Origin of the sequence: Paraburkholderia sp. J41 (assembly GCF_905220235.1) — a bacterium.
Lineage (GTDB): Bacteria > Pseudomonadota > Gammaproteobacteria > Burkholderiales > Burkholderiaceae > Paraburkholderia.
The window spans coordinates 343,565-399,603 of the sequence record NZ_CAJMZE010000002.1 but is presented as its reverse complement, the minus strand read 5'-3'; the positions used below and the strand labels follow the sequence as shown (position 1 = coordinate 399,603).

49 protein-coding genes, 1 tRNA gene, 3 pseudogenes and 1 riboswitch (1 of these 54 cut by a window edge) are annotated in these 56,039 nt (G+C 66.7%); of the genes and pseudogenes, 33 read left to right on the top strand and 20 right to left on the bottom strand.

Annotated features, from left to right (window positions below; translation table 11 throughout):
• Nucleotides 1-221: 221 nt before the first annotated feature.
• Nucleotides 222-312 (bottom strand) — tRNA-Ser (locus U5805_RS03745).
• 220 nt (nucleotides 313-532) lie between these two features.
• Here U5805_RS03745 and U5805_RS03740 point away from each other — a divergent pair.
• Both U5805_RS03740 and U5805_RS03735 read left to right on the top strand, forming a co-directional pair.
• A complete protein-coding gene (locus U5805_RS03740) occupies nucleotides 533-1,747 on the top strand; it encodes a porin (protein WP_322102082.1) in 1,215 nt (404 codons plus the stop codon).
• 85 nt (nucleotides 1,748-1,832) lie between these two features.
• Nucleotides 1,833-2,504 (top strand): nitroreductase, encoded by a 672-nt coding sequence (locus U5805_RS03735; protein ID WP_322102081.1) that lies wholly within the window; start codon nucleotides 1,833-1,835, stop codon nucleotides 2,502-2,504.
• Between the two features lie 53 nt (nucleotides 2,505-2,557).
• Here the strand turns inward: U5805_RS03735 and U5805_RS03730 are convergent, their stop codons facing one another.
• A complete protein-coding gene (locus U5805_RS03730) occupies nucleotides 2,558-2,974 on the bottom strand; it encodes an HIT family protein (protein ID WP_322102080.1) in 417 nt (138 codons plus the stop codon).
• Between the two features lie 202 nt (nucleotides 2,975-3,176).
• Here U5805_RS03730 and cfa point away from each other — a divergent pair, with 202 nt between their 5' ends.
• Nucleotides 3,177-4,343, top strand: coding sequence for a cyclopropane fatty acyl phospholipid synthase (gene cfa, locus U5805_RS03725; protein ID WP_322102079.1), 1,167 nt, complete (start codon nucleotides 3,177-3,179; stop codon nucleotides 4,341-4,343).
• A gap of 78 nt (nucleotides 4,344-4,421) precedes the next feature.
• Here cfa and crcB read toward each other — a convergent pair whose 3' ends face one another.
• Together crcB and U5805_RS03715 are read right to left on the bottom strand one after the other, a co-directional pair.
• Nucleotides 4,422-4,802 carry a fluoride efflux transporter CrcB gene (crcB, locus tag U5805_RS03720; protein ID WP_322102078.1) on the bottom strand — a complete coding sequence of 127 codons (381 nt, stop codon included), beginning with the start codon at nucleotides 4,800-4,802 and terminating at the stop codon, nucleotides 4,422-4,424.
• A gap of 316 nt (nucleotides 4,803-5,118) precedes the next feature.
• On the bottom strand, nucleotides 5,119-5,568 hold the full coding sequence (locus U5805_RS03715; RefSeq protein ID WP_322102077.1) for an aldehyde dehydrogenase family protein: 450 nt from the start codon (nucleotides 5,566-5,568) through the stop codon (nucleotides 5,119-5,121).
• Between the two features lie 60 nt (nucleotides 5,569-5,628).
• Here U5805_RS03715 and U5805_RS03710 point away from each other — a divergent pair.
• From U5805_RS03710 to U5805_RS03680, 7 genes and pseudogenes are all read left to right on the top strand, one after another.
• Nucleotides 5,629-5,886: pseudogene (locus U5805_RS03710) on the top strand (porin); the annotation flags it as partial.
• 135 nt (nucleotides 5,887-6,021) lie between these two features.
• A complete protein-coding gene (locus tag U5805_RS03705; RefSeq protein WP_322102076.1) occupies nucleotides 6,022-6,765 on the top strand; it encodes a (Fe-S)-binding protein in 744 nt (247 codons plus the stop codon).
• Entirely contained in the window at nucleotides 6,762-8,150 is a 1,389-nt protein-coding gene (locus tag U5805_RS03700) for a lactate utilization protein B (RefSeq protein WP_322102075.1), read from the top strand. Before U5805_RS03705 ends, U5805_RS03700 begins: the two co-directional genes overlap by 4 nt.
• Nucleotides 8,143-8,778 carry a LutC/YkgG family protein gene (locus U5805_RS03695; protein WP_322102074.1) on the top strand — a complete coding sequence of 212 codons (636 nt, stop codon included), beginning with the start codon at nucleotides 8,143-8,145 and terminating at the stop codon, nucleotides 8,776-8,778. The genes U5805_RS03700 and U5805_RS03695 overlap by 8 nt, the downstream gene beginning before the upstream one ends.
• Before the next feature lie 18 nt (nucleotides 8,779-8,796).
• Entirely contained in the window at nucleotides 8,797-11,013 is a 2,217-nt protein-coding gene (locus tag U5805_RS03690; protein WP_322102073.1) for a cation:proton antiporter, read from the top strand.
• Nucleotides 11,010-11,807 (top strand): hypothetical protein, encoded by a 798-nt coding sequence (locus U5805_RS03685; RefSeq protein WP_322102072.1) that lies wholly within the window; start codon nucleotides 11,010-11,012, stop codon nucleotides 11,805-11,807. The genes U5805_RS03690 and U5805_RS03685 overlap by 4 nt, the downstream gene beginning before the upstream one ends.
• A gap of 72 nt (nucleotides 11,808-11,879) precedes the next feature.
• A pseudogene (locus U5805_RS03680) lies at nucleotides 11,880-12,134 on the top strand (hypothetical protein); the annotation flags it as partial.
• A 209-nt stretch (nucleotides 12,135-12,343) separates the two neighbouring features.
• Here U5805_RS03680 and U5805_RS03675 read toward each other — a convergent pair.
• Nucleotides 12,344-13,765, bottom strand: a complete 1,422-nt coding sequence (locus U5805_RS03675) for an NYN domain-containing protein (RefSeq protein ID WP_322102071.1) — start codon at nucleotides 13,763-13,765, stop codon at nucleotides 12,344-12,346.
• 284 nt (nucleotides 13,766-14,049) lie between these two features.
• On the bottom strand, nucleotides 14,050-14,922 hold the full coding sequence (locus U5805_RS03670) for an IclR family transcriptional regulator (protein ID WP_322102070.1): 873 nt from the start codon (nucleotides 14,920-14,922) through the stop codon (nucleotides 14,050-14,052).
• A gap of 164 nt (nucleotides 14,923-15,086) precedes the next feature.
• Between U5805_RS03670 and U5805_RS03665 the strand changes: the two genes are divergently transcribed.
• The 3 genes from U5805_RS03665 (at nucleotide 15,087) to U5805_RS03655 (ending at nucleotide 20,067) form a co-directional block, all read left to right on the top strand.
• A complete protein-coding gene (locus U5805_RS03665; protein ID WP_322102069.1) occupies nucleotides 15,087-17,438 on the top strand; it encodes a cytochrome P450/oxidoreductase in 2,352 nt (783 codons plus the stop codon).
• 66 nt (nucleotides 17,439-17,504) lie between these two features.
• The gene (locus tag U5805_RS03660) at nucleotides 17,505-18,914 is read left to right on the top strand and encodes an MFS transporter (RefSeq protein ID WP_322102068.1); all 1,410 of its coding nucleotides are present in this window, start codon (nucleotides 17,505-17,507) and stop codon (nucleotides 18,912-18,914) included.
• Nucleotides 18,915-19,191: 277 nt separating this feature from the next.
• Nucleotides 19,192-20,067: an FAS1-like dehydratase domain-containing protein gene (locus U5805_RS03655; protein ID WP_322102067.1), complete on the top strand. Its 876-nt coding sequence runs from the start codon at nucleotides 19,192-19,194 to the stop codon at nucleotides 20,065-20,067.
• 27 nt (nucleotides 20,068-20,094) lie between these two features.
• Here the strand turns inward: U5805_RS03655 and U5805_RS03650 are convergent, their stop codons facing one another.
• Nucleotides 20,095-20,712: a LysE/ArgO family amino acid transporter gene (locus tag U5805_RS03650; protein ID WP_322102066.1), complete on the bottom strand. Its 618-nt coding sequence runs from the start codon at nucleotides 20,710-20,712 to the stop codon at nucleotides 20,095-20,097.
• 135 nt (nucleotides 20,713-20,847) lie between these two features.
• Here U5805_RS03650 and U5805_RS03645 point away from each other — a divergent pair, with 135 nt between their 5' ends.
• Both U5805_RS03645 and U5805_RS03640 read left to right on the top strand, forming a co-directional pair.
• Complete coding sequence (locus U5805_RS03645) at nucleotides 20,848-21,756, top strand: LysR family transcriptional regulator ArgP (protein ID WP_322102065.1); 909 nt, start codon at nucleotides 20,848-20,850, stop codon at nucleotides 21,754-21,756.
• Between the two features lie 876 nt (nucleotides 21,757-22,632).
• On the top strand, nucleotides 22,633-23,109 hold the full coding sequence (locus tag U5805_RS03640) for a DUF3331 domain-containing protein (protein WP_322102064.1): 477 nt from the start codon (nucleotides 22,633-22,635) through the stop codon (nucleotides 23,107-23,109).
• Nucleotides 23,110-23,475: 366 nt separating this feature from the next.
• Here U5805_RS03640 and U5805_RS03635 read toward each other — a convergent pair whose 3' ends face one another.
• A complete protein-coding gene (locus U5805_RS03635) occupies nucleotides 23,476-24,744 on the bottom strand; it encodes an MFS transporter (RefSeq protein ID WP_322102063.1) in 1,269 nt (422 codons plus the stop codon).
• Nucleotides 24,745-24,755: 11 nt separating this feature from the next.
• Nucleotides 24,756-25,718, bottom strand: a complete 963-nt coding sequence (locus tag U5805_RS03630) for a PRC-barrel domain-containing protein (RefSeq protein ID WP_322102062.1) — start codon at nucleotides 25,716-25,718, stop codon at nucleotides 24,756-24,758.
• 714 nt (nucleotides 25,719-26,432) lie between these two features.
• Between U5805_RS03630 and U5805_RS03625 the strand changes: the two genes are divergently transcribed.
• The gene (locus U5805_RS03625; protein ID WP_322102061.1) at nucleotides 26,433-27,836 is read left to right on the top strand and encodes an NCS2 family permease; all 1,404 of its coding nucleotides are present in this window, start codon (nucleotides 26,433-26,435) and stop codon (nucleotides 27,834-27,836) included.
• A gap of 203 nt (nucleotides 27,837-28,039) precedes the next feature.
• Here U5805_RS03625 and U5805_RS03620 read toward each other — a convergent pair whose 3' ends face one another.
• Nucleotides 28,040-28,432 (bottom strand): hypothetical protein, encoded by a 393-nt coding sequence (locus U5805_RS03620; RefSeq protein WP_322102060.1) that lies wholly within the window; start codon nucleotides 28,430-28,432, stop codon nucleotides 28,040-28,042.
• Between the two features lie 111 nt (nucleotides 28,433-28,543).
• Here U5805_RS03620 and U5805_RS03615 point away from each other — a divergent pair, with 111 nt between their 5' ends.
• The 3 genes and pseudogenes from U5805_RS03615 (at nucleotide 28,544) to U5805_RS03605 (ending at nucleotide 30,130) form a co-directional block, all read left to right on the top strand.
• Nucleotides 28,544-29,014, top strand: a complete 471-nt coding sequence (locus tag U5805_RS03615) for a metalloregulator ArsR/SmtB family transcription factor (RefSeq protein WP_322102059.1) — start codon at nucleotides 28,544-28,546, stop codon at nucleotides 29,012-29,014.
• Nucleotides 28,999-29,352, top strand: a pseudogene (locus tag U5805_RS03610) (SRPBCC family protein); the annotation flags it as partial. The gene U5805_RS03615 and the pseudogene U5805_RS03610, both read left to right, overlap by 16 nt.
• 22 nt (nucleotides 29,353-29,374) lie before the next feature.
• Entirely contained in the window at nucleotides 29,375-30,130 is a 756-nt protein-coding gene (locus U5805_RS03605) for a thioredoxin family protein (RefSeq protein ID WP_322102057.1), read from the top strand.
• Nucleotides 30,131-30,168: 38 nt separating this feature from the next.
• On the opposite strand, the gene U5805_RS03600 is transcribed toward U5805_RS03605, so the two are convergent.
• Together U5805_RS03600 and U5805_RS03595 are read right to left on the bottom strand one after the other, a co-directional pair.
• On the bottom strand, nucleotides 30,169-30,351 hold the full coding sequence (locus U5805_RS03600; protein ID WP_322102056.1) for a hypothetical protein: 183 nt from the start codon (nucleotides 30,349-30,351) through the stop codon (nucleotides 30,169-30,171).
• Between the two features lie 332 nt (nucleotides 30,352-30,683).
• Entirely contained in the window at nucleotides 30,684-31,586 is a 903-nt protein-coding gene (locus tag U5805_RS03595; protein ID WP_322102055.1) for an NAD-dependent epimerase/dehydratase family protein, read from the bottom strand.
• Nucleotides 31,587-31,691: 105 nt separating this feature from the next.
• On the opposite strand from U5805_RS03595, the gene U5805_RS03590 reads away from it, so the two are divergent.
• The 4 genes from U5805_RS03590 to U5805_RS03575 all read left to right on the top strand — a co-directional run bounded on the left by U5805_RS03590 (nucleotide 31,692) and on the right by U5805_RS03575 (nucleotide 35,967).
• Nucleotides 31,692-32,651: a LysR substrate-binding domain-containing protein gene (locus U5805_RS03590; protein WP_322102054.1), complete on the top strand. Its 960-nt coding sequence runs from the start codon at nucleotides 31,692-31,694 to the stop codon at nucleotides 32,649-32,651.
• 130 nt (nucleotides 32,652-32,781) lie between these two features.
• Nucleotides 32,782-34,389: a histidine ammonia-lyase gene (hutH, locus tag U5805_RS03585; protein WP_322102053.1), complete on the top strand. Its 1,608-nt coding sequence runs from the start codon at nucleotides 32,782-32,784 to the stop codon at nucleotides 34,387-34,389.
• 16 nt (nucleotides 34,390-34,405) lie between these two features.
• Nucleotides 34,406-35,101: a histidine utilization repressor gene (gene hutC, locus U5805_RS03580; protein ID WP_322102052.1), complete on the top strand. Its 696-nt coding sequence runs from the start codon at nucleotides 34,406-34,408 to the stop codon at nucleotides 35,099-35,101.
• A 179-nt stretch (nucleotides 35,102-35,280) separates the two neighbouring features.
• Nucleotides 35,281-35,967: a hypothetical protein gene (locus tag U5805_RS03575; RefSeq protein ID WP_322102051.1), complete on the top strand. Its 687-nt coding sequence runs from the start codon at nucleotides 35,281-35,283 to the stop codon at nucleotides 35,965-35,967.
• Between the two features lie 45 nt (nucleotides 35,968-36,012).
• Here the strand turns inward: U5805_RS03575 and U5805_RS03570 are convergent, their stop codons facing one another.
• Nucleotides 36,013-36,891: a LysR substrate-binding domain-containing protein gene (locus U5805_RS03570; RefSeq protein ID WP_322102050.1), complete on the bottom strand. Its 879-nt coding sequence runs from the start codon at nucleotides 36,889-36,891 to the stop codon at nucleotides 36,013-36,015.
• A 166-nt stretch (nucleotides 36,892-37,057) separates the two neighbouring features.
• Between U5805_RS03570 and U5805_RS03565 the strand changes: the two genes are divergently transcribed.
• Both U5805_RS03565 and U5805_RS03560 read left to right on the top strand, forming a co-directional pair.
• On the top strand, nucleotides 37,058-38,341 hold the full coding sequence (locus U5805_RS03565) for an aminotransferase class I/II-fold pyridoxal phosphate-dependent enzyme (RefSeq protein WP_322102049.1): 1,284 nt from the start codon (nucleotides 37,058-37,060) through the stop codon (nucleotides 38,339-38,341).
• A gap of 190 nt (nucleotides 38,342-38,531) precedes the next feature.
• Nucleotides 38,532-40,490, top strand: a complete 1,959-nt coding sequence (locus U5805_RS03560; protein WP_322102048.1) for a DUF3857 and transglutaminase domain-containing protein — start codon at nucleotides 38,532-38,534, stop codon at nucleotides 40,488-40,490.
• A gap of 96 nt (nucleotides 40,491-40,586) precedes the next feature.
• Here U5805_RS03560 and U5805_RS03555 read toward each other — a convergent pair whose 3' ends face one another.
• On the bottom strand, nucleotides 40,587-41,684 hold the full coding sequence (locus U5805_RS03555) for a branched-chain amino acid ABC transporter substrate-binding protein (protein ID WP_322102047.1): 1,098 nt from the start codon (nucleotides 41,682-41,684) through the stop codon (nucleotides 40,587-40,589).
• Here U5805_RS03555 and U5805_RS03550 point away from each other — a divergent pair.
• Nucleotides 41,635-42,186, top strand: a complete 552-nt coding sequence (locus U5805_RS03550; protein ID WP_322102046.1) for a hypothetical protein — start codon at nucleotides 41,635-41,637, stop codon at nucleotides 42,184-42,186. The two genes, U5805_RS03555 and U5805_RS03550, sit on opposite strands and share 50 nt — an antisense overlap.
• Before the next feature lie 191 nt (nucleotides 42,187-42,377).
• Here the strand turns inward: U5805_RS03550 and U5805_RS03545 are convergent, their stop codons facing one another.
• From U5805_RS03545 to glgC, 4 genes are all read right to left on the bottom strand, one after another.
• Nucleotides 42,378-42,839, bottom strand: a complete 462-nt coding sequence (locus tag U5805_RS03545; RefSeq protein WP_322102045.1) for a hypothetical protein — start codon at nucleotides 42,837-42,839, stop codon at nucleotides 42,378-42,380.
• Between the two features lie 199 nt (nucleotides 42,840-43,038).
• The gene (gene pdxY, locus U5805_RS03540) at nucleotides 43,039-43,911 is read right to left on the bottom strand and encodes a pyridoxal kinase PdxY (RefSeq protein ID WP_322102044.1); all 873 of its coding nucleotides are present in this window, start codon (nucleotides 43,909-43,911) and stop codon (nucleotides 43,039-43,041) included.
• Between the two features lie 171 nt (nucleotides 43,912-44,082).
• Nucleotides 44,083-45,555 (bottom strand): glycogen synthase GlgA, encoded by a 1,473-nt coding sequence (gene glgA, locus U5805_RS03535; protein ID WP_322102043.1) that lies wholly within the window; start codon nucleotides 45,553-45,555, stop codon nucleotides 44,083-44,085.
• Nucleotides 45,556-45,865: 310 nt separating this feature from the next.
• Entirely contained in the window at nucleotides 45,866-47,131 is a 1,266-nt protein-coding gene (glgC, locus tag U5805_RS03530; RefSeq protein WP_322102042.1) for a glucose-1-phosphate adenylyltransferase, read from the bottom strand.
• Between the two features lie 482 nt (nucleotides 47,132-47,613).
• Between glgC and U5805_RS03525 the strand changes: the two genes are divergently transcribed.
• Nucleotides 47,614-48,729, top strand: coding sequence for an alpha/beta hydrolase (locus U5805_RS03525; RefSeq protein WP_322102041.1), 1,116 nt, complete (start codon nucleotides 47,614-47,616; stop codon nucleotides 48,727-48,729).
• Nucleotides 48,730-48,971: 242 nt separating this feature from the next.
• Here U5805_RS03525 and U5805_RS03520 read toward each other — a convergent pair whose 3' ends face one another.
• Nucleotides 48,972-49,970 carry an LLM class flavin-dependent oxidoreductase gene (locus U5805_RS03520; protein ID WP_322102040.1) on the bottom strand — a complete coding sequence of 333 codons (999 nt, stop codon included), beginning with the start codon at nucleotides 49,968-49,970 and terminating at the stop codon, nucleotides 48,972-48,974.
• 502 nt (nucleotides 49,971-50,472) lie between these two features.
• Here U5805_RS03520 and U5805_RS03515 point away from each other — a divergent pair.
• Nucleotides 50,473-50,943, top strand: coding sequence for a hypothetical protein (locus U5805_RS03515; protein WP_322102095.1), 471 nt, complete (start codon nucleotides 50,473-50,475; stop codon nucleotides 50,941-50,943).
• Between the two features lie 46 nt (nucleotides 50,944-50,989).
• On the top strand, nucleotides 50,990-51,979 hold the full coding sequence (locus U5805_RS03510; protein WP_322102094.1) for a patatin-like phospholipase family protein: 990 nt from the start codon (nucleotides 50,990-50,992) through the stop codon (nucleotides 51,977-51,979).
• A gap of 36 nt (nucleotides 51,980-52,015) precedes the next feature.
• Here the strand turns inward: U5805_RS03510 and U5805_RS03505 are convergent, their stop codons facing one another.
• The gene (locus U5805_RS03505) at nucleotides 52,016-52,687 is read right to left on the bottom strand and encodes a histidine phosphatase family protein (RefSeq protein ID WP_322102039.1); all 672 of its coding nucleotides are present in this window, start codon (nucleotides 52,685-52,687) and stop codon (nucleotides 52,016-52,018) included.
• Nucleotides 52,688-52,721: 34 nt separating this feature from the next.
• A riboswitch (cobalamin riboswitch) is annotated at nucleotides 52,722-52,884 on the top strand.
• Nucleotides 52,885-52,926: 42 nt separating this feature from the next.
• Here U5805_RS03505 and U5805_RS03500 point away from each other — a divergent pair.
• From U5805_RS03500 to U5805_RS03485, 4 genes are all read left to right on the top strand, one after another.
• On the top strand, nucleotides 52,927-53,145 hold the full coding sequence (locus U5805_RS03500) for a CbtB domain-containing protein (RefSeq protein WP_322102038.1): 219 nt from the start codon (nucleotides 52,927-52,929) through the stop codon (nucleotides 53,143-53,145).
• Nucleotides 53,146-53,157: 12 nt separating this feature from the next.
• Nucleotides 53,158-53,904 (top strand): CbtA family protein, encoded by a 747-nt coding sequence (locus U5805_RS03495; protein ID WP_322102037.1) that lies wholly within the window; start codon nucleotides 53,158-53,160, stop codon nucleotides 53,902-53,904.
• A 334-nt stretch (nucleotides 53,905-54,238) separates the two neighbouring features.
• On the top strand, nucleotides 54,239-55,054 hold the full coding sequence (locus U5805_RS03490) for an ABC transporter ATP-binding protein (protein ID WP_322102036.1): 816 nt from the start codon (nucleotides 54,239-54,241) through the stop codon (nucleotides 55,052-55,054).
• A 27-nt stretch (nucleotides 55,055-55,081) separates the two neighbouring features.
• Nucleotides 55,082-56,039, top strand: partial view of a GlxA family transcriptional regulator gene (locus tag U5805_RS03485; protein WP_322102035.1) — the 5' portion only. It continues 77 nt past the right edge of the window; the window shows 958 of its 1,035 coding nt (coding positions 1-958); the start codon lies at nucleotides 55,082-55,084; its stop codon lies beyond the right edge, outside the window.

Here is a 56,039-nt window from a genome sequence, read left to right as displayed (position 1 = left end):
AGGTGTGCCGATATAAAGCACGATTTCTCCCCCTGTAGTGTCGTCTCACCACGGATCACGATGGATCACCACGGATCGCGAGTGCAATTTACCGCCAGGGAATTTCAGGGTAAACACCCTTCGAGCGTCCTAGCCCGCGCCGGATGATGGGCTGCGTGATGGGCCGGAAAAAACAAAAACCCCGTAAATCATTAAATTTACGGGGTTTCCGCCTATATCTCTGGCGGAGAGAGGGGGATTCGAACCCCCGATAGGCTATTAACCTATACACGCTTTCCAGGCGTGCGACTTAAACCGCTCATCCATCTCTCCGGCGGGACGCGAATTATAGCAGACTCTGCGCGGCAGAGGAAAGTCGGCCGAACGACAGTCACTTCGCCCCCCCAAAGCTTTCCTCCGCCCCCCGCCTAAGCAACGCAGAATTCCTTCGTTTCCCGCTCACAGCCCATTCCGTATCGTCTGGCGCATCGGTCGCGAACGGCGCAACGCACGCGGCCGCGCCCACGAAAACCACGCTAAAACGGAACCCGGCATGAAGCACACGAGGAACACGAAGAATACGAATAACCCGCGCGTCCTGCGCTCGCTTCCCGCCGCGCTCGCGCTCGCATGCACCGCGAGCGCCGCAACCGGCGCGCACGCGCAAAGCAGCGTCACGCTCTATGGCATCGTCGATGCCGGTATCGCCTACGTTCATAACGCGCAAGACGCGAGCGGGCGCAACCAGTCGACGCTCATCAAGGAAAGCAGCGGCAATCTCTCGGGCAGCCGGTGGGGCCTGCGCGGTAGCGAGGACCTCGGCAACGGCCTCGCCGCAATCTTCCAGCTCGAAAACGGCTTCAACGTGGGCACCGGCGCGCTCGGGCAGGGCAGCCGCGAGTTCGGGCGCAAGGCGATCGTCGGCGTGTCGAGCACGGCGTGGGGCACGCTCACGCTCGGCCGGCAGTACGATCCGCTCGTCGACCTCGTGCAGCCGCTCACCGAAGACGGCCCGTTCGGCGGCGTATTCGGCACGCCCGGCGACCTCGACAACTACGACAACAGCCTGCGCGTCAACAACTCGGTCAAATACACGAGTCCGCTCATCGCCGGCTTGCAGTTCGAGGCGCTCTACGGCATCGGCGGCGTGGCGGGCGCGACCGGCAGCGGCCAAACATACAGCTTCGGCGCCGCATACTCGAACGGCCCGCTGCAACTCGCGGCGGGCTACTTCTTCGCGAACGGCGGCAACACGGTCGCATCGGGCGCGCGTACGTGGACCAGCACGTCGGACAGCCTCTTCAACACCGTCATCAACGCGGGCTTCGCGAGCGCGAACAGCATCCAGATCGTGCGCGCGGGCGGCAGCTACGCCGTGGGTGCGCTCTCGTTCGGCCTCGCGTATTCGAACACCCAGTACGGCAGCGACGCCTTCTCCACGTTCCGTCAAACCGCGAAGTTCAACAACGGCTCGGCGTTCCTGAACTGTCAGGTGACGCCGGCATTGCGCGCGGGCGTCGGCTACAACTACACCGTGCTCACGGGACCGGCATCGGCGCATTACAACCAGGTCAATGTCGGCGGCGATTACGCGCTCTCGAAGCGCACCGAACTCTACGCGCTCGCCGGTTATCAGAAGGCGAGCGGCCACACGCTCAACGCGAGCGGCGCCAGCGTCGCGGCCCAGGCGTCGATCGGCGACTTCGGCGTGAACTCGGGCACGAATAGCCAGGCACTGCTCGCGCTCGGCATTCGCCACAAGTTCTAGGCGCGCATCCGTGGCGCGGTTGCACGCCTGCGGGGCCTTGATGGATCGCCGATAATGCAGCGTCGATTCATCGAGGAGAGCGCGTATGAACGTGAGCGATGCCGTCAAGAGCCGCAAGTCCGTGCGGCAGTTTCTGCCCGATCCCGTCGATTCCGCCGTGATTCGGGAAGTGCTGGCGAAAGCGGCTCATGCGCCCTCGGGCGGCAATTTGCAGCCGTGGCGCGTACAGGTGGTGGGCGGCGCGTCGCTCGCACGCTTCAAGTCGATCATGGCGCGGCGTATCGAAGAGGCGAGCGCGGGGGAGTCGACGGAATACGATGTTTATCCGCGCGAACTCACTTCGCCGTATCGCGAGCGGCGTTATCAGGTGGGTGAGGACTTGTACCGCAGCATCGGCGTGGCGCGCGAGGACCGTCCTGCGCGATTGCGTCAGTTCGCCCGCAACTACGCGTTTTTCGACGCGCCGCTCGCGCTCTTTTGCAGCGTGGATCGGCAAATGGGACCGCCGCAGTGGGCCGATCTCGGCATGTTCCTGCAAACGGTGATGTTGCTTCTACGCGAAGCCGGCTTGCATAGCTGCGCGCAGGAGTGCTGGGCGCGCTATGCGCAAACCGTCGGCGCGTTTCTCGACTTGCCGCCCGAACGCATGCTGTTTTGCGGCATGGCGATCGGCCACGAACACACCGATGCGCCGATCAACCAGTGGCGCTCGGCGCGCGTACCGCTCGAAGCGTTCGCGCAATTCGACGGCATCTGAGCATCGAAGCGCATTCGCGTCGATAGCAAATCGTAAGTAATCCGACGTTTCGTTTACAGCACGGCGCGAATGCGCGCGGCCAGTGCTTCGAGCTGGGCGAGCTCGGCCATCTCGCGCGCATGCGGGCGCAACGCCTCGCCGGCGCGGCGCGGAATAATGTGGAAATGCACGTGCGGCACCGTTTGTCCCGCAGCCGCGCCGTTGAATTGCGCGATCAGCAAGCCTTCCGGCGCCAGCGCTTTTTTTACCGCACTCGCTACTTTTTGCACAGTTACCATCGCGGCTGCGCCGGCTTGCGGCGATAGCTCGTCAATGAACTCCGCGCTTTCCTTCGGCAGCACCAGCACGTGTCCCTCGGATTGCGGCATCACGTCCATGATCGCGAGCGTCGCGTCGTCTTCGTACACCTTGATGCAAGCGGCTTCGTTGCGCAGGATGCGAGCGAAGATGTTGTTGTCGTCATAGGCCATGGCGCGATTCTCCGGCTGCGCGTTTTCGTTGAGCTTTCAATTATGTCCTGGCGGCACGGTCTGTGCGCGGCCCTGCACGTTTTTTGAAGCAGGTGCATCATAGAGGCTCTCGCAGCGAGCAGCGACGAAGAAGTCTTGAACACAACCTCTTGCATGGAACCGCGTCGGCGCACAAAAGCCACCGGTTCAACTCGGAGCACGTATGGCAACGACCGATCTCGAAGCAGTCAATCCCGCCCGCGAGGCCACCGGTTCGGGGGCCTGGCGTTTCGCGGCCCAGTTGCTGGCGCGCGCGGACGTCAAGCTCAACGGCACGCGGCCTTGGGACATGCGCATTCACGACCCGCACGTACCTGAGCGTGTGCTCGCATTAGGCAACCTGGGCTTGGGCGAAGCCTATATGGACAAGCAGTGGGACTGCGAGCAGCTCGACGAATTCTTCGCGCACATTTTGCGTGCGCATATCGACGAGCAGGTGGACCCGTCGCGGCTCGTATTCCATGCGCTCAAGGCGCGCCTCATGAATCGTCAGACCGTGCGCCGCGCATGGAAGGTCGGTCAGCAACACTACGATATCGGCAACGCGTTCTACGAAGCCATGCTCGACAAGCGCATGGCCTATACGTGCGGCTACTGGTCGGCCGGCGCGAAAACGCTGGACGAAGCGCAGGAAGCCAAGCTCGATCTCATCTGCCGCAAGCTCGGGCTGCAACCCGGCATGCGTCTGCTCGACATCGGTTGCGGTTGGGGCAGCCTCATGAAGTTCGCGGCGGAACATTACGGCGTGAGCTGCGTGGGCGTGACGATCTCGAAGGAACAGGCCGCGTTCGGCGCCGAACGTTGCGGCGATCTGCCGATCGAATTCCGCTTGCAGGATTATCGTCTTCTCGACGAGAAGTTCGACCGCATTGCGAGCGTGGGCATGTTCGAGCACGTCGGCCCGAAGAATTACCGCACGTATATGGAAGTCGCGCATCGTTGCCTTGCCGACGACGGTCTCTTCCTGCTGCACACCATTGGCAAAAATCGCCGCGAGACCACGCCGGACCCGTGGATTGACAAGTACATTTTCCCGAACGGCGAGTTGCCGACGATCGGGCAAATGGCCGACGCGTCGGGCGGCTTGTTCGTAACCGAGGACCTGCACAATTTTGGCGCCGACTACGACAAGACACTGATGGCGTGGCACGCGAATTTCGAAGCGGCGTGGCCGCGTTTCGAGGCGCAGATGGGCGAGCGTTTTTATCGCATGTGGCGTTACTATCTGCTCTCGTGCGCGGGCGCGTTCCGGGCGCGCGACATTCAGCTCTGGCAGTGGGTGTTGTCGAAGAACGGCGTGCTGGGCGGCTATCGGCGTCCTGCCGACTGAGGTTCGCCATTGGCGTTGAAAAACCGCGTTTCGTGTAAAGCGAAACGCGGTTTTTTTATCGCCGTTGCCGTCGCCGCTTTATCGCATGAACGCCGAAACGGTGGCAATGCCGAGTATCGTCATGACAACGGAAGCGCCGACATGGATGGCGATTTCGCCCGCGGCCCAACCGAAGCGGCCGTGCTGAAGATGCGAAACCACTTCGGCGGAAAAGGTGGAGAAGGTCGATAAGCCGCCCATCAAACCGGTGATGACGAAGAGTCGCCATTCGGGCGGGATTTGCGGCGCGCGCGCGAAGAACGCGACCGCCGCGCCGATCACATAACCGGCGATCACGTTCGACGCGAGCGTGCCGAGCGGCAACGCGGGAAGCAGCGCATTGAGGCGCAGGCCGAGCACCCAGCGCAGCAGCGAGCCGAGCGCGCCGCCGATACCCACAGCGAGAATGGACAGATACATGGTCGCGAGTTGGTTGAGAGCGCAAGGAAAACCGGCGTGCGCGCATGCGGCGGCGGCCGTTCTTTAAGCGCCGCCACGCGGCAACAGCCGGCCGCTTTCGTGCTCCGAGTGTAGCATCGCTCTCGCGACCGGCGGAGCTCAGGCGAAGCCGCCGTTCGCGCGCAGGACCTGCTGTTGACCCACGCGCCGTCCGGTCCCGCGAGAAACGATACATTTTTTGCTCATCAACCGTAGTTGGACGCCGCCGCGAATTCCTTGCCGTAGCGCGTTGCGATGCGGGCAATCCGCTGGCCGACACGTCGCGCTGGAGGACGCGTTAATACGCGATGCAGACCGATTTCGTCTCCGTGTCAGCGTCGATGACGGCGCGTCCGTGTTCGCGGCCAATGCCCGAAGCCCGGTCGACCATGTTATGCGTGTTGATCCATACGGTGCCCGCCTGCACGCCATCGACCACACGCAGCGCGCGATCGAGCCGGTTCGTCCAGACGCTCGCACCTAATCCGTACTCCGAAGCATTTTCGGCGGCGATGGCTTCTTCTACGTCGTCGTACGGCATCGCCACGAGTACAGGGCCTAACACTTCCTCGCGCACCACGACGGTGAGCGGCTTGTTCGCGACGTTCGCAATGACGGTCGGCTCGACAAAAGAGCCCGGACGATTCGCGTTGCCGCCGCCCGCTACAATTTCGCCGCCTTCGGCGCGGCCTTGCGCGATCATGCCCGCCACCTTGTCGCGATGATGTGCGGATACGAGCGGACCCATTTGCGTGGCCTCGTCGAAGCCCGAACCGGGCGCCGTCGAGCGTGCGACGTTCGCGCTGGCCCGAGCGGCGAACCGTCCACGCGAATTCACCAGATTAACCTGGGCGCGGTGTACCACCTTTCGAAGCGCACTGCGCTTTATACCGTCGCAATCGGGCAACAATCGTCGGGCGCGGGACGGGATGTGGACGCGGCCAGCGGCGCCGCGCGTAACCTTGCGCAAATTCCGAACCTCGTCAATTCGGACACCGACAAGCAACTCGCGGTAATGGCGGGCATCCGCCACAATTTCCAAAGCGAGCGCGGCGTGCGCGCATGACGCGCCGCCGCAAGATCGCGGCAGCAAGCGGGCGCACGTCGGCGTACGTTGAGGGTAGGCGGGCGCCACATTGGCAGTACGCGCGCGCGGTTCGGCAGTAGAATAATCGAGTCCGCTTTTCGTGTGAGCCCGCGCATGAAAGTCGCTTTGTTCGTTCCGTGCTTTATCGACGCGTTTTACCCCGATGTCGCCATTGCCACGCTCGAGTTGCTGGAGCGCCTTGGCTGCGAGGTCGAATATCCGCTCGAACAAACCTGCTGCGGTCAACCCATGGCCAATAGCGGCGCGCAGTCCGACGCGGCCGGCGCGGAGCGCGTATTCGCACGCGCCTTCGCGGGCTACGACTATATCGTCGGACCATCGGCGAGTTGCGTGAATCATGTGCGCGACCATTTCGACGCCATCGAACAAACCGCGGAAGTACGCAAGATACGCGCGAGCGTGTACGAACTCGTCGAGTTTATCCATGACGTACTCGGCGCGCGCGATTTTCCCTGGGCCGAATTTCCATGGCGCGTGGGCTTGCACAATAGCTGTAGCGCATTGCGTCATTTGCATCAGGCGTCGGTTTCCGAAATTGCCGGCGCGCCGTTCTCCAAACCGCAGGCTTTGCTCGAACGCGTCAAGGGCATCGAATTCGTGAAGCCCGCGCGGCCCGACGAGTGCTGTGGTTTCGGCGGCACCTTCGCGGTGACGGAAGAAGCCGTGTCGGTGCGCATGGGGCAGGACAAGGTCGTCGATCATGTGGGCGCGGGCGCGCAGTACATCGTTTCGGGCGACATGTCGTGCCTCATGCACCAGCAAGGGTGCGCCGAACGCATGAGCGCCGACGTGCGCTTCATCCATATTGCGCAGGTTCTCAACGGAGCGCGCGAATGAAGCGCGTCGAACACGCCAGGCTCGCCGGAGAGTTTCTCTCCCATCCCGAGCACGTTGCCTTTCACGACAAACGCTTGTGGGATTTGCGCTCGAAACGCGACGCGCAGGCGCATGCGATTCCCGAATGGGAAACGTTGCGCTCGCTCGCTTCGCAGATCAAGGCGCATACGCTTTCCCATCTCGCCGATTATCTGGAGCAATTCACGCGCGCGGCCGAGACGAACGGCGTGCAGGTGCATTTCGCGGATACGGCGGAAGAACACAACGTCATCGTCCATCGCATTCTGAGCGAGCGCGGCATGACGGCGCTCGTCAAAAGCAAGTCGATGCTCACCGACGAATGCGAATTGCGCGCTTATCTGGAGTCGCGCGGCATTTCGGTGATGGAAACCGATCTCGGCGAGCGCATTCAGCAACTCGATCGCGAGCCGCCAAGTCATATTGTCGTGCCGGCCGTGCACAAGCTGCGCGACGACGTGGCGACGGTATTCGGCCGCACGATCGGCACCGACCCGCACAACAACGACATTCACTACCTCGCCGAAAGCCAGCGCATGAACACGCGTCCGTGGTTCGTGCGCGAGAAAACGGCGGGCATGACGGGCTGCAATTTCGCCGTGGCCGAAACGGGCACGATCGTCGTTTGCACCAACGAAGGCAACGCCGATCTCTCCGCGAACGTGCCGCCTTTGCATATCGTTTCGCTCGGCATCGAAAAACTCGTTCCGCGGCTTTCCGATCTCGGCGTGTTCGTGCGCATGCTGTCGCGCAGCGCACTGGGTTCGCCGATCACGCAATACACCTCGCACTTTCGCGCGCCGCGTCCGGGCGCGGAAATGCATTTCGTACTGGTCGATAATGGCCGCTCCGAACGGCTCGCCATGCCGGACTTCTGGCAGTCGCTCAAATGCATCCGCTGCGGCGCATGCATGAATACGTGCCCCGTGTACCGGCGCAGCGGCGGTCTGTCGTATGGCAGCACCTATGCCGGGCCGATTGGCGCGATCATCAACCCGACCTTCGATCTCAAGCGTTTCAGCGCGCTGCCGTTCGCTTCCACGCTCAACGGCAGTTGCACCAACGTGTGCCCGGTGAAGATCAATATTCACGAGCAAATCTATGCGTGGCGCAGGGTGATTGCCGCCCAGCACGAAGTGCCGTTCGTGAAGCAGGAAGTGATCAGGATGGCCGGACGGTTGCTTGGGAGTCCGACGCTTTATCGCGGTGCGGTGGCGTCCGTGGAAGGCGCGCTGCGGCGCTTGCCCAATTTCATGCTTTACAACCCGCTCAATATCTGGGGCAAGCAGCGCGATCTTCCGCAGGCGCCTGCCTCGACGTTCCACGCCTGGTATCGCAAGAACCGCAAAGGAGAGGGCCGTGGCTGATCGTGAGGCGTTTCTCGCGCGCATACGCGCCGCGCAGCCGGCGCCCGAGGCATTACCCGAGGTGCCGCTGTTCGAAACGCCCGCGGGCGATCTGCATGCGCGCTTCGTCGCCGCGCTCAACCTGATGGGCGGCCGCGAAATCACCGTGCAGCATGCGGGCGAAGTGCGCGCCTTCATCGCCGAACGCTTTGGCTGCGAAGCCCGCATTGCCTCGGCCACGCCCGAAGTCGAAGGCACGCGCACGCTCGATGCGAACACGCCGCCGGCGTCGCTTGAAGACATCGACGTCGGTGTGGTACGTGCGCGCTTCGGCGTGGCGGAAACGGGCTCGCTATGGTTCAGCGAAAGCGAGTATGTCGTCAACTCACTGGGTTATCTCGTGCAGCATCTCGTCGTGCTGCTCGATCCCGCGCAACTGGTTGCGGGGTTGCAGGATGCCTATCGCCGCGACGATTTTCGCGCGGCGCGCTATGCGGTGCTCGTGACAGGCCCCTCCGCGACGGCCGATATCGAAGGCGTTCTGATTCAGGGCGCGCAAGGCGTGCGCTCGTTGACGGTCGTCTGGCTCAGCGCGCCGCTGGGCGTGCCGGTCGTTTCGCAGCGGGATACGCCTGTCAGTACACCTTAACGTTCGTGCCGCCGAACGATGGTTATCCACATCCTTCTTCTGAGCGGTTTCCTGCTGGCTAGCATTGCGTTCGTGCAGGCCGCGAGCCTGCGCTGGTCGATCTCCGAATCGGTGTTGCTTGCGGCGTGGGGTTTCGCGCTCGGCGGCATTTATCTCTTGAGCGGCGAGGCGTGGCCCGCGCTCGCCACGAATTTCGTCATGCCCGCGCTCGCGCCGCGCCTGCCGCCCGAAGCGTACCTGTGGATCTTTCTGCCGCCGCTCCTGTTTCAGGCGGCGCTCAGCGTGAACGTGCGCGAAATGCTCGGCGACGCCGCGCCCATTCTGCTGCTCGCCGTGGTGGCCGTGTTCGTCGCAACGGGCATGGTGGGCGGCGCGATCGGTTTGACGGGGCTGGGTCCGCTTGCCGATGGCCTCCTGCTCGGCGCGATGATCGCGACCACCGATCCCTCCGCCGTGCTCGCCGTGTTCCGCGAAGTGGGCGCGCCCGAGCGGCTCGTGCGGCTCGTCGAAGGCGAGAGCCTGCTCAACGACGCGGCCGCCATTGCCATCGCGGGCGTGTTGATCGCGTCGATCACGGGCGACGTTTCGCATCACGCGTCGTTCGGCTCGGCGTTGCGTTCGCTCGGCGTCGCGCTGTGCGGCGGGCTGTTGCTGGGCGCGGCGGCGGGGCGCGCCTTCGCGTGGCTCTTGCCGGCGCTCGGCGGCGAGGGCAAGGCGGAGGTCTCGCTCAGTTTCGCGCTGCCGTATCCGCTCTTTCTGTTTGCGGATCAGATGCTGCACGTTTCGGGCGTCGTGGCCGTGGTCGCGGCGGGGCTCGTCATCAGCGGGCTCGGGCGCACGCGTTTATCGCCGCTGAACTGGCAGCATCTGCAACTCATCTGGGAGCAGGTCGCGGCAATGGCGGGCGCGGCCATCTTCTTGCTGGCGGCCATGCAGATTCCGCGCACGTTGCGCGACGCGCACTGGATCGATCTCATCGCGCTCGCCGTGGTGGTGGTCGCGGCGCTCGTGGCACGGCTCGTGGTCGTGTTCGGCATGTTGCCGCTGTTGAGCCGCATGCGGCTCACCGAACCCGTGAGCGCCGCTTACAAGCTCGTGATCGCGTGGGGCGGATTGCGGGGCGCGGTCACACTCGTGCTCGCGCTCGGTCTCGCGCAGGAAACGGCGCTTCCCGAGTCCACGCGCCGTTTCGTGGCGATACTCGCAACGGGCTTCGTGCTCGTGAGTCTGATCGTCAACGGCACGTCGCTGAAGCTTTTGATCCGGCGCTTGCGGCTCGATCTGCTTTCGCCGCAGGAACAGGCGCTTCAGCAGCAGGCAGTGCAGCTTTCGTCGATCACGGTGTCCGAGCGCGTACATATGGCGGCGCGCACGTTCCATATCTCCGAGGCGATCGCCGACGAAGCGTGCCGCACGTTCCGTCACAGCATCGACATCGGCAAGACGGCGTTCGACATCGAGGCCGCGCTGACCGAGCGCGAGCGGCTCGTGATCGGACTCGTTACGCTTGCGACCAAGGAACGCGAACTGATTCCGCAGTACGGCAGCGGAATCATCACGATCCACAATCTCGATTCGATGATGCAGAACACCGAGGTCATGATCGAAGAGTCGCGCCTGAGCGGCCGCATCGGTTATCAGCGCGCGGCCGCGAAGATTCTCGCGGAGACGGCCGCGATGCGCGTCGCGCGCTGGACGTATCGCTGGCTGCGCATCCGGCAGCCTTATGGCGACGCGCTCGCCGATCGTTTCGAACTCCTGATGTGTCGTCGCGTGGTGTTGCATCAGCTCATCGTGTTCAATGAAACGAGCCTCACGCCGCTGCTCGGCGCGCGTCTCGCGAAGCTGCTGAGCGCCGTGCTCAAAGGGCGCATTGAAGCCGTCGAGCGCGGGCTTGCGGACGTGCGCGAATGTTTCGGGCAGGCCGCCGACGTGCTAGAGCGTCGCATGCTGCTGCTTTATGCGCTGCGCGAAGGGCGCGAGCGCGTCGCGGCGATGTACGAGGACCGTTCCATTTCGAAGGAAATCTACGATGCCATCCGCCGCGAACTGGATGTGGCGTGGAAGCTCGCGGTGCCGCGTGCGCATCCGGACATCGTGCCGCATGACGAATGGGCCTCGTTCGAGGTGCCGGAAACCGCCGCGTTCAGCGACACCCCGGAGGACTCGCCGCCGGGCGCACCGGCCGACGCTCCCGGCGTGAACGCCGATGCATCTCCCAGGTCGCCGTCATGACCGAGATCGGCTCGGCCGTGCTCGTGTTCGTGCTGCTGCTGGGCGGCACGGGGCTGGGCTTGCTGCTGCGGCCGCTGCTGCCGGAGGAGCATCGCAAGCATGAAACCGTGCAGCTCGTGCAACTCGTGATCGGCATGCTCGTGACGTTCGCGGCGCTGGTGCTGAGCTTGCTCACGGCGTCGGCGAAAACGAGTTTCGATACGGCTGCCAACGACATGCGCGCCTACGCGGCCGATCTGATCCAGCTCGATCAGCGTTTGCGCGATTACGGCCCCGAGGCGCAAACGGCGCGCACGCTGCTGCGCGCGTACACGGCGGGCGCGATCGCGTCGACGTGGAATCGCGAAGCGCCGCCGCCTGGCAACTACTATCCGCGCGATCCCGGCGTCGACAACGATCATCTGGAAAGCGCGTCGTTGGGCGCATTGCTCAATTCAGTAGGAGAGCAAATCAATCGGCTCGTGCCGCGCGACACGTTTCATCAGGCAACGGCCGCGACGCTCGCGCAGCTCTTTGCGCGCGTGACGGACACGCGCTGGCGCATTATTGAAGAAGCGCCGGGCACGATTTCGGGGCCGTTCTTCACGATGCTCGTGCTCTGGCTGGTCCTGATCTTTCTGAGCTTCGGCCTGGTTTCGCCGCACAACGCGCTGGCGACCGTGCTGATCGTGCTCGGCACCGTGTCGATATCGTCGGCCGTGTATGTGATCGTCGATCTCGACACGCCGTTCGGCGGCCAGCTCATCGTGCCGAGCACGGCAATGCGCGATGCGCTCGCGCATATGTTGCGCTAGACGCGCGCGCGGTCGCATGCACGCGATCATGTGAGAATCACGCACACGTAACGATCAGCAAGGAGAGTGACGATGTTGCGCAAGACGCTCAACGCTTCGCGTTTGCAGGAAGAAGTACACCGGCGCCTGCACCGGCTTCAGGAAGTGGTCGACGACGGCGTGAAGATCGGCGTGCCGCGCCCGCAAGCACAAGCGCCCGATCGCAGCGGCTGCAACTGGACGATGCGGCATTTCGGCAACGCAGCGGGCTTCGAAGCGAGCGTCGAGCGCGTGCTCGCGCAAGTGCAGGCCGAGTACAACCTTGCCGTCGCGGCGGACGAAACGGGCGCACAGGCTCACGAGAACACGGACGACAACGCGCGCGATCCGTTCGGCGCGACGAAGCGCGCGGCGGCGGCCAACCCGTTCGGCGACGCCGGCGACGCAAAGCCGGCGGGCAAGGCCGACCCGTTCGGCGAAGCGGCAAAGCCCGCGCAAGACGCGGGCGGGAGCGCGCCGCGCCGGCGCCCGTCGAATCCGTTCGGCGAGTGACGCGCTCAGCTCGCGTCGCTGGCCGGTTTGCTGCGCGGGCGTCGTGCGCGTGTTTTCTTCGCGGCCGGTGCTTTTGATGCGGGCTCGGCGGGCGCTTCGGCCAAGGGCGCGGGCGTCGCTTCGTGGTCGGCGGGCGCGGCGTTCTGGCTGTCGTTCTGCTCGCTCTTTTCCTTCTGCGCGGTTCTCTTGCGCGCCGGGCTCTTGCGGGAAGCGGACTTGCGCGCGCGTGCGGGCGGCGCGAAGTCGGGGTCGGCGGCATCATTCGTTGCCCGCGACGTCGTGTGCGCCTCGCTTTCGTCGAAGTCTTCGCGGGCAAAAGGCAGCGTCGTTTCGTGCGCGCTTTCCTCGTATTCGGCGTCGTACACGCGCGCTGGCGCTTCTGCGGGTTCGAACGCGATCTCGTGCTGAGCCTCGGCCGAGGTTTCCGGCTGCAACTCGCGTGCTTCCTGTCCCTCGTGCCCCTCGTGCGCTTCCTGCGCCGCGCCGCCACGGCCGTTGCGGCGGCCCTTGCGTCGGCCGCGCGGCTCGTCGTTACGCGGCGCGTGCGACTCTTCGCCCGGCATCGCTGGCAAGGACGCATGCGACGTATTCGCCGCCGCCACGAACGGCGGCGGATTCAGGCGTGACACCCAGGTGCCCGATTTATCGTCGCGGCCCACTTCGAGCAGCCCGCGCGACTGCGCTTCCTCGAGCAGATTGCCGAACGCGCGAAAGCCGTAGCGCGTTTCGTTGAAGTCGGGGCGGCGCCGCTTGATCGCGCTCTTGAGCACCGAAGCCCAGATTTTGCCGCTCTCGCCGCGTTCGAGCACGAGCGCATCGAGCGTTTCGATCGCGAGCGCCACGGCCTTGCTCTTGCGTTCCTCGCTGTCCTGCTTCGGCTGGCGTTCGTCGCCGCCGCGCTTCGCGCTCTCGGCCTTGCTCTTTGCGCGCGCCTGCTGCTCGCGCACGAGTTCGCGCACGAGATCGTCATAAAAGATGAACTCGTCGCAGTTCGCCACGAGCAGATCCGAGGTCGAGTGCTTCACGCCCACGCCGATCACTTTCTTCGCGTTCTCACGCAGCTTGGAGACGAGCGGCGAAAAATCGGAGTCGCCGCTCACGATCACGAAGGTGTCGACATGCGATTTCGTGTAGCACAGATCGAGCGCGTCGACGACAAGGCGAATGTCGGCGGAATTCTTGCCCGACTGGCGCACGTGCGGAATTTCGATGAGTTCGAAACTCGCTTCGTGCATGCCCGCCTTGAAGCCCTTGTAGCGTTCCCAGTCGCAGTACGCTTTCTTCACGACGATGCTGCCCTTGAGCAGCAGCCGCTCGAGCACGAGCTGAATATCGAAGCGGTCGAATTTCGCGTCGCGCACGCCGAGCGCAACGTTCTCGAAGTCGCAGAACACCGCCATGCTGACGTTTTCTTGTGGGGAGGCCATGTGATTCGTTCGTTCCATCTGCTGTACCAACGCACATGATAGCCGGTTGCGCGGGCGCGAGCGCCGATTCGGCGAACCGGCGAGCGGCGCGGGGCGTGCGGCGTGGCGGGCGCGATCATTTCACGCGAGGGCGGCTTGCGAACGAGCGGCCGTGAACCGCCTTCATTGCCATGAAGCTGTCATTTTCGTTTCGCAAGCCTCGCGCCGCGCTTTCATATCGTTTGACGAAGGAGATCGTCGTACGACCGCTTCGAACGCGACGGCAAAACGCTAAGCATGCCGAACTAATCGGCGCGCTTGAGATAGCCGAGCAGGCGGCTTGCCGTGGCCGCTTCGGCGCGCAGCGCCTGGCCGACCGGTCCGTCCGGGGAAGCATCGAAGCCGCCCGAGGCGCCGAGCGCGGTGAGGGCGGCGCAAAGCTTGCCCGTTTGATCGAAGATCGGGGCCGACACGGCGCTGATGCCCTTGAGGTTCGTGTCGCGCACGCTCGCGCATTGCGCGGCCTGCACGTCGCGCCGAAGCGCGCCGACAGGATCGTTGGCATCGAGCGTGCGGCGCAGGTCGGCGTCGGCGTGGGCGAGTTCGTCCTGGGCTTGTCCGAGCACGCGCGTGTCGTCGAGCAGCCCGAGAAACACGCGTCCCGTGGACGACCAAAGCAGCGACATCACCGAGCCCACGCGCACGTTCACCGTGACCGGCAGGCCCGGCTCCTCGAAACGGATGATCGTCGGCCCCTTGTTGCCCATCACCGCGACGAAGCACGTCACTTCAAGCGACTCGCGCAGACGCACGAGCGCGGGTTCGGCAATGCGCACGGGATCGGCCTGGCGCATTGCGGCCACGCCGATCATCATCGCCTCCGCCCCGAGCAGATATTGCTGCGTGGAGGGGTCCTGCGCGACGAGTCCTTCCTCGATCAGGCTCACGAGATAGCGGTGTACCTTCGCGGGACTTTCGCCCACGCTCGCGGCCAGCCCCGACAAGCTTGCGCGGCCGCCAAGGCGCGCGAGACCCTTGAGCACGGCCATGCCCGTTTGCGCCGACTGCACGCGCTGGCGGCGCTCGCGGGGGGCGGTGGCGACGGCGCCCGCGTCGGCGTCGCGTGCAGGCGTTTCCTTCTTCGAGGCGGCGCTTCTAGCGGTTTTGCGGCTTTCCATTGGGGCGACGTGCAAACGTATCGAAGGCAATAGCGGGGATTTTAGGGGACGCATGTGCGCCGCGGCGGCGCGATGCAGCGTGAGGTTAACCCCTATCTCGAAATTACGCATAGCGTACTAGAGTTACGCAAAATGCAACTGCGAACCGATTGCAGGAGACACTCATGAGCCCGATTTCCCCGCAAACGAGCGAGAGCGCGGCGCCGCGCTGCCCGTTCCCGCACGGCGCGGCTTCGAGCGCGCCCACGGCCGCGCGCTGCCCGGTGAGCGCCAACGCGGCGGCTTTCGATCCGTTCAGCGACGGCTATCAGCAGGACCCGCCCGAATACGTGCGCTGGGCGCGCGAGCAGGAGCCGGTGTTCTACAGTCCGCAACTCGGCTACTGGGTCGTCACGCGCTACGACGACATCAAGGCGATCTTTCGCGACAACCTCACGTTCTCGCCGTCCATCGCGCTGGAAAAGATCACGCCCACGGGCCCCGAGGCGAACGCCGTGCTGGAGTCGTACGGTTACGCGATGAACCGCACGCTCGTGAACGAAGACGAGCCCGCGCACATGCCGCGCCGCCGCGCGCTGATGGAGCCTTTCACGCCCGAGCATCTCAAGCATCACGAGCCGATGGTGCGCAGGCTCACGCGCGAATACGTGGACCGTTTCATCGACGACGGCCGCGCCGATCTCGTCGACCAGATGCTGTGGGAAGTGCCGCTCACCGTGGCGCTGCATTTTCTCGGCGTGCCTGAGGAAGACATGGACTTGCTGCGCCAGTATTCGATCGCGCACACGGTCAATACGTGGGGGCGTCCGGGCCCGCAGGAGCAGGTCGCCGTCGCGCACGCGGTCGGCAACTTCTGGCAGTTCGCGGGCAAGGTGCTCGACAAGATGCGCCAGAACCCCGACGGCCCCGGCTGGATGCAGTACGGCATCCGCAAGCAGAAGGAACATCCCGAAGTCGTTACGGACTCCTATCTGCATTCGATGATGATGGCCGGCATCGTGGCCGCGCACGAGACCACGGCCAATGCCACCGCCAACGCGATGAAGCTGCTGTTGCAGCATCCGCATGCGTGGCGCGAGCTTTGCGAAGACCCGAGCCTGATTCCGAACGCGGTGGAAGAGTGCCTGCGCCACAACGGTTCCGTGGCGGCGTGGCGGCGGCTCGCGACGAAGGACGTGCAGATCGGCGGCGTGGACATTCCGGCGGGGTCGAAACTGCTGATCGTGACGTCGTCGGCGAATCACGACGAACGCCATTTTGCCGACGCCGATCTCTTCGACATTCGCCGCGACAACGCAAGCGATCACGTCACGTTCGGCTACGGCTCGCATCAGTGCATGGGCAAGAACCTCGCGCGCATGGAGATGCAGATTTTCCTCGAGGAATTCACGCGCCGCTTGCCGCATATGCGTCTTGCCGAGCAACGCTTTTCGTATGTGCCGAACACCTCGTTTCGTGGTCCTGAACATCTCCACGTCGAATGGGATGCGGCGCAAAATCCCGAGCGCAAGCATGCGGCGCTGCTCGACGCGCAGGTGCCGGTGCGCATCGGCGAGCCTTCCGCGCATGCGCTTTCGCGCCCGGTCGTGGTGGAGCGCGTGTCGCGCGCCGCCGAGGGCATCGTGCGTCTGCGTCTGGTTGCGCCCGACGGCGGGGCGCTGCCGCGCTGGGCGCCGGGCGCGCATATCGACATCGAATGTGGCGACACGGGTCTCTCGCGCCAGTATTCGCTATGCGGCGACCCTGCCGATACGCGCGCGTTCGAAATTGCCGTGCTGCGCGAAACGCAAGGCCGCGGCGGCTCGGCGTGGGTCCACGACGTGCTGCGCGAAGGCATGCGCCTGAAGATTCGCGGGCCGCGCAATCATTTTCGGCTCGACGAGGAAGGGCAGCGCGCGATTTTCATCGCGGGCGGCATCGGCATTACGCCGGTGAGCGCGATGGCGCGCCGCGCGCGCGAACTCGGCATCCACTATGAATTGCATTACAGCGGTCGCTCGCGCGCCACGATGGCTTTCGTCGACGAACTCGCGCGGCTGCATGGCGAGCATTTTCATCTGCATGTGTCCGAAGAAGGCACGCGCCACGACTTCGCCGCGTTGAACGTGGATGCCGCCACGCGCGTGTATGCGTGCGGGCCGGCGCGCATGCTCGAAGCGCTCGAAGCGTGCAGCGCGAACTGGCCCGACGATGCGTTGCGCGTCGAACATTTCGCCGCCACGCGCGGCACGCTCGACCCCGCGCGGGAGCGTGCGTTCGAAGTCGAATTGAAGGATTCCGGCCTTGTGCTCAACGTGGCCGCCGATCAAACCGTGCTCGACGCGCTGCGCCGCGCCAATATCGACGTGCAAAGCGATTGCGAAGAAGGGTTGTGCGGATCGTGCGAAGTGCGGGTGCTCGCCGGCGAGATCGATCATCGCGACGTGGTGCTCACGCGCGCGGAACGCGAAACGCAATCGCGCATGATGACGTGCTGCTCGCGCGCGAAGTGCGGCCGGCTCGTGCTGGAGTTGTAGCGCGCGAACCCGGCGGCGTGCGCGGAAAATCATAAAAAGACCATAAAACAGGATCTGGAGACAAGCATGAAACAAACGGTGGAGGTCACCGGCGTCATCGACGCAAGCCGGTTCGGCCCGTGGCAATGGCTCGTGGTGGTGCTATGCGCGCTGTGCCTCGTGATGGATGGCTTCGACGTGCAGGCGATGGGTTATGTCGCGCCCGTCGTGATACGCGAATGGAGCATCGCGAAGGAAACGCTCGCGCCCGTATTCGGCGCGGGGCTGTTCGGCATGCTCGTGGGCTCGCTCACGTTCAGCGCGCTCGCGGACAAGATCGGCCGCCGCCCGGTGCTGATCGGCGCGACGCTGTTTTTCTCGGCGTGCATGATCGCCACCGGCTTCGCGCATTCGATCGCGGAACTCGTGGCGTGGCGCTTCGTTGCGGGCCTCGGCCTCGGCTGCATCATGCCGAACGCCATGGCGCTCGCGGGCGAGTACAGCCCGCGCCGCATGCGCGTGACGCTCATGATGATCGTCTCGTGCGGCTTTACGCTGGGCGGCGTGCTGGGCGGCCTCATCACGGCGGCGCTGATTCCGGCGTTCGGATGGCGGGCGGTGTTCTTCGTCGGCGGCGCGATTCCGCTCGTGCTCGGCGTGCTGATGTGGCTCGCGCTGCCCGAGTCGATCCAGTTCCTGCTGTTTCGCAACGTTCGCGGCGGCGCGAACGAACGCGTGCGACGCCATCTCTCGCGCATCGCGCCCACGCTTGCACTGCCCGCCGACGCCGAATTCACGACCGCCGAAACGCGCTCGCGCGGCGTGCCGTTCGTCGAGTTGTTCAAGGAAGGCCGGGCGCGCGTCACGCTGCTGCTGTGGGTCGTGAATTTCGCGAATCTGCTTGATATGTATTTCCTCTCGAACTGGTTGCCGACCGTGATACGCGAGGCCGGTTACTCGACGCAGACGGCGGTGCTCGCGGGCACGGCGCTGTGGGGAGGCGGCGTGATCGGCACGCTGCTGCTCGGGCGCATCATCGACATCGCGGGCTTCACGCGTGTGCTGGCCACGACGTTCCTGATCGCCATCGCGGCAACGGCGGCCATCGGCAATCCGGCGGTGATGGTGTCGGTGGCGGCGATGTTCGTCGCGATCTTTCTCACGGGCTTTTCGATCATCGGCGGACAGCCCGCGCTCAATGCGCTCGCCGCGACTTACTATCCGACTTCGCTGCGCTCGACGGGCATCGGCTGGAGCCTGGGCGTGGGACGTATCGGCTCCGTCGTGGGTCCGGTGCTGGGCGGCGCGCTGATGCATCTGCAATGGTCGTCGTCGTCGTTGTTCGCGGCGGCGGCCGTGCCGGCCGGCGTGTCGCTCGCCGGCATCGTCGCGATTCATCGGGCGCAGGGCGGTCGCGATGCCCGTGGCGGCTCCAGCGGCTCCGGCCATTCCAGCGGCGTGGCGGGAGGCGAGCGTGCGGCGGCGCAGGTGGAGTGACTGGCGCGAACGGCTGCGCCGCGCGGCGCTTGCGGGCCGGCGCAAACACGGACATGGCGATGGCGCGGCCTGGCTCGGTGAGGCCGCTCGTTGCGCGGACCGTGCCGCGCCCACCTCGCGCCGGCGTGTGAACGTAGCGCGATAACCCGCGAATCGGCGTGAAAAAAGATCGAGACGTTTTTCGTCTTGATCTTTTTCGCTTGCCGCCGTGGCTGCGCGTGGGCCGCAACGCGGCGCGAATCGGGCGTAGCATGGGAGCATTCAATGGAGAACTCCGATGCCGGAAACGCCGACGCCCACGCTCACGCCCACGCCTGCGCTGCGCGCATGGATCGACAAGACTGAAACGATCGCCGACGCGATCACCGCGTTTCCGCTACGTGCGCTCGCGGCCACGCTCGATCGCGAAGCGCCCGCGAACGAGGTGCCGCCGCTATGGCACTGGCTTTACTTTTTGCCCGTGACGCCGCTTGCCGAAGCGGGCGCGGACGGTCATCCCCAACTCGGCAAGCCCGGCGGTTTTCTGCCGCCCGTCGCGCTGCCGCGCCGCATGTGGGCGGGCGGCCGCCTCAGTTTTCATGCGCCGCTGCGTGCGGGCCGGAACGCCACGCGTAGTTCGACGATCGCCGATATCGAGGACAAGACCGGCCGCAGCGGGCGTCTCGTGTTCGTGACCGTGCAGCATCGCTATGAAAGCGAGGGCGAGTTGTGCATCGAGGAAGAGCACGACATCGTCTATCGCGATGCGCCGCAGCCTGGCGCGAGCGCACCGAAGCCCGTTGCCGCGCCGCAGGGCGAAACGTGGTCGCGCACGCTGAGCGCCGACGCCGTGATGCTGTTCCGCTATTCCGCGCTCACGTTCAACAGTCATCGCATTCACTACGACTATCCGTACGTGACGCAGGAGGAGGGCTATCCGGGTCTCGTCGTGCATGGGCCGCTCATCGCGACCTTGCTGCTCGATCTCGTGCATCGCGAGGCGCCCGAAGCCACGGTCGCGACCTTCGCGTATCGCGCGGTGCGGCCCACGTTCGCGGGCCGCGCGTTCACGCTATGCGGCAAGCGCGCCGCGGACGGGCGCGCCGTCGAACTGTGGGCGAAGGATCACGAAGGCTGGCTGACGATGCAGGCCACCGCGACGTTCGATGCGTGAATCCGCAATGGAATCGTCGCCGCGACATCACCGCAACTGAGCGAACGCAATCAGCAACACCATGCCGCCGATAGCGCCGTCGAGCACGCGCCACGCGCCCGCGCGGCGAAACAGCGGTGCCAGCGCGCGCGCGCCGTAGCCGAGGCCGAGAAACCACACGGCGCTCACGGCCATCGCACCGACCGCGAACGCGAGGCGGCTGCCTTGCGGCTCACGCGCGCCCGCCGTGCCGATCAGCAGGAACGTATCCAGATACACATGCGGATTGAGCCACGTGAACGCGAGCGTCATGAGGACGATCGGCCATGCGCGCTGATCGGCGACGGCTTGCGCGGCGCCGCTGTCGAGCACGGCGTGCGCGGGGCGCATTGCGCGGCGCAGCGCGCCGATGCCGAACCATACGAGCCATGCCAGGCCCGCGTACAGCACGACATGCACGAAGGTCGGATAGCGTTCGACCAGCGCCGAAGCGCCGCCCACGCCCAGGCCGATCAGGATGAAATCGGAGAGCGCGCACAGCACGACGATCTTGCCGATATGCGAGCGCAAGATGCCCTGACGCAAAACGAAGGCGTTCTGCGCGCCGATGGTGACGATGAGCGAAGCGCAAAGCGCCGCGCCATGGGTGAAGGCGAGCCAGTTCATGAGCGATACGAGAAAAGAGAGCGCGATGCGCCGCGCTTCGAGGGCGGCGTGGACATCAGCGGGAAACGGCGTTAGTCTGCCGCGATGAGCAGGTTTAGCAAAGCTCATTTTCTTTAACTGGATTAAGGAACGCTAATGCTCGACTACGCGTTGCTCGACGCGCTCGGCGCGGTCGTGCGCCACGGATCGTTCGACCGCGCCGCGGGTGCGCTCAACGTCACGCCTTCGGCGGTTTCGCAGCGCGTGAAGCTGCTGGAGGAGCGCGTGGGCACGGTGCTCGTCAAGCGCGGCCAGCCCTGCGTGGCGACGGCGGCGGGCGCGCTGCTGTGCCGTCACACCGAGCGCGTGCAATTGCTCGAAGCCGAGTTGGGCGGCGCAATGCCGGCTTTCGCCGAAGCCGTGGACATGGTGCGGCCGACGCTGCGCGTGGCGGTAAACGATGACAGCGTGGGCACCTGGTTCGTCGACGCCGTGGCGGACTTCTGCGTGGAGCGCGGCATCCTGCTCGATCTCGTGATCGACGATCAGGACCACACGGCGCAACGCATGCGCGACGGCAGCGTGCAGGGCGCCGTCACCACGCAGGCCGAGCCGGTGCAGGGTTGCCGCTCGTCGCGCCTCGGGCGCATGCGTTATCTCGCGGTGTGCTCGCCCGCTTTTTTCGAACGCTATTTCGCGCAGGGCGTCACGCGCGATTCGCTGCGGCTCGCGCCGTGCGTCGAATTCAATCCCAAGGATCAGTTGCAAAAGCGCTTTATCCGCCGCATCACGCGCGCGCAGGTCGACGCGCCGCTGCACTGGATTCCGCACGTTGCGGGCTTTTTGCGCTGCTGCGTGAGCGGGCTCGGCTGGGGCATGTGCCCCGAGCGCATGATCGTGCCGCATCTGGCGGACGGCGAACTCGTCGAACTCACGCCGGGCCGCGCGCTCGACGTCGAGTTGTACTGGCAGAGTTGGCGGCTTTCCATCGGCTGGCTCGACGATTTCGGCGCGATGCTCAAGCGGCGCGCGGGCGAATTCCTCGATCAGGGGCGCGGCGGCTGAGGCTGCCGGGCGCCTCTTCCCGTGCGCGAATCGCGTTCGTCATTCGTTTGCCTTTATCGGTCTATTCAATGGCGGTTTAGTGCGGGTTGAGTGCGGGTTGAGTGCGCGACACGACTGGCAACATGCGCATTGGCAGGCGTGGACGGCCGCGCGATGCGCATTCGTATGCGTAAAACGCAAGCGGCCGCAAAAGCCCGGCGGATAGGGCGGTAAAGGACGATTCAAGCGTGTTTCATGGGTGTTTCAAGTGCGGATTCGGCGATTTCCGCCATGCTATTCAGACAATTTCAGATCATTTCAGATTTTGTTAATCGCTTTTCAAATTGTGAAATTTTATGAAAAATCAGATCCCGGATCGCTGACTGGAGCAAGCCGGCTTTACCTGTCAATAGACTGACGTTTTCGTACGTGAATAGACGGGACAGGCCGGTACCGAAAAGCCGCTCCGCGTTTTATTTGATGACTTGTGTCGCGCAAGAATGTAAGGATCGAATCCGTTGCACGCCGATAGCCGTAAGTCCGCCGGCGGAGCCGCCCTGCGGTCGCCCGAGGGCGCGCAAGCGGCGTTGTACCGGGCAACTCCATAATCGCGCGGTTGCGCTTTGGGCTTCCGTTGATGCGCGATGGCGGTTAAATTTTCCACTTGCGGCGTTGAGTATCCTCGAATCGGCAAACGTTTCGCATGTAAAGAAACCAATATAGATAGCATTGCGCGAAAGCAATGGGTGGTCGCCGCCGATATTTTGCATCCGGCATTATCGTGTGAAAATTATGTTTTTCCTGTGGATCGCGAGTTGGACACGCTATAATCCGGACGTGGCAGAGTGCTTATTCGACCGGCATATTTGAATCGTTTCCGCATGCACGAGGTGCATTATGACGAAATTAGATACCGGCAGCGTTTGGCAACAAACCATTGATCTTCTATCCGCCGCGTCCGAGCCGTTCAGCCTGGACGGCGAATTCGAAGGCGTCGGCAGAAGCTGCAAACCGGTACCCATCACGCGCGGCGCATCGGAGGCGGCCAACCGGCGCCGCGCGACCGTACGCTCGTGGGATGCGCAGGGCATCACCTTGATCCGGCGGCATGATCCGGACAGCATCACCGTATGCTGGAGCGACGCCACCTATGGCCGCTATTCCGACCAGTTGTGGCGCGTGTGCACCGCGCGCCGCAGCGCCGTGTGCGCGCTCACCGGGGAGAAAATCCGCCGCGGCGACGCCGTGTTCCGGCCGAGCCCGAACCGCCGCCATCGCCCGGCCAATGCCGACGCGATGATCCTGGCAAGCAAGCTCGACAACCTGCCGAACGGCGTCATGGCCGCGCGTCTCGACGAGGCGCTGGCCGCCTGAAGTTGGCGCGATGGTTTCCCGGCAATGTTGCCGTGGTTTCTACGGCAGGCAATCAGAGTGGATGGTGTAGCAACCGGCGCCTCGCGAGGCGCCGGTTTTGTCTTGCGCGACGACTCCGGCGCAGCGCCGTGGCCGCGCTTTTTGGCGCGCATCGTGGCTGGCCTGCGCGCCGGTTGGGTCTGTTTGTGCCTGTTTTGCACCCGTTTTGCACCGCGAGCGCAAGCGGTTCGGGCGGCCACGCCGTGTCCCACACGCCGCACTGTACTTCGTACCCCTAATCATCGGTGCGGCAACGCTGCGCCCGCTGAATCCGATGCCCCCGCGCCGCGCCTGACGCGCCGCGCGGGGCAACCGCCCGTATCGCGCTTACACCTTCGCGTCGTGGGCGTTTTCTTCCTCCATTGCGTCGCGCGTTTCCGGCATCGCGAGCCACACCAGCACCACGGCGGCCGCGCCCGCGCTCGCGAGGCCAAGGAAGCTGACCGTGTTGCCGAAGTGATCGGCGATAAAGCCGGCCAGCGCCGTGGAGAGCGTCGCGCCAATGCCCGCCGAAAGCCCGAACAGCCCGATACACAGGTTGTAGCGGCCTTTGCCGCCCGCCACGTCGGCGGCGATCAGCGGCAGCATCACGCCGAACACGGCCGCTGAAAGCCCGTCGAGCATCTGCACCGGCACGAGGAAGTACGGGTTGCCGACCGCCGCGAACAACAGCGCCCGCACCGGCAGCGCCGAAAAGCCGAGGATCAGCACGGGCCGGCGGCCCCACGCCTGGGCGGTGCGGCCGACCCACGGCGACATCAGCGCGACGATTGCCTGCGGCACGATGATGCAGGCCGCGATGACGAGTTGAACGTTGTCGCCCATGCCCGCCGTGACTTCGCCGGCGGCGAGGTTGAGCATGGCCGCGTTCGAGAGGTGGAACAGGATCACGCAGGCGGCGAAGCACAGCATGCGTCTGTCGCGCAGCAGGTCGAAGATCGTTTCGCGCGGTTCGTCCGGCAGGCCGGCCGGCGCGGCGCCTTTCGCGGGCGCGGCGGAGTTGCGCGCCGCCCCCGCGCCGCGCGCGGCGTGGCGGTCGTACTCGATCATCGCGAGCGCCACGAGCGCGGGCATCGCGAGCGCGGCCGTGAGCCAGAACACGGCGCGCGGCGAAACGTACTCGCCGCACAAGCCCATCAGGCCCGCGGCCACGGCGCTGCCGATCGACGCCCAGCGCGCGTTGCGGCCGAGCCGGTCGCCGAGATTCTGGCGGCCCACCAGCGCGAGCGCGAGCGCCGCCATCGCCGGCACGAGCATGCAGCTCGCGAAGCCGTGGAACACCTCGGCGGCCATCACCGGAATGACAGTCGGGCTCACGGCGAGCAGCATGGCCGAGGCGATGATGGCCACGATCGCCCACGCGGCGGCGGCTTTCTTGTTATGCAGCGCGTCGACGGCCGCGCCGCCCGGCACCTGGCTCACCATCGCGCTGATCGTGCCGACGGAAAGCGCGAGGCCGATCTCGCCCTGTGTCCACTTGTGCGAAGCCAGATACGAGGCGATGAACGGCCCGAAGCCCGTTTGCACGTTCGCCACGAAAAAGTTGAGCCAGTCGAGCGCGCGAACGCTGCGCTGGCTGGGGTTCGGTTGTTGCATCGCGCTAACCGTCATTTGGCACCGTGCGCGGGAGCCGAAGCCGTGGCGGCGGGTGCGGCCGATGCAGCGCTCGGGGCGGCCGGCGCGTTCGGGGCGTTCGGCGCATTCGGCGCGCTCGGCGAAACGGCGCGCACGGGCTGCTCGGCGGCGTAGGGCGGCGAGGCGTCCACCTGCTGGTCCGACATGTCGAGCTGCGCGGCGAGCGTGTTGTTCTTCGTGACGAAGTGCAGCGCGGACCAGTCGGCGGCAATCGTATGACGTTTTTCGAGCGTGCCGCTCACGTCGAGCACCACGGCGAGCGGGTCGGCGCTGCCGTCGAGCAGCACGTCGACCACGCGGCCGATCTTGGCGCCGTTCGCGCGCTCCACGGTGGCGTCGATCATCGGCAGGCGCGTGGCGCTCGCCTCGGGCGCGGCCGGCTGCTGGCGCTCGGGAACCTGAAGCTGGCTGGGCGGCAGCGCGAGCGTGAGCGCGGGCGTTTTGGGCTGAAGGTTCACGCGCACGCCGCTCCACGGGAAATTGGCCTTGCGGTCGCCTACGCCCATGAAGCCTTGCAGGTTCACGACCACTTCGGCGGGTTTGCCGCCAGGTCCGGCCACCATGTCGACGGCGCGGCCGACCACCTTGCCGTCGGTTTTCTGCACTTCGCCGTCGAGCAGCGTGCGAAATGCGCCGCGCTCGATCGTATGGGTCTGCACGAGCGGGGCGGGTGCGGGCGCCGGCGGCGCGCTCGCGGGCGCGGGCGGCGGCGGCGCGGGACGGCGGCGCCGCACCGGCGCCGGGCGCGGCTTGCGCGGCGCGGGCTTCACGCCGCTCGCGGGCTCCGGCTCGCTCGCGGCTTCCGGCGCGGAAGCGGCTTCGGGTTCGCTCGCCGCCGGTTCCGGTTCGGGTTCGACCGTCACCTCGGGTTCGGGCGGCGGCGCCGGGCGAAACAGGCTGCATCCCGAGAGCGCGACCAGCGAAAGCAGGATCAACGCATACGGGCGCGGGACGGCGAAGCGAGCAAAGTGGGCGGCAGACTGGGCGGAACGCGAAGGGCGGGAAAAAGCGCCTCTCATCGACAGGAACTCCTTGGAGCGTCCCGCGCGGCGCAGGCGCGGGCGAAGGTCGGACGGATCGGGATGCGAGAGTGTAACCCGCGCACGCCGCCAATCCGCGTGAGCGCGCCGCTTCGAGCGACACATCGGGCCTCGTGGCCGGCGTCATGGCGCGCAAGCGCCGTACATGCTTTCTTCGCGAACGCGATGTTTCGGGCGGCGCGTGTCGATACGTATCGGCATATATCGGAACGAACAGGGCACGAACAGGGCACGAACAGGGCACGGACAGGGCACGGACAGGGCGCGAACAGGGCGCGGACGGGGCACGAAACCGGCACGGAACCGCGCGAGCGCGTCCAGGTGTAAACGCGCAAGCCGCTTTCGCGCGGCGCACTGTCAGCGGGCATATAAGGATCGCGGCATGACCTCAATGCGTTTCGCGCGATGGGAGGGGCCGGCGGGTTCGCCTAACCTTCGTCCAATTCATAAAAAGATGTCAAAACCATGAGCGCCGCTGAAAAAGCAAAGGCGCCGGCAACGCGTCGACACGACCCTATCCCATCGAGACCAACCTGATGACGGTTCCAACGGGCCACCCAAGCCAGCCCGGCGAATCGTTTCAGCACGCTGATAAAGGAGGCACTCACCATGATCGAACCCCACGCGCAGCCGCTCGCCGGCGTCGCTCCCGAGGTCGAGCCGATCGACCGGCCGGCCGGCGCCGCTTCGGGTTTCATCGACCGTTATTTCGACATCGCCGCGCGCGGCAGCTCGTTGCGCCAGGAGAGCGTCGCGGGCGTCACGACATTTCTCGCGATGGTGTATTCCGTGTTCGTCGTGCCGGGCATGCTCGGCAAGGCCGGCTTCGACACGAGCGCGGTGTTCGTGGCCGTGTGCCTGACCACGGCGTTCGGCTCGCTGTTGATGGGCCTCTGGGCGCGCCTGCCCATTGCCATCGGCTGCGCCATTTCGCTCACGGCCTTCACGGCGTTCGGCCTCGTGCTCGGCAAGGGCCTGAAGCCTGAAGTCGCGCTGGGCGCCGTGTTCCTGATGGGCATCGTGTTCACGGCGATTTCGGTGACGGGCGTGCGTTCGTGGATTCTGCGCAACCTGCCGCACGGCATCGCGCACGGCACCGGGATCGGCATCGGGCTGTTCCTGTTGCTGATCGCGGCCAACGACGTGGGCCTCGTCGTGAAGAATCCGGGGCCGGGCCTGCCGGTTTCGCTCGGGCATATCACCGCGCTGCCGGCGATGCTCTCGGTGGTCGGTCTCGCGGCCATCTTTGGTCTCGTGCGGCGGCGCGTGCCGGGCTCGATCCTGATCGTGATCGTCGCGATCTCGGCGCTCGGGCTTGCGATCGACCCGGCCGTGACCTTTCGCGGCGCGTTCGCGTGGCCGTCGCTTTCGGCGCCCGGCCATGCCTCGCTGATCGGCGCGATGGACATCAAGGGCGCGCTTTCGCTCGCCGTGCTGCCGAGCGTGCTCGCACTCGTGATGACGGCCGTGTTCGACGCGACCGGCACGATTCGCGCGGTGGCGGGGCAAGCCGGCCAACTCGACGCTCACGGGCGCATCGTCAACGGCGGACGCGCGCTCACGGCCGATTCGCTCTCGTCGATCTTCTCGGGCTTTTTCGGCGGCGCACCGGCGGCGGCCTACATCGAGTCGACGGTGGGCGTGGCGGCGGGCGCCAAGACGGGGCTTGCCGCGGCCGTGGTGGGCGTGCTGTTTCTCGCGGTCATGTTCTTCGCGCCGCTCGCGGGCCTCGTGCCTTCGTACGCGACGGCGCCCGCGCTCATGTACGTCGGGCTGATGATGCTTTCGAGCGTGAGCCGCCTCGACATGGCCGACATGGTCGATGCGATGGCGGGCCTCATGTGCGCCGTGTTCATCGTGCTGACGGCCAACATCGTCACGGGCATCATGCTCGGCTTCTGCACGCTCGTGATCGGGCGCGTGGTGAGCGGCGAAGTGCGCAAGCTCAACGTGGGCACGGTCGCGATTGCCGTGGTGCTGGCGGCATTCTATCTGGGCGGCTGGGCCATTTGATGGCGCGTTGATTGTGTTGTGACGGCGCGCGGAAGTTGCGCCGATCGAATTGCGTCGATCACGTTGCGCCGATCGAATTGCGCTGAACGACTTACGCCGATCGAATCGCACCGATCAAATTGCGCCGACGGTGCATTGATACCGCGTCGCCGAAGCGGCCCGCGTTCGCCCCATGGCGGCGCGGGCCGTTTTTTGCTGCTGCGCTATTCCGGCAGCACGCTGTTCGCACGGCCGCTTTTGCCGCGCTTGCGCGGCTTCGGCTCCACGCCGATACGCGGATCGCGGGCGCGCACGAGCGACGTGAGCGCTTCGGCCGTAGCTTCGAATGCGGGATCGGCTTGCGGTACATAAAGCCATTTGCCGAGCACGGGATGCACGCGCAGCGCGGGCAATTGCTCGACCAGTGCCGCGTGCTGCTCGCGCGAGGTACACACGAGCAAACCGTTGAACGGCGCTTCGCGGTCGGCGGCAACAAGGTACAGCAGACCGTCGACATACGCGGCGTCGCAACCGAACATGGCGCGGCGCACGAAGCCCGGTTCGCGCTCGAATGCGTCGAAGATCCAGAGCAGCGAGTTGCGAATTTTGGACGGCATGGGCGGGAGCGCGGACGGCGCGGCGGGAGGCGGAACCGACATTCTAGCCGGGTGCTTGACATCGCAAGCCCGTCGCCTATGCTTAACCGCATGGTTAAGCATGAAGAGACGTTGAATCGCACCTTCGCCGCGCTGGCCGATCCCACGCGGCGGGCGCTGCTTTCGCGGCTCGCTTTGCACCACGAACTATCGGTGAGCGAACTCGCCGAGCCGTTCGCGATGTCGCTGCCCGCCGTGATGAAGCATCTGGACGTGCTCGCTCAGGCGGGTCTCGTGTCGCGCGAGAAAGCGGGCCGCACCGTTGCGTGCCGCCTCGCCGCAGGGCCGATGGAGGACGCGATGCAGTGGCTCGCGCACTATCGGCGCTTCTGGAGCGTGCAGCTCGATCGTCTCGCCGCCTTCGTGGAGGACGACGCATGTCTGACGAATCCGCAGCAGAACGCGCAAGCACAGCGTCTTGCGAAAGCGGCGCAGCCGCTTCGACCGGCACAGAGCAGCAAGCGCCCAGTCTCACGCTCCGCAGACGTCTCGACGCGAGCGCCGCGCGGGTCTGGGCCGCCTGGACGCAACCGGCGCAGTTGATGCGCTGGATGCAGCCGCTCGGCAACGTCTGCGTTCACGCTGAAGCCGACGTGCGCGTGGGCGGCCGCTTCCGCGTGGTCATGCGCGCGCCGGACGGCGCGGAGCACGACGTGAGCGGCACCTACCTCGAAGTCGTTTGCGAGCAAAAGCTCGTATTCACCTGGGCATGGCGAACGACGCCCGCGCGCGAATCGCGCGTGAGCGTGCGGCTGCATGCGGACGGCGCGGCGACCTTGCTCACGCTCACGCACGAACGCTTTTTCGACGAAGCCGCGCGCAACGCGCACCACGAAGGCTGGACGAGCGCGCTCGATTTGCTGGCCGCGCTATTCGACTAATCCATTCAAGGAGACATCGACGATGGAATCGCACGAGATTGTTTCGGAGACCGAATGGCTGGCGGCGCGCATGGCGCTGCTGGAAGAAGAACGCGCCTTCACGCACGCGCGCGATGCGTTGGTGGCGAAGCGCCAGGCATTGCCGTGGGTAAAGGTGGACAAGACCTATACGTTCGATACGCCGCAAGGGCCGCGCACGCTCGCGCAACTGTTCGGGCCGCGCAGCCAGTTGCTCGCGTATCACTTCATGCTCGGGCCTGATTGGGAAGAGGGCTGCGTGGGCTGCTCGTTCCTGTCGGATCATGTGGACGGCATGCTCGCGCATCTCGAACATCACGACGTCACCTACGTGGCCGTGTCGCGCGCACCGCTCGCGAAGATAGAGGCATTCAAGCGCCGCATGGGCTGGCATTTTCCGTGGGTATCGTCGTATGGCAGCGACTTCAACTTCGATTATCGCGTTTCGTTTTCCGAAGCCGATCGCGTGCGCGGCAAGGCGGTCTACAACTACGCCGAGCTAGATTACATGAGCGACGAACTGCCTGGCATCAGCGCTTTTTATCGCGATCCGGACGATGCGGCGCATACGGTTTATCACACGTATTCGGCGTATGCGCGCGGCGCGGAAATGGTCATCGGCACGTATGCGATGCTCGAATTCACGGCGAAGGGCCGCAACGAAAAAGCGGATATGCGCGAGTGGGTGCGCCATCACGACCGCTACGAGGAAAGCGCGCGGCCGTCATCGTGCTGCGCGCGCGAGCGGCACGATTCGTAACGACGGCGAAGCGATGGAAAATGCGAAAAACGCCGCTATTAAAGCGACATTTCGAACGCGGGCCGCAGCAACACTTCGATCGCCATCACGATGAGGCCCATCGCGGCGGCGGCGAGTGTCAGCGTGCCATATTCGTCGAAGCGCGCGTCGTAGAGACAGGCGACGACGAACAAAATGGCGAGCAGATTGGTCAGCCAGTCGAAGTTGAGCGCGAGGAGCATCGGTGTATCCGTGCCGGCGTGCGTCGCGCCGGCGGGTAGTGCAATCGGGCGGATTCTAGCGGACTGACCTTACGGATAGGTTAATGATTTTCTTACGCTGCGTGGCCGGCGCGTTGCCGCCGTCATCGTGGCTTTCCTGACCAGGCGCGAGCTTATGCTTTTTGTTTCGTATTGCTAAGTAATGGCGGTTTGGGATCGTGAGCGGCACTTGTGGACGCGGTTTGATAATCGCTTATCAAACCGCTTTTGTGCCGCGCAATTACGCGGCCATTCGGTTTTATCGACCGCACGGAAAAGCGTAGATCGCGTGCCTGCGCCGTTCGAATGCGCGACTACGCCGGCTTCGCCATCTCCTCGCGAATCCACGCCGTAACCGAGGTGCGCCGCGGCTCCCAACCCAGCAACTTGCGCGCGCGCTCGCCGCGCACACGGCTATTCGAGCCAAGCCCGTACGACGCCATCTCGTAGCCCCATTCCTCGATCGCCTGCTCGAGCGGCCAGTCCTCGGGCGCGCCAAGTCCCATCAAGTCGGCGAGCGCTTCGGTCATCGCGCGGAAATTCGCTTCGCCGCTTTCGACGAAATAGAACGTGCCCGCAGGCGTTTTTTCCAGCGCGAGCCGATACAGCTCGGCGACGTCGTCGACGTGGACATTCGACCAGATGTTCAGCCCCGGCCCGACGTGGCGCATGACGCCGCTCTTTTGCGCCTGGCGGACGAGGCGCGGCAACTGCACGCTCGCCGCGCCCGGCACCGCGCCCGCGCCGTAGATCAGCGTGTTGCAGAGCACGGCGCTCTTGATGCCGCGCTGCGCGCCCGCAAGCACGAGATTGTCGATGGCGACGCGCGGCGCCTTGTCGGCGGTCGGTTCCGGCAGCGCGTCCTCGTAGTAGATGCGCTCGGTGGCCTGGCCGCCCGATGCGTCGCCGACGATGCTCGATCCGCTCGTGTGCAGCAGCGTCTTGCCCGAGCCTTCGAGCGCGTCGAGCAGCGCTTGCACGGCGCCGCGATGATCGCTGCTCGCCGCATTGACGACGGCGTCGGCGGCGCGCGCTTCGCGCATCAGCACGTCGCGGTCGTCGAGGTCGCCTTGCACGGGCGCGATGCCGAGCGCTTCGAGATCGGCGAATTGTTCGGCGCGGCGCACGAGGCCTCGCACCTCGTGGCCGGCGCGCGCGAGGTGCGCCGCGATGGTCCCGCCGATAAAGCCGCCCGCGCCAGTAATAAAGACTTTCATGCTTGCTCCCGATCCGGTTTGAATGTCGATGCCGTTCAGTATCGGCGTATTCGGGTTTTGCAAAAAGCGTGCTAGTCTCAAATGAATCTTGACTCGCGCTCAACAATGAAAACCTCGACCGACGAACTGCTCGTTTTCGCCACCGTGATCGACGCGGGGTCGATCACGGCCGCCGCCGAAAAGCTTCAGCAGACCGTTTCGGGCGTGAGCCGCGCGCTCACTCGCCTCGAAAAGCAACTGGGCGTCGCGTTGATCCTGCGTACCACGCGGCGTTTGCAACTGACCGAGGAGGGCGAGCTATTTCTGGAGCGCGCCCGCGCGATCCTCGCGGCGATGGAAGATGCCGAAGAGGCCGTCACGCGCCATCGCGAGCGGCCTTCGGGACGGCTGCGCGTGGATGCGGCCACGCCGTTCATGCTTCATTGCATCGTGCCGCACGTGGCCGAGTTCGCGAGCGAGTATCCCGAGATCCAGCTCGAGCTGACCAATAACGAGCGCATCGTCGATCTGCTGGAACAGCGCGTGGATATCGCGATTCGCATCGGCGCGTTGCAGGATTCCACGCTGCATGCGCGCGCGCTCGGCACGAGCCGGTTGCGCATCGTCGCGAGTCCCGCGTATCTGGCGGCGCACGGCACGCCGCGCACGCTCGCGGCGCTGCGCGAACATCGGTTGATCGGCTTCACCGCGCCGGTGCATTTGAATCGCTGGCCCCTGCGTGCGGACCGCGAGAGTCGTGCCGATGGCGGAAGTCATGCCGGTGCCGCGCCGGCCGCGGCTTCGTCGGCGAGCGACGCGCCCGGCTACACGATCCAGCCCGCGCTCGCGGCGTCGAGCGGCGAAACCATCCGGCAACTCGCGCTGGCCGCGAGCGGCGTTGCGTGTCTTTCCGACTTTCTCACCGTCGGTGACCGCGAGGCCGGGCGGCTCGTGACCGTGCTCGACCATGCGCTGATCGAGGAGCGCCAGCCCGTGCATGCCGTCTACTACCGCAACGCGGCGCTGGCGGCGCGCGTGCAGTGTTTTCTCGCGTTCATCGCGGGGCGTCTCGCGCTCGATCCGTGACGGCGCGAAGCACGGCCGGCGAGCGAGGGAAGGCGGCTCATGGTTAGTCCCCAGTCGTGCGCGGTTGTATATACAGGGCGGCCAGGCTAGACTTCGTCCCATCAGGAAACTTGTATAGACAGGACTCGCCATGCCCATCACGCTGCGTCTCACGCCCGGCCATCTGACCCTTCCGCAACTGCGCCGCATCGCGCGTGAAACCACCCGGCTGGAACTCGATCCGGCGAGCTTCGCCGCCATCGACGCGGGCGCGCGCGCCGTGGCCGACATCACGGCGAAGGGCGAGCCCGCCTACGGCATCAATACCGGCTTCGGGCGTCTCGCGAGCACGCATATCCCGAACGACCAGCTCGAACTGCTGCAACGCAATCTCGTGCTGTCGCACGCCGTGGGCGTGGGCGAGCCGATGGCGCTGCCGGTCGTGCGCCTGCTCGTGGCGCTCAAGCTGTCGAGCCTCGGCCGCGGCCATTCGGGCATTCGCCGCGAAGTCATGGATGCGCTCGTCGCGCTGTTCAATGCCGACGTCCTGCCGCTGATTCCCGTGAAGGGTTCCGTGGGCGCGTCGGGCGATCTGGCGCCGCTCGCGCATATGTCGGCGGTGCTGCTCGGCATCGGCGAAGTGTTCGTGCGCGGCGAGCGCGCGAGCGCCGAAGCGGGGCTGGCCGCAGCCGGCCTCAAGCCGCTCACGCTGCAAGCGAAGGAAGGCCTCGCGCTGCTCAACGGCACGCAGGCTTCCACGGCGCTCGCGCTGCACAACCTGTTCGCGATCGAGGACCTGTATCGCACGGCGCTGGTTTCGGGCGCGCTTTGCGTGGACGCGGCGGCGGGTTCGGTGCATCCGTTCGACGCGCGCATTCACGAGCTGCGCGGCCATCGCGGCCAGATCGAGGCGGCCGCCGCGTATCGCGCGCTGCTGGAAGGTTCGGCGATCAACCTTTCGCACCGCGACTGCGGCAAGGTGCAGGACCCGTACTCGCTGCGCTGCCAGCCGCAGGTGATGGGCGCGTGTCTGGACCAGATGCGTCACGCGGCGCAGGTGTTGCTGATCGAAGCGAACGCGGTTTCCGACAATCCGCTGATCTTCCCGGAAACGCTCGAAGTGCTGTCGGGCGGCAACTTCCACGCGGAGCCCGTCGCGTTCGCCGCCGACAATCTCGCGCTCGCCGCCGCGGAAATCGGCGCGCTGGCCGAGCGCCGCATCGCCTTGCTGATCGACGCCACGCTTTCGGGCCTGCCGCCGTTTCTCGTGAAGGACGGCGGCGTGAACTCGGGTTTCATGATCGCGCACGTCACGGCCGCCGCGCTCGCCTCGGAGAACAAGACGCTCGCGCATCCGGCTTCGGTGGATTCGCTGCCCACCTCGGCGAACCAGGAGGACCATGTGTCGATGGCGACGTTCGCCGCGCGCAAGCTCGCCGACATCGCCGAAAACACGGCCAACATTCTCTCCATCGAACTGCTCGCGGCGGCGCAAGGCGTCGATCTGCGCGCGCCGCATCGCACGAGTCCCGCACTCGCGCGCGTGACGGAAACGGTGCGCGCGCAGGTGCCGCATTACGATCTGGACCGCTACTTCGCTCCCGACATCGCGGCGGTCACGCGGCTCGTGCAGGAAGGCGCGATCGCGGCGCACAGCCCGTTCGCGTTCGAGTCGCAAGCCGGTTCGCAAGCCGGTTCGCAAGCCGCTGCACAGTCCGGTTCGCAAGCCGCTGCGCAAGCCGGACTGCCGGCGCGCTGATGCCGCGAAAGCCGCGATGAACGCACCCGCGTACCAGGGCATCAAGGACTTCATTCTCGCGCGCATTCACGCGGGCGAATGGAGCGAGGGCGACCAGGTGCCTTCCGAGAACGAACTGGCGCGCGAGTTCAAGGTCGCGCGCATGACCGTGAACCGCGCGCTGCGCGAGCTGACCGCCGAACAGGTGCTCACGCGCGTGCAGGGCGCGGGCACCTTCGTCGCGCGGCCGAAGTACGAATCGACGCTGGTGGCGATCCGCAGCATCTCCGACGAAATCCTTGCGCGCGGCCACGTCTACCGCGCGCAGGTGCTCGATATCGGCGAACTGAGCGCCGACGAGCCGCTCGCGCTCGAAATGGGCTTGCGCGTGAGCGAGCGCGTGTTCCATTCGCGTGTGCTCCACTTCGAAAACGACGAGCCCGTGCAGCTCGAAGAACGCTGGGTCAATCCCGCTGTCGCGCCCGATTACGGATTGCAGGACTTCACGCACATCACGCCGAACCAGTATCTCGTGCGCGTCGCGCCGCTTCAGGGCGTGGAATACCGCATCGAGGCGCTCGCGCCCGCCGCCGACACGCGCGCGCATCTGCGCATGAAAGACGCCGAGCCGTGCCTCGTGCTGCATCGGCGCACGCATTCGCGCGCGCAGGTGGCTTCGGTGGCCAACCTCTGGCATCCGGGCAGCCGGTATCGCTTTACGGGCCATTTTTAGGCATTTTTCTCGCTTTCGCGGGTTTTCACGGCGCGCGCCGCGTTTTCCCCGGACGAAAGCGCCCGCGCGGCACATCGCTTGCTCTACGTTTCGTTCGCCCGCATCGTGGCCTGTCAGACGCGGCAGCCCCACGGCGGCCCGTATGATGACGGAGGGTGCGAACGAAGGAGGAGCCCGCAATGGACGATTCCAACGCCACGCTCATGCCGGTGTGGCGGGCCAATCTGGCGCTGCTCACACGCGAAGTCGGCGCGGCCACGCGGCTCGCGCGCATGATGACGCTCTCGGCGAGCTACATGAAATTGATTGTTTCGGGCGAGCGCGATTTCAGCGAAGAATTCGTGCGCGGCGTGGAGGCCGTGACCGGTTTGCCCGAAGGCTGGATGGACGCAGCGCGCGAGAGCGGCGACGTGCCTCGCGAAACGCGCGAGGCCATCGCCAGCGAAACGCCGCGCGCGCGCTTTCGCGGCACGGCGCATCCGGTGCGCAAGGCGCCGGTGCTGCGCGTCGAGCCGATCTTCGGCGCGAGCGCGAAACGCGACGATAGCGCGGCGCCCGGCGCGTCCTCGCCGGGTCTTGCTTCGCCGCCCACGGCGGAAACCAACCGGCGGCTCGCGGGCATACGCAAGATTCGCGATCTCGCCGCGCAGGACGTGCGCAAGCTCGAGCGTTATCTGAACATGCCGCCCGTGGAGACGGCCGCGCTGCGCTCGCGCATCGACGACGTGATCGCTTACGCCGAACCCGACGAGCGCGTGCGCGCCGACCTCGAAGGCCGTCTCGAACAGATCGAGAAGCATCGCGAACTGCTGCTGCGCCATGTCATGCGCTTGCACGCGCTGCTTTCGCGGCTCGGCGACGACTGACGCGGCCGGCCGGCATTGGCCAGCGCCGCCGGCCACATCGAAAGCTCAATGCTCCTGCACGCGCAGTTCCGCGAGAATCTGCTCGGCCAGGAAGTCGCAAGGCGGGCGGTTCGAGCGCGCGCTACGCGCCAGCACCACTTCGAGTTCGGGCAGCGCGGGCAGGCCGTGCGCCTTGCCGAGCGTCGTGAACGTCTCCGGCACGGCGCAGCGCGCGAGCGGCGCGACGGCGAGCCCGGCCGCCACCATGCTGCACAAGCCCATCAGGCTCGGGCTTTCGTACGAGGTGCGATATTCGATCTTCGCGCGCTCCAGCGCCTGAATGGCGTTGGTGTGCGCGACGCTGCCGCCGCCGAACAGCGCCACCGGCAGGGGCCGCTCGCGCCAGATTTCGCGGCCGCTCGCGGCGCTCACGGCGCTGGGCGGCGCGGCCCACACCATCGGCTCGAAACGGATGAACTCGCCGGCCAGGCCGCGCGTGCGCGTGACGCAGGCGAGGTCGATCTTGTTGTCCTTCAAAAGCGGCATGAGCGCGCTGCTCGGCAAGCCGATCACCTGAATCTCGACCTTCGGCCAGTTCGCCGAAAACTTGCGCAGCACCGGCGGCATCAACGAGGACGCATAGTCGTCGGGCACGCCGATCGACACGCGCCCGGTCACCTCGGGATGCGCAAGCGAAGCCCACGCCTCGTCGCGCAGCGCGAGCATGCGGCGCGCGTAGGCGATGAGCGTCTGGCCGTCGGGCGTGGGCGTCACGTTGCGCGGCGCGCGAATGAAAAGCGGCTTGCCGATGGCCTCCTCGAGCGCGCGAATCTGCATGCTGAGCGCCGCCTGCGAACGATGCACGAGCGCCGCGCCGCGCACGAAGCTGCCCGCATCGGCGACGGCCACCACCATCGCGAGCACGTCCAGGTCGAGGGTTTTCATCGGAATCGGGCCGGTATCAGAAAAATTGATCGAAGTGTTCAATATAACGCGTTTGTCTGAACGCGGCGACGCGCCGATACTGGTCTGGCCGGTCGCGCGCGAGTTCGCTCGCGCGTTGGCCGCTCATGTCCGCGCCCACGTTCGCGCCACCGTCCAGGAGAAACGCATGCTGATGTCGCCGCCCGTCGCTTTGAACTACGAACGATTTCGGCAGTTGAACTTGCGGCTCGATATGTCGCGGGGCAAGCCGTCGCCGGAACAGCTCGATCTCTCGCAGGCGATCATCGACGATGCCGCGCTCGCCGGCCATCGCGCGCGCGACGGCTTCGATTGCCGCAACTACGGTCTCGCGAGCGGCTTGCCCGAAGCGCGCGAGCTGGGCGCGGAACTGCTGGGCGTGAGCGCGGCGCAGGTGGTCGCGGCGGGCAACTCGAGCCTCGAACTCATGCACGACGTGCTCGCGTTCGCGCTGCTGCACGGCGTGCCTGTGGAGATGGGCCAAGGCGCGGGCGAAGGCGAGAAGGGCGAGGGCGAGCGCACGAGCGCGCCGTGGCGCGCGCAGGGCGAGATCGCGTTTCTGTGCCCGGTGCCGGGCTACGACCGCCATTTCGCCATTTGCGAGGCGCTCGGCGTGCGCATGATCGCCGTGCCGATGCGCGACGACGGCCCCGACATGGACCGCGTCGAAGCGCTGGTGCGCGAGGACGCGTCGATCAAGGGCATGTGGTGCGTGCCGCTCTACAGCAATCCGTCGGGCGCGATCTGGTCCGACGACGTGATCCGCCGCCTTGCCGCGATGCCGGCCGCGCCCGACTTTCGCCTTTTCTGGGACGACGCCTACCGCTTCCACCACCTCGGCGACGAAGCGCTGACGACGCTCGACGTGCATGCCGCATGCGCCGAAGCAGGCCATGCGGAACGCGTGTTGATGTTCGCGTCGCTCTCGAAGGTGACGGTGGCGGGCGGCGCATTCGCCTGGCTCGCGGCGGGGCCGCGCAATATCGCGTGGTGGCAAAAGCACAGCGCCATCCGCACGATCGGCCCGGACAAGCTCAACCAGTTGCGCCATGTGCGCTTTTTGCGCGACCGCGCGGGCGTACTCGCGTTGATGGCGCGACATCGCGCGTTGCTCAAGCCCAGGTTCGACGCGGTGGACGCGGTATTTCGCGCGCGCTTGAGCGGTATCGAAGGCGTGAGCTGGAACGCGCCGCGCGGCGGCTATTTCATCAGCCTCTACACGCCCGAAGGTTGCGCGCGCCGCACCGTGGAACTCGCGGCGGCGGCGGGGCTGATCCTCACGCCCGCGGGCGCGGCGTATCCGTACGGCGACGATCCGCGCGACAGTCATCTGCGGATCGCGCCTTCGTTTCCGGCGCTCGAGGAAGTGCGGCTCGCGGCGGAAGGCATTGCGCTTTCGCTGCTGAAAGCGATCGAGCAACGGCGCGTTTGAGCGTGCGGGACGCGCTGGCGCCGGACTGCGTTGGCGCAATGGCGTGCTCCATGGCACGCGCCGTAACGCGCTCGACGGCGCGCGCCCACGCGCTGCGGCTCACGCGTCGATGTGCTAAAACGGCAGACGTCGCCTTTTTCGCGAGGTCTGCCGTGCCCGATGGTGTTGTTGCGATTGCGGTTCGCGCGTCATGAAGCGCATGGCGGTTTGCCTGGCCGCGTGGTTCGCGTTCTCCGTGGCCGACGCTCACGCGCAGGCCAGCGCGCGCAGCCCCGACACCGCCGCGCGCAGCGACGCCGCCGCGCCGCCCGGCATGCCGCCCGACCCGCCGCCCGCGACTCTCGAACGCGACGAGCACTGGTTCGTGGTTCAACAAGACGGCTCCGTGGAGGAGCGGGACGACACCGTGCTGCGCGCGAACACCACGGCGGGCGTCGACGCCATCGCCCAACGCTACGTCTGGTTCAATAAGGATATCGAAACAATCACGGCGCTCTCCGCCGAAACGATCGACCCCGACGGCACCGCGCACGTCGTGCCCGCAAGCGGCATTCGCGACGTGCAGGAGCCGCGCTCGGCGGGCGCGCCCACCTTCGAGGACGGCGTGCTGCGCACGGTGATCTTTCCCGGTGTGCAGGTAGGCTCGCGTGTCCACCTGCGTTTCGCGAAGCGGCGTGCAAAGGCGCTCGAAGCGGGCACGTTCTCGTATTTCGTCGAGCCGAGCGGCGATCCCGTCGATTTCCAGCGCCTCGTTTTCGATTTGCCCGCGAACCTGCCGCTGCATGCCGACGCGCGCGGCTACACGCCCGAGCCGCCCGTGACCGCGAACGGCCGCACCCGCTACACGTTCGATTACCGGCATGGCGCGTATGCGCCGCTCGAAGCGGGCGCCGTGGCCTACGTGAACTGGGGCGACCGCCTGATGGTTTCGACGGTGCCCGATTTCGCGACTTTCGCCGCGCGCTACCGCGAAGCCGCCGCCGATCCCACGGCCACCGATCCCGCCATCGCCGCGCTCGCGCAGTCGCTCACGGCGGGCGCGAGCGACCCGCGCGAAAAGGCGCGCCGCCTCTACGACTGGATGCGCTTCAATATCCGCTACGTCGCGCTCTTTCTGGGCGAAACCGAGGCCGTGCCGCATCGCGCGACCGACATCCTGCGCAACCGTTACGGCGACTGCAAGGATCACGTCGCGCTTTACACGGCGTTGCTCGCGGCCGTGGGCATACGCGCGGAGGCGGCGCTGCTGAACCTCGGTCCCGTCTACTCGCTGCCCGGCGTGCCCGGTTACGGCGTGCATGCGATCAACCACGTGATCGCGTATCTGCCCGAGTTTGGCGTGTTCGCCGATACGTCCTCCGGCGGCTACGCGTTCGGCACGCTGCCGCCCGGCGCGATGGACCGGCCGGCGTTGCTGGTCGACGACGGCGTGCTCGCGCGCACGCCCGCCGCCGAGCCGCGCGAGCGCACTGCGCGCCTCGCGCTCACCGTGAACGAGGCCGGCGACGCCGCATACCGCTATCACGTCGACGACGCGGGCGCGGGCGCCGAACCCGAGCGCAATACGTTTCGGCGCGCCACGCACGCGGGCGCGCAGCAGATCGCCGCGCAGCGGCTGCGGCTCACGGGGCTCGCGGGCACGGCGCACGTGAGCACCGCGCCGACCGACCTCACGCACGGCCCGTTTTCCGTCGATATGGAGGGCACGCTCGATCACGTGGTCTGGCGCGACGGCACGACCGCGATCGACGCGCTTTCGAGCTTCACGGGCGGCATCGCCACGCAGATCGAGAGCTGGCTCGCGCAGCCGCGCCGCACGCAGCCGTGGGCGTGCATCGGCGGCGAATTCGCGGAAAGCGCGCAGATTGCGCTGCCCGCGTTCGCGCGCGTGACGGACATTCCCGGGGACGTGGACGTGAGCGACGCCTCGCTTACCTACACGTCGCATTACGTATTCGACGCGCGCACGCGCACGCTGCAAATCGAGCGCCGGCTGGCCGCGCGCTTCGGCCATCAGATGTGTACCGCCGCCGAATTCGCGCGCATGCGCGACGCGCTCGTGCGCATCGAACGCGATACGCACGCGCAGATTGTCGTGCGCGCCGGACGAAGCCAAGGCGGCGCGAGCGGGTCCAACCCGGCGCTTTAAACCGGCGTTTAAGCGTTTAAGCGGACGCTTTAAGGCGGCTCGATCGCTTGATCGGCGCAACTTTCATTCGCGCAAGCTGATCGGCGGTTTCGCGGTTCAGCCGCCGCGCGTGGTCACGGGCACCCATGCGCCCTTGCGCACCTGCCAGAGCGTCGAGGCGCCGTTCTTGAGCGAGCCGTCCGGTTCGAAGGCGATGTGGCCCGTCACGCCGTCGAAGCCGATCGACTTGAGCGCGCTGCGATAGACGTCCGGTTTCGACGATTTCGCGGCGACCATCGCGCGAATCGCGGCCCACGCCGCGTCGTAGCCGAACGGCGCATACGCCAGCACGTCGCTGCCGAAGCGGCTCTTGTACGCTTGCGCGAAGCGCGGGCCGTCGGGCAGTTGCGCGAGCGGGCGGCCGTATTCCCAGGCCATCGCGCCTTCGGCGGCCGCGCCCGCGACCTGCGTGAAATCGGCCGTGGCCACGCCGCCGCCGCCCACGAATTGCGCGGCGATGCTGCGCTCCTTCATCTGCTTCGCGAGCGCCGCGCCCTGGCGCGCGAGGCCGCCAAAGTAGAGCAGATCGACGTCGGCGGCCTTGATGCGCGAAAGCTGCGGGCCGAAGTCGTCGGAGTCGCCGTTGGAGAACTCGCGCGCGACCACCTTGCCGCCGCGCTCGCGCACGGTGTGCTCGAACACGTCGGCTTCGCCCTGGCCGAACGCCGTGCGGTCGTCGACGATGGCGACGCGCTTCGCCTTCATCACGTCGACGGCCCACGCGCCCGCGACGCCCGCGTTTTGCGCGTCGCTCGCGATCACCATGAAGGTGTTGGCGAAGCCTTGCTGCGTGATGACGGGATTCGTGGCGGCGGGGCTGATCATCGGAATGCCGGCGCTTTCGTAGATGCGCGAAGCCGGAATGGCCGTGCCCGAGTTGAAGTGGCCGACCACGGCCACGACGTTCTGGTTCGCGAGACTCGCGGCGGCCTGCACGCCGAGGCGCGGGTCGCTGCGGTCGTCGATGGCGATAAGCGTGAAGTGCGCCGTCTGGTCGCCGATCTTGAGGTTTTGCGCGTTTGCCTCATCGAGCGCGAGTTGCACGCCGTTCTCCAGATCGCGGCCGTAGTTCGCGTAGTCGCCCGAGAGCGGCGCGGCAAAACCGATGCGCACGTCGAGCGTGCCGGCCGCGAGCGCGCCGCCGCTGGCGCTCAACGTGACGGCGGCGGCAGCGGTTGCGGCGGCGGCCCTGGCGATGGCGGCAGCGCGACGCGCGCGCCGCGCGGGCAGGGCGGCGGAGCGGTCGCGGAAGACGGCCGTTGGGCGGCCCGCGAGTGTGGTTGGGCGAGCTGCCGGAACGCGGGTTCGAAAGAAGGCTCGGAAGCAGGCTGCAAAGAAAGCCGCAAAGAAAGCCGCAAAGAAGCCCACAAAGAAGGCCGTGGAGCGGTCAGTGAAGCGGTCTGTCAAGCAGGCCGTGAAGGTGGCCGTCAAGCGCTCAGCGAAACTGGCCGTGAAGCGATTCGTGAAGCGAGCCGTGGAGCGGTCCGTGAAGCCGGCCGCGAAGCGAGCCGTGAAGGCCGCCGAAAACCAGGCCGAAAACCCGGCGGTATTCGCGCGCGCGGCTAGACGCGAAGCGAAGCGTGAAGCGATTCCCGTAGCGTTGGCGGCAAAACTCATCGTGACTCCTCGCGCGGCGGCGTGGCGTTCTTGTGTGTAGGCGAGCGCCCGGTGCGTCTGCCCGGGCGCTCGCGGCATGCTGTGTTGGGCGAAGCGCCCGGCGAGGCGGCACTGCCGCGCAATATAACAGGACGAAAAGTCAGCAGGCAGAGGATCGAGGACGGCGGCGCGGCGTCGTTCCGGCGCGCGCTTCTTACGTCGCGCCTCTTGCGTTCTTACCTTCTCGCGGCGTTACCGGTTGGCCTGAAGCTCGAACAGCGCGTCGCGCAGACGCACGAGCGGCGCCATGGTGTCGGCGCTGGCCCAGCCTTCGAGGTCGTCGAGCGCACGGTTGCAGCCGTCGAGCAGCACGTCGAGATCGACGGGGATGCCGTTGGCGAGCGCGAGACGGACGGTGCGCTCGAAGCGCTCGCATTCGTCGTCGCCGTAGGAAATGTCGAGCGTGTCGGCGATGGTCTGGGCGATGTCGCTGCGCTCGCGATCGCTCACGTCGACGAGATCGACAATGCCTTGCGCCACGTCCGGCGCATGATAGAGCGCGATGTCGAGCCACGCGGCGGCGTCGAAGTCGGGCTCGTGGCTCTGCTGCTCGAAGTATTCGATGGCTTCCTGCTCGTGCGTTTCGCCGGCGTCGACGGCAAGGCACAACTGCTCGAAATACTCTTCCTGTTCGCTACGGATTGAATCGGACATCGGTCATTCTCTGAAAACGGTGGGCGCCGTGGCCGGATCGTGGGCGGATTATGGGCGGTTCGGGGCCGGTTGATGGCCGAACCGCCCGGCGCAATCGCGGCCTATGCGGTGCGCATTATAGGCCGGGTTGCGTATCGGCAAGCCGCCGCTTAATGCGCCCAGCCACGCACCCAGCCAACGCGCCAGGACCGTTCTCGGTCTAGGCCGGCTCGACGGCCCATGCATCGAACCAGTCGCGCGGGTGCGCGATCTGGTCTTGCGCCGCCACGATCTCCAGTTCGTAGCGGCCCGCTTCGTAAGTGGCGCGCACGACGGCGTTCGCGGCCGCGAGCGTGTGCTCGAACGCGCGCCGCAGCGAGTCGCCCAGCATGAGCCGCGCGACCAGCACGGCGCTCGTCACGTCGCCCACGCCCACGGGCTGACGCGCGAACGGGTAGAGCGGGCGCTGGCCGAGCCATGCCTCGCCGGCGGTGACGGCAAGCATGCTGAAACGGTCGGCGGGACTGTTGCGATCGAGCAGATGCTTGACCACGACAAGCTTCGGCCCGCGCCGGATCAGCTCGCGGCACGCGGCCACGGCTTCTTCGGCGGTTTCGACCTCGCGGCCCACGAGCCGTTGCAGCTCGCTGTGGTTGGGCATCATGGCGTCGGCGACCTCGGGCATGTGGCGCACGAGGAACTCCTGAATGCCGGGTTCCACGCGGCAGCCGTTTTCGGCGTTGAGCGTGCCCATGACGGGATCGCAGAAATAGCGCGCCTGCGGATTGGCGGCTTTCACGGCGCGCACCACGTCGATCACGGCCTGCGCCTGCTCGGGCGCGCCGAGATAACCGGAAAGCACGGCGTCGCAACGCGGTAGCACGCCGATCGCGCCGATGCCTTCGACGAGATCCACGACTTCGCCCGAGTCGATGGCGTGGCCGGTCCAGTGGCCATACTGCGTGTGATTCGAGAACTGCACCGTGTTGAGCGGCCACACGTTCACGCCCAGGCGGCGCATGGGGAACACGGCGGCGCTGTTGCCCGCGTGGCCGAACACCACGTGGGACTGGATGCTCAGGACGTTTTTCATGATCGGTCCGATTGTCGTTATGAGTCGCGGCGCGCTGCGTGTGGCGCGCCTTGGGCGAGGGTGAAGCAACGATAACCGAATTTCGCGCGCGCGGTGGTCCGCCGCGCGCGCCGTTTGCTTTGTCAGATCAAGCCGCGCGCGCCTTCACGGCGGCGCGGCAGGTCGGCGCAACTAACCCGCCAGTTCGCGATAGAGCGTCATGTAGCGCTGCGCCGAAGCCGCCCAGCCGAAGTCCTGGCGCATCGCCCGCGCGCGCGTCTCGCGCCAGTCGCGGCTGCGCGCGTGCAAGGCGAAGGCGCGGCGGATCGCGGCCGTGAGCGCCTCGGGCTCGAAGCGCGAAAAGACGAAGCCCGTGGCAAGGCCGTCGGCGAGATTTTCGAGCGAGGCGTCCACCACCGTGTCGGCGAGACCGCCCACGCAGTGAACGAGCGGCAGCGCGCCATAGGCGAGCGCGTAAAGCTGCGTGAGCCCGCATGGCTCGAAGCGCGAGGGCACGGCCATCACGTCGGCGCCCGCGACGATCTCGTGCGCGAGCGTTTCGTCGAAGCCGAATTCCACGGCCACCGCGTCGGGATGCTGGCGCGCCGCGCGCGCGTAGCCTTGCTCGAGGCTCGGGTCGCCGGTGCCGAGCACGACGAGCTGGCCGCCTCGCGCGACGATCTCGGGCAGCGCGGCGAGCAGCAGGTCGAGGCCTTTTTGCTCCGTGAGGCGGCTCACCACGCCGAACACGAGTGCATCGTGCCTGACCGCGAGCTTCATGCGCGTTTGCAGCGCCGACTTGCAGCGCAGCTTGCCGCTCATGCGCGTGGCCGAATATTTCGCGGCGATGGCGGCGTCGCCGGCCGGGCTCCAGACGCCGTAATCGACGCCGTTGAGAATGCCCACGAGGTCGTGCGTGCGCTCGCGCAACAGCCCTTCGAGGCCGCCGCCTTGCGCCACCGTCTGAATCTCGCGCGCATAGGTCGGGCTCACGGTCGTGATTTTATCGGCGTAGAAAAGACCGGCTTTCAGGAACGAAAGCTGGCCGTAGAACTCCACGCCGTTCATGTGCAGAAAGTCGCGCGGCAGACCGAGTCCGTCGAACTGCCGGGCGGGAAAGATGCCTTGGTAGGCGAGGTTGTGGATCGTGAAGATCGAGCGCGCCGACGCTCCGTGACCGGCGCCGTGCTCGCGCTCGGCGGCGCGCAGGTAGGCGGGCGCGAGCCCCGCGTGCCAGTCGTGCGCCTGCACGATCGCGGGCGTCCAGCCGGGGTCGAGCCGGCGGGCGATCTGCGCCGCCGTCCAGCCGAGCAACGCGAAGCGCTGGGCGTTGTCGCCGTAGGGCACGTGTTGGTCGTCGAGATAGGGATTGCCGGCGCGCGCGTAGAACGCGTCGGCGCGAATCATGTAGACGGGCAATTCGCTGCCCGGCAGGCGGCCCAGTTCCAGCGTGGCCTCGGGCGCGCCGAACGTGCGCTCGAGGCGTGCGACAGGGCGCAGGTTTTCCAGACCCGCGGCGACGGACGGAAAGCCCGGCAGCAGCAGGCGCGCGTCGGCGCCTTGTTCGATCAGCGCCGCGGGCAGCGCGGCGGTGACATCGGCGAGACCGCCGGTCTTGAGAAGCGGGTACAGCTCGCTGGCTACGTGCAGGACGCGGAGGGTCATCGGGCAAACATCCTCTCGGAGATGGAATTGAGCGGGCGCGGCGCCGGATGGCGAGCGCGCCGCGTGCCTGGGGAATCTTCGTGCCGGTTTTCGCGCGCGGCTGACGATGCATAAACCGATACGACGAAAGCGTCACGACGAAAGCGTCACGACGAAAGCGATACGACGAAAGCGATACGACGAAAGCGGCACGACGAAAGCGGCACGACGAAAGCGGCACGACGAAAGCGGCACGACGAAAGCGGCACGACGAAAGCGATACGACGGGCAGGCGCCATCGGGCAAGACCGCGCCGCTCGCGTCCTCGCGCTCAGGTCTTGAGCTTGTCGAGCGCTTCCTGCGTCACCAGCACGACGCCGCTTTCGGTGCGATAAAAGCGTTCGGCGTCGCGCACCGGGTCTTCGCCGATCACGGTGCCTTCGGGAATCTCGCAGCCGCGATCGACCACCACCTTGCGCAGCCGGCAACTCGCGCCCACCACTACCTGCGGTAACAAGACTGCCTCGGCAATGTTGCAGAACGACTGCACGACCACTTTCGACGAGAGCACCGAGCGCGAAATCTGCGAACCCGAGATCACGCTGCCGCCGCACACGATCAGGTTGGTGCCCGAGCCTTGCAGGCCGTTCAGGTCGCGCACGAACTTGGCGGGCGGCAGTTGCTCCTGATAGGTCCAGATCGGCCAGTTGCGGTCGTAGAGATCGAGCGCGGGAATCGTGGAGGCGAGGTCGAGATTCGCCGACCAGTAGGCGTCCACGGTGCCCACGTCGCGCCAGTACGAATCGGCGGTCGGATCGGACGAGACGCACGACATGCTGAACGGATGCGCGATGGCGTGGCCGTCGGTCACGACGCGCGGAATGATGTCCTTGCCGAAGTCGTGGTCGGTGGCCGAGCGCGCGATGTTGTCCTCGAGCAGATGAAACAGGTATTCGGTGTCGAACACGTAGATGCCCATGCTCGCGAGCGCGATGTCGGGGCGGCCCGGCATCGCGGGCGGGTCGTCCGGTTTTTCGACGAAGCCGGTCACGCGGCGGTTTTCGTCGACGGCCATCACGCCGAACGCCTGCGCCTCCATGCGCGGCACCTCGATGCAGCCCACCGTGCAGTCCGCGCCGCTCGCCGCGTGGTCGGCCAGCATGCGCGTGTAATCCATCTTGTAGATGTGGTCGCCGGCCAGCACGATCACGTATTTCGGCGCGATGGAGCGGATGATGTCGAGGTTCTGGTACACGGCGTCGGCCGTGCCGCGATACCAGTGCGCGCCTTCCACGCGTTGCTGCGCGGGCCACAGGTCGAGGAACTCGTTGAACTCGCCGCGCAGGAAGCCCCAGCCGCGCTGCAAGTGGCGCAGCAGCGAGTGCGCCTTGTACTGCGTGACCACGGCGATGCGCCGGATGCCTGAATTCAGGCAATTGGAAAGCGCGAAGTCGATGATGCGGTATTTGCCGCCGAAGTAGACGGCCGGTTTGACGCGCTTGTTGGTGAGCGGCCCGAGGCGCGTGCCGCGGCCGCCCGCGAGCACGATGGCGAGCGTGGTGCGTTGCAGATCGTTGAGGCTTGCCGGAGTTTCCATGACCGTCTCCTTGTTGTGCCCCCGGTGGTTGGCGATGGGCCGCGTTTTTCTGCGAACGCTTTCGCGAAACGCGTGCGATGGTGGTCTTTGGCGTGATGTTCGTGCGACGCGCGTCGATTGCCCGACGCGTCATGACGAACGTATTAAACGCACCACGTATGGACCGTTCTAACACCGAAACCCGCGACGCGCGCTGCCGATGGGCGGTTCTGTACGAGGTTTTGACGGCTTTTGGCGAGCAAACGCCATGCCCCGGGTTCGCGTTGTGCGCCTCGCGGCATGCCGCGCACAAGGTCTTTAGAATCGTTGATCCCTGGGAGCCGCCGGCGGCGTGATTCGCGTGTGATTTCGCGTCGGTGTTATCGGCGTTCGCTTCGTGCGCGTTCGTCCGGCTTCCCTGGTTTTTTACGCGCGGATTACGGTCCGCATCGACCTGTTCACGCCTCGCGAATTTTTCGCGACTTTTCCTCGATCTGCGCCCGATGAGAACTTCCCCGAATCGCCCGTTTGCCCGCTTCGCCGCCGCGCTCGCCGCCGCCGCGTGTTGCCACGCCGCCATCGCCGCCGACACCGATATCAATGCCGCTGCCGCCTCGGCGCCGGTCGCCGCCACGGCTTCAGGTCCGGCGGATTCGGGTCCGGCGGATTCTGGTCCAGCTTACGGCCCGCGGCTCGAAGGCTTCGCATATCCCTATCCGGTGCGCGACTTCGCGTTCGACTCGCAAGGCCAGACGCTGCACATGGCCTACATGGACGTCGCGCCCACGGCCAGGCCCAACGGCCGCACGGCGGTGCTGCTGCACGGCAAGAATTTTTGCGCCGCAACGTGGCAGGACACCATCGGCGAATTGACGAACGCCGGCTACCGCGTGATCGCGCCCGACCAGATCGGTTTCTGCAAGTCGAGCAAACCCGCCGCGTACCAGTTCACGTTCCAGCAGCTCGCGCGCAACACGCACGCGCTGCTCGCCTCGCTGGGCGTGAATCGCGCGACCATCATCGGCCATTCGACGGGCGGCATGCTCGGCGTGCGCTACGCGCTCATGTACCCGCGCGAAACGGAGCAGCTCGTGCTGGTGAACCCGATCGGTTTCGAGGACTGGAAGGCGAAGGGCGTGCCGTCGATTTCCGTCGATCAATGGTATGCGCGCGAATTGAAAACGACCGCCGACAGCATTCGCCGCTACGAGCAGAGCACCTATTACGCGGGCCAGTGGCGCGCGTCGTACGAGCCGTGGGTGCAGATGCTCGCGGGCATGTATCGCGGGCCGGGCAAGGCGCAGGTCGCGTGGGATTCGGCGCTGCTCTACGACATGATCTACACGCAGCCCGTGGTGTACGAATTCGGCCAGTTGCAGATGCCGACGCTGCTCTTGATCGGCGATAAGGACACGACCGCGATCGGCAAGGATCTCGCGCCGCCCGAGGTGCGCGCGCAGCTCGGCCACTATCCGGTGCTCGCGAAGGAAGCGCAGCGCGCGATTGCGCATGCCACGCTCGTCGAGTTCCCCGACGCCGGCCACGCGCCGCAGATGCAGGACCCGGCGGCGTTTCATGCGGCGCTGCTGAAGGGGCTCGCGGCGCTCGGCACGCCTTGACTTCACGCCTTGACTTCGCGGCTCATGCCGGGCGTGCGAGACGTATCGGAGGTTCGGGGCGGCGCGCGGCGTGGGGTTCGCGCGCCGCCGCGCGCGGTTCTTGCCGCCGCGAACCGGCGCTGGCGCACCGCTGGTGTGCTCGTCGACGAAAAACGCTCGCCGCGCCGGACGAGGCGGCGACGGTTCCGGTGTCGCGCGGAATCGGGCCGCGCGGAACCGGGCCGCGCGGCGTGGCGATCAGTTCAGTTCGCGCCCGCCGCCATTTCGTCGCGCACCTGCGCCGTGATTTCGAACGAACGCAGCCGCGCCGCGTGATCGTAGATTTGCGCGGTGACGATCAATTCGTCGGCGCCGGTCTGCTCGATCACCGATGCCAGACCTGCGCGCACCGTCTCGCTGTCGCCGATCACGGAGCAGGCGAGCGAATGCTGCACGCCCGCGAGTTCGAACTCGTTCGCCGCCACCTTGTCGACGGGCGGCGGCAACTGGCCCGGCGTGCCGCGCCGCAGGTTGATGAACTGCTGTTCGAGCGAGGTGAAGAGAAAGCGCGCTTCCTCGTTCGTGGGCGCGGCAAACACGTTCACGCCCACCATCGCATGCGGCCTGGCGAGCGTGGCCGATGGGCGGAACTGCGAGCGGTAGAGCCGCAGCGCCGTGAGCAGATGATCGGGCGCGAAGTGCGAGGCGAACGCGAACGGCAGGCCCATCGCCGCCGCGAGCTGCGCGCCGTAAAGGCTCGAACCGAGAATGTAGATCGGCACGTTCAGCCCCGCGCCGGGCACCGCGCGCACGCGCTGGCCTTCCACCGGCGCGGCGAAGTAGCGCTGCAACTCGGCGACGTCGTCGGGGAAGCTGTCGGCGCTGCCTTGCAGGTCGCGGCGCAGCGCGCGCGCCGTGGTCTGATCCGTGCCGGGCGCGCGGCCAAGACCGAGGTCGATGCGGCCCGGATAGAGCGCTTCGAGCGTGCCGAACTGTTCCGCGATCACGAGCGGCGCGTGATTCGGCAGCATGATGCCGCCCGAGCCCACGCGGATCGTGCTGGTGCCGCCCGCCACGTGGCCGATCACGACCGAGGTGGCCGCGCTCGCGATGCCCGTCATGTTGTGATGCTCGGCAAGCCAGTAGCGATGGAAGCCCAGGCGCTCGGCGTGCCGCGCGAGGTCGAGCGTGTTGGCGAGCGCGACGCCGGCGTGCGAGCCGGCCGGAATGGGCGAGAGATCGAGTACGGAAAAGGGGATCATGGCGTTCTGCGCGGGGTAGGAGGGCGCGGCTGCCGCAACAAGGCGTTGCATTCGACGCCGCGGGGCAGCCGCAAGGCGGAGCCCATTGTGCCAAAGCGCCTTCGTTCGTGCTGGCGGCGCCCGGGAGTCCCTGCCGGCCGCGTGGTTACAGGTCGCGCCGTGGGATCGCTCTTGGCGCCGGTGGCAATATCGGCATCGGCATCGGCGTTGCCGCGAACCGCGAACCACGAACCGCGCGTATCGCCCGTATCGCTCGTATCGCCCATATCGCTCATACTGCCCGCGAAATCGCACGGCACGCGCCATTGACGGTACATTGTGGGGACGTAGCGCGCGAGCCGCTCCGCGCGCAGGGTTTTTTTCTCGCCGATATCGTTGCAGGCTCATGAGATTGCGCTTCGAACGCCGCGCCTTTGCCGCCCTCGCTTGCTGCGCGCTCGTGGTGCTCGTGGTGCTCCCCGGCTGCGGCCGCGACGGCGCCGATTTCCTCTCGACCGACCGCATGTGGCAAGCCCTCAAGACCGTCTTCGATTCGATCAAGCCCGACGCGCTCCGGCTCAAGGGCCTCACGCCGGGCGTCTCGACGCTCGAGCAGGTGCGTGCGCAAATGGGCCGGCCGGAGACCGAGCGCGTGTTCGAGGACGGCTCCCGGCGGCTCGAATATCCGCGCGGTCCGGCGGGCCTCAAGACGTGGATGGTCGACGTCGGCGCGAACGGGCGGCTCGTGGCCGTCACGCAGGCGCTCACGGCGCAGAACTTCGCGCAGATCCGCCTCGGCATGAGCGAGGACGCGGTGCGGCAACGGCTCGGCAAGCCGGGCCAGGTGGCGTATTACCGTTTAAAGAAGGAGACGGTGTGGAGCTGGAAGTGGGAAGAAGGGGGCGTGACGCCCGAAGCGTATTTCAATGTGCATTTCGGCCCGGACGGGCGCGTTTCGACGACTTCGCGCTCCGACGTCCTGCGCGGGCATTGAGCCGTTCCGACATCGCCGCCGCGCGGGGCGAAGCGAGGCCGGCATGGTGACGCATCGGCGGCGGCCGCGGCGCGTGGGGCTCGTGCTCGGCGGCGGCGCCGCGCGCGGCTGGGCGCATATCGGCGCGATCCGCGCGCTGGAGGAAGCCGGCATCAAGCCCGACGTGGTGTGCGGCACCTCCATCGGCGCGCTCGTGGGCGCGGTGTACGCGAACGGCGATCTCGACTGGCTCGAAGACTGGGTGAGCAAGCTCACCTGGCAGACCGTCGTGCGCTTGCTCGACCTGCGGTTTTCGGGCGGCCTGCTGGGCGGGCGCAAGGTGATCGACCTGTTCGCGCAACAGTTCAACGGCCGCGCCATCGACGACCTCAAGGTGCCGTTCGCGGCCGTGGCCACCGAACTCGACACGGGCCGCGAAGTCTGGCTGCGCGAGGGCGGCGTGGTGGACGCGGTGCGCGCCTCCATCGCCATTCCCGGCATTTTCACGCCGATCTGGCACGACGGCGTGTGGCTCGTGGACGGCGGGCTGAGCAACCCGGTGCCGGTTTCGGCCGCGCGCGCGATGCGCGCCGACACCGTGATCGCCATCGACCTCAATCACGACATTCTGAACGGCCGCGACCTGGGCGGCGCGATCGACACCGTGCCGCGCACGGTGCCGGTGGAAGCGGGCGCGGCGCCCGATGCCGCCGCGCCCGTGCCCGCGCCGCTCATGCGCCGCAACGGCAAGCGCTTTCCGGGCTGGCTTCAGCCCGCGGCGCCTGGCCCGGCGGGCGGCGTGGACGTGCGCGTGGCGCCGCCGCCCAGCGCGCGCGCGCCTTCGATGCTGAGTTCGATCGCGCAAAGCATCGACATCATGCAGGTGCGCATCACGCGCAGCCGCCTCGCGGGCGAACCCGCCGACGTGCTGATCCAGCCGCGTCTGGGCGGCATGGGCATTTTCGATTTTCACCGCGCGGGGCCGGCCGTCGCCGAAGGGCGCGCCGCCGTGCAGTACATGCTGCCCGCGATCAAGGCGCAACTGGGCCTGGAGTAGGGCGGCTCCAAGGGACGCAGGCGGCGCAGGCGGCGCTCACGCGGGGTGCGCGACCCAGACCCACCCTTCGCGCGCGCGGCGCAGCAGCACCACGTCCAGCGGCGCGATTTCGATGGCGCGCCAGCTCGCCGACGGCGCTTCGAGCGCATGCAGGATCGCCGCGCGGAGCACGCTCGCGCTCGCGAACGCGACCACCGTTTCACAGGGCGATGACGGCGACGATGACGATGATGATGGCGACTGCGACGCGAGCGCATCGAGCCACGCGCCGAGACGTGCGCGCACGTCGTCGAACGACTCGCCGCCGGGCGGACGGAACGCGGCGTCGCGCGTCCAGGCCGCCAGCGCGTCGGGCGCTTCTTGCGCGATATCGGCGAGACGGCGGCCTTGCCATGCGCCGAAACCGGCTTCGGCGAGCGCGTGCGAGCGTTCGATGCCGGCGGCGGCGAAACCGGCCGCGCGCGCCGTCGCCACGGCGATCGCGGCAGGGCTGGCGATCACGCGCGCCGAACGGCCGATTCGCGCGAGCCAGCGTTCGCGCCAGGCTTCCATTGCCGCCGCCGAACGCGCATCGAGCGCTTCGGCTTCTTCATGCGCCTCCGACTCTTCATGCGCTTCGTGCGCATCCTCGCGCGCCGTCACCGCGAACGTGCCCGCGCGCAGCGCCGCGTTTGCCGCGTGGCTCACCAGCCAGACCATCGTCGTCATTCCGAATTTTTCTCCGTCGAATCCAGCGCGACCGCGTCGCTTCGCCGCAGCGCGTAGAATACAGGGCTCACGACACGCGGAAGCCGGTGCAACTCCGGCGCGGTCGCGCCACTGTAACCGTTGCCGCCGGTCCTGCGATCACTCGCCGGATTCGCGCCGCAACGGAAGTCAGACCCGCGCGTCGTGTACCTTCAACGCAATCACGACTAACGGGGCGCGCAACCCCAGGAGAAGTCATCATGTCCGAAGCCTCTTTGCCCTTGCAGCATGCCCCGGCCGCGCCGGCGCCCATTCCGCTGCGCGAGATCCTCCCCTGGGCCGCGTTCGGCGGCCTCATGCTGCTGCTCGCGCTCTACTTCGTCGGTGCGGAACAGGGCGCGACGTCGATCTTTCCGGGCATGTACGTCCACGAGTTCGTCCACGACGGCCGCCATCTGCTCGGCTTTCCTTGCCACTGAACGGGAGCTGACATGGTTGGCAAGCTGTTGATGCGCGGGATGCTGGCTGGCATCGCCGCGGGACTGCTCACGTTCGGCTTCGCGAAGATCGCGGGCGAGCCGCAGGTCGATCGGGCCATTTCGTTCGAGCAAAAGGCCGACGCCGCGAAGGGCGAGCCGCCCGAGCCCGAACTCGTGAGCCGCGCCACGCAGTCGGGCTACGGCCTCTTTACGGGCGTGATGGTGTATGGCGCCTCCGTCGGCGGCCTGTTCGCGCTCGTGTTCGCGTTCGCGCACGGCCGCGCGGGGCGTTTGCCGGCGCGCGCGCTCTCCGCGTGGCTCGCGCTCGCGGCGTTCGTGGCGATCTATCTCGTGCCGGACATCAAATATCCGGCGAATCCGCCTTCGGTCGGCGACCCGGAGACCATCGGCTACCGCACCGGGCTCTTTTTCCTGATGATCGCGATTTCCCTTGCCGTTTCGGTGTTCTCGCTCAAGGTGCGCGCGGCGTTGGCGCCGAAGCTCGGCGGCTGGAACGCGTCGATTGCGGCGCTCGCGCTGTTCGTCGTCGTGATCGGCGCGATCCAGCTCGCGCTGCCGGCGATCGACGAAGTGCCCGCCGCGTTCCCGGCCGTGCTTCTGTGGAAGTTTCGCGCGGTGTCGATCGGCATGCAGGCGATCTTGTGGACGACCATCGGCCTCGCGTTCGGCGCCATGGCCGAACGGCTTTTCGATACGCGCGCCCGTGCAGGCGGCGTGCGGCGCCCGCGCGTTGCGTAGTCGGCGCGAAACGGCCGTTCGGTGACGGGGAGCGGCGGGGCGTTTCGTCGGGATGCCTGCTAACGCCTGATAGCGGCTGGATGCGCCTGGTACGCCTGCTAACGCCTGGTAGCGCTGTTAAGGCTCGATAAAGCTCGATAACGCCTGGCGCGGCGTTGTGCGAGCGCGGCCGCGCGAACAGGCGCCGCATCACGCCGGGCTGCGCTTCACCGCCTGCGCCGTCGGAGAACGCCCCGCCTCGCCGGGGCGTTTTTTTTACGCGCTCGCGGTGTAAAGTCTCGCCTTCGCCGGTATCGTTTGGGCTGGCTTCACCGGAAACAGGAAGGGGACGAGCATGGCCGGATCTTCGAAACCCGCGGCGGCAAACGCACCGCAAGACGGCGCGAGCACGCTCGTCGCGCGCGACATTCACAAGCGCTACGGCGACAACGAAGTGCTCAAGGGCGTGTCGCTCGACGCGAAAAAGGGCGACGTGATCAGCATCATCGGCGCGAGCGGTTCGGGCAAAAGCACCTTCCTGCGCTGCATCAACTTTCTGGAGAAGCCGAACGCGGGCGAGATCGTCGTCGACGGCGAACCGGTGCGCACGAGGGCTGGCCGCCACGGCGACCTCGAGGTGGCCGATCACCGGCAGCTTCAGCGCATTCGCACCAAGCTCGCGATGGTGTTTCAGCATTTCAATCTGTGGTCGCACATGACCGTGCTCGAAAACGTGATGGAAGCGCCGCTGCACGTGCTGGGCGTGCCGCGCCAGGAAGCCGCCGAACGCGCGCGCACGTATCTGGAGAAAGTGGGCCTCGCGCCGCGCGTGGAGAAGCAGTATCCCTCGCATCTCTCGGGCGGGCAGCAGCAGCGCGTGGCGATCGCGCGCGCCTTGGCGATGCATCCCGACGTGATGCTGTTCGACGAGCCGACGTCCGCGCTCGACCCGGAACTCGTGGGCGAAGTGCTCAAGGTCATGCAAAAGCTCGCCGAGGAAGGCCGCACGATGATCGTCGTCACGCACGAAATGGGTTTCGCGCGCAACGTGTCGAACCATGTGATGTTCCTGCATCAAGGCCGCGTGGAAGAGGAAGGCCAGCCTGCGGAGGTCTTTGCGAACCCGAGGAGCGAGCGGCTGCGCCAGTTTCTGTCGGGCAGCCTCAAGTAAGCGCGGCGTTCGGGAGCCGTTTCGCCGATGGTTTGCTCTACCGCCTCGCCCGCGCGCGCGTCCTCCGGCACGACGCAGGTGGCGATCGTCGCGTTGCCGCCCGTGTCGATGTCGGGTGTCGGCCCGATCGTCGACGCGCTCAATCTCGCCAACGAGATCGACGGCCGCGCGCTGTACCGCTGGCGCGTGGGCTCGTGGGACGGCCGCGCGGTGCCGCTCGCGGGCGGCGCGCAATGGGCCGCCGATTTCGCCTTCGACGAGCGCTTCGACCCGCGCTTCGAGGAAACGCCCGACTGGCTCGTCGTCGTGAGCGAGGGCCATCGGCCGTTCGCGGAGCAGCAGGGCTGTCTCGCCGCGCTCGCGCGCATCGCGCCGCGCACGCCGCGTGTGATCGGCATTCATCACGGCGCGTGGTGGCTCGCGCTGGCGGGGCAGTTGAGCGGCTATCGCGTGGCCGCGAACTGGGAAACGTATCAGCAGTTCGCGGAGCGCTTCGAGCGCAGCATCGTCACGCAGCAGATCTACGAGATCGACCGCGACCGCGCGACCTGCGCGGGCGGCCAGGCGACGCTCGACTTCATGCTCGCGATGATCGGCCGCGACCACGGCCCCGAACTCGCGGAACGCATCGCCGACGCGCTCGGCGCGAGCACGCTGCGCAGCGGCGAGGAGCGCCAGCGCATTCCGTTCGTGACGGCGCCGGGCGAGCGGCATCCCCGTTTGAACGAGGCGCTCAAGCTCATGGAAGCCAATATCGAAGACCCGCTCACGAGCGATGAAATCGCCGCGCTCGCGGGCGTGTCGCGGCGGCAGTTGGAGCGGCTTTTTCGCCAGTATCTGAACGCCATGCCGGCGAAATACTATCTCGGCCTGCGGCTCGCCAAGGCGCGCTCGCTGTTGCAGCGCACGAGTCAGTCGGTCGTGCAGATCAGCCTCGCGTGCGGTTTCGCGTCGGCGGCGCATTTCTCGAATGCGTACCGCGAGC

Coding starts and splice junctions, on each gene's coding strand:
- U5805_RS03740 (WP_322102082.1), top strand. CDS start 533: ATGAAGCACACGAGGAACACGAAGAATACGAATAACCCGCGCGTCCTG.
- U5805_RS03735 (WP_322102081.1), top strand. CDS start 1,833: ATGAACGTGAGCGATGCCGTCAAGAGCCGCAAGTCCGTGCGGCAGTTT.
- U5805_RS03730 (WP_322102080.1), bottom strand. CDS start 2,974: ATGGCCTATGACGACAACAACATCTTCGCTCGCATCCTGCGCAACGAA.
- cfa (WP_322102079.1), top strand. CDS start 3,177: ATGGCAACGACCGATCTCGAAGCAGTCAATCCCGCCCGCGAGGCCACC.
- crcB (WP_322102078.1), bottom strand. CDS start 4,802: ATGTATCTGTCCATTCTCGCTGTGGGTATCGGCGGCGCGCTCGGCTCG.
- U5805_RS03715 (WP_322102077.1), bottom strand. CDS start 5,568: ATGGGTCCGCTCGTATCCGCACATCATCGCGACAAGGTGGCGGGCATG.
- U5805_RS03705 (WP_322102076.1), top strand. CDS start 6,022: ATGAAAGTCGCTTTGTTCGTTCCGTGCTTTATCGACGCGTTTTACCCC.
- U5805_RS03700 (WP_322102075.1), top strand. CDS start 6,762: ATGAAGCGCGTCGAACACGCCAGGCTCGCCGGAGAGTTTCTCTCCCAT.
- U5805_RS03690 (WP_322102073.1), top strand. CDS start 8,797: ATGGTTATCCACATCCTTCTTCTGAGCGGTTTCCTGCTGGCTAGCATT.
- U5805_RS03685 (WP_322102072.1), top strand. CDS start 11,010: ATGACCGAGATCGGCTCGGCCGTGCTCGTGTTCGTGCTGCTGCTGGGC.
- U5805_RS03675 (WP_322102071.1), bottom strand. CDS start 13,765: ATGGCCTCCCCACAAGAAAACGTCAGCATGGCGGTGTTCTGCGACTTC.
- U5805_RS03670 (WP_322102070.1), bottom strand. CDS start 14,922: ATGGAAAGCCGCAAAACCGCTAGAAGCGCCGCCTCGAAGAAGGAAACG.
- U5805_RS03665 (WP_322102069.1), top strand. CDS start 15,087: ATGAGCCCGATTTCCCCGCAAACGAGCGAGAGCGCGGCGCCGCGCTGC.
- U5805_RS03660 (WP_322102068.1), top strand. CDS start 17,505: ATGAAACAAACGGTGGAGGTCACCGGCGTCATCGACGCAAGCCGGTTC.
- U5805_RS03655 (WP_322102067.1), top strand. CDS start 19,192: ATGCCGGAAACGCCGACGCCCACGCTCACGCCCACGCCTGCGCTGCGC.
- U5805_RS03650 (WP_322102066.1), bottom strand. CDS start 20,712: ATGAACTGGCTCGCCTTCACCCATGGCGCGGCGCTTTGCGCTTCGCTC.
- U5805_RS03645 (WP_322102065.1), top strand. CDS start 20,848: ATGCTCGACTACGCGTTGCTCGACGCGCTCGGCGCGGTCGTGCGCCAC.
- U5805_RS03640 (WP_322102064.1), top strand. CDS start 22,633: ATGACGAAATTAGATACCGGCAGCGTTTGGCAACAAACCATTGATCTT.
- U5805_RS03635 (WP_322102063.1), bottom strand. CDS start 24,744: ATGCAACAACCGAACCCCAGCCAGCGCAGCGTTCGCGCGCTCGACTGG.
- U5805_RS03625 (WP_322102061.1), top strand. CDS start 26,433: ATGATCGAACCCCACGCGCAGCCGCTCGCCGGCGTCGCTCCCGAGGTC.
- U5805_RS03620 (WP_322102060.1), bottom strand. CDS start 28,432: ATGCCGTCCAAAATTCGCAACTCGCTGCTCTGGATCTTCGACGCATTC.
- U5805_RS03605 (WP_322102057.1), top strand. CDS start 29,375: ATGGAATCGCACGAGATTGTTTCGGAGACCGAATGGCTGGCGGCGCGC.
- U5805_RS03600 (WP_322102056.1), bottom strand. CDS start 30,351: ATGCTCCTCGCGCTCAACTTCGACTGGCTGACCAATCTGCTCGCCATT.
- U5805_RS03595 (WP_322102055.1), bottom strand. CDS start 31,586: ATGAAAGTCTTTATTACTGGCGCGGGCGGCTTTATCGGCGGGACCATC.
- U5805_RS03590 (WP_322102054.1), top strand. CDS start 31,692: ATGAAAACCTCGACCGACGAACTGCTCGTTTTCGCCACCGTGATCGAC.
- hutH (WP_322102053.1), top strand. CDS start 32,782: ATGCCCATCACGCTGCGTCTCACGCCCGGCCATCTGACCCTTCCGCAA.
- hutC (WP_322102052.1), top strand. CDS start 34,406: ATGAACGCACCCGCGTACCAGGGCATCAAGGACTTCATTCTCGCGCGC.
- U5805_RS03575 (WP_322102051.1), top strand. CDS start 35,281: ATGGACGATTCCAACGCCACGCTCATGCCGGTGTGGCGGGCCAATCTG.
- U5805_RS03570 (WP_322102050.1), bottom strand. CDS start 36,891: ATGAAAACCCTCGACCTGGACGTGCTCGCGATGGTGGTGGCCGTCGCC.
- U5805_RS03565 (WP_322102049.1), top strand. CDS start 37,058: ATGCTGATGTCGCCGCCCGTCGCTTTGAACTACGAACGATTTCGGCAG.
- U5805_RS03560 (WP_322102048.1), top strand. CDS start 38,532: ATGAAGCGCATGGCGGTTTGCCTGGCCGCGTGGTTCGCGTTCTCCGTG.
- U5805_RS03550 (WP_322102046.1), top strand. CDS start 41,635: ATGCGCACGTCGAGCGTGCCGGCCGCGAGCGCGCCGCCGCTGGCGCTC.
- U5805_RS03545 (WP_322102045.1), bottom strand. CDS start 42,839: ATGTCCGATTCAATCCGTAGCGAACAGGAAGAGTATTTCGAGCAGTTG.
- pdxY (WP_322102044.1), bottom strand. CDS start 43,911: ATGAAAAACGTCCTGAGCATCCAGTCCCACGTGGTGTTCGGCCACGCG.
- glgA (WP_322102043.1), bottom strand. CDS start 45,555: ATGACCCTCCGCGTCCTGCACGTAGCCAGCGAGCTGTACCCGCTTCTC.
- glgC (WP_322102042.1), bottom strand. CDS start 47,131: ATGGAAACTCCGGCAAGCCTCAACGATCTGCAACGCACCACGCTCGCC.
- U5805_RS03525 (WP_322102041.1), top strand. CDS start 47,614: ATGAGAACTTCCCCGAATCGCCCGTTTGCCCGCTTCGCCGCCGCGCTC.
- U5805_RS03520 (WP_322102040.1), bottom strand. CDS start 49,970: ATGATCCCCTTTTCCGTACTCGATCTCTCGCCCATTCCGGCCGGCTCG.
- U5805_RS03515 (WP_322102095.1), top strand. CDS start 50,473: ATGTGGCAAGCCCTCAAGACCGTCTTCGATTCGATCAAGCCCGACGCG.
- U5805_RS03505 (WP_322102039.1), bottom strand. CDS start 52,687: ATGACGACGATGGTCTGGCTGGTGAGCCACGCGGCAAACGCGGCGCTG.
- U5805_RS03500 (WP_322102038.1), top strand. CDS start 52,927: ATGTCCGAAGCCTCTTTGCCCTTGCAGCATGCCCCGGCCGCGCCGGCG.
- U5805_RS03495 (WP_322102037.1), top strand. CDS start 53,158: ATGGTTGGCAAGCTGTTGATGCGCGGGATGCTGGCTGGCATCGCCGCG.
- U5805_RS03490 (WP_322102036.1), top strand. CDS start 54,239: ATGGCCGGATCTTCGAAACCCGCGGCGGCAAACGCACCGCAAGACGGC.